Source organism: Agromyces mediolanus (genome assembly GCF_023715325.1).
Taxonomy (GTDB): Bacteria; Actinomycetota; Actinomycetes; order Actinomycetales; family Microbacteriaceae; genus Agromyces; species Agromyces mediolanus_A.
On sequence record NZ_JAMBNX010000010.1, the window covers coordinates 1 to 56,237 of the forward strand.

Annotated in this window: 52 protein-coding genes, 1 rRNA gene and 1 pseudogene (1 of these 54 running past the window's edge); 25 read left to right on the forward strand and 29 right to left on the reverse strand. The window is 73.3% G+C overall.

Translation table 11 applies throughout. The features are described from left to right. Both M3147_RS15785 and M3147_RS15790 read right to left on the reverse strand, forming a co-directional pair. Positions 1-60: ribosomal RNA gene (locus M3147_RS15785) — 16S ribosomal RNA — on the reverse strand; the annotation flags it as partial. A gap of 543 nt (positions 61-603) precedes the next feature. Next, the gene (locus tag M3147_RS15790) at positions 604-1,434 is read right to left on the reverse strand and encodes an aldo/keto reductase (protein ID WP_251204378.1); all 831 of its coding nucleotides are present in this window, start codon (positions 1,432-1,434) and stop codon (positions 604-606) included. A 104-nt stretch (positions 1,435-1,538) separates the two neighbouring features. Between M3147_RS15790 and hrpA the strand changes: the two genes are divergently transcribed. Then, positions 1,539-5,555: an ATP-dependent RNA helicase HrpA gene (gene hrpA / locus M3147_RS15795; RefSeq protein WP_251204379.1), complete on the forward strand. Its 4,017-nt coding sequence runs from the start codon at positions 1,539-1,541 to the stop codon at positions 5,553-5,555. 55 nt (positions 5,556-5,610) lie between these two features. Here hrpA and M3147_RS15800 read toward each other — a convergent pair whose 3' ends face one another. The 3 genes from M3147_RS15800 to M3147_RS15810 are packed head-to-tail and all read right to left on the reverse strand — an operon-like array spanning position 5,611 to position 8,317. Then, complete coding sequence (locus tag M3147_RS15800) at positions 5,611-6,423, reverse strand: amino acid ABC transporter ATP-binding protein (protein WP_439954206.1); 813 nt, start codon at positions 6,421-6,423, stop codon at positions 5,611-5,613. After that, a complete protein-coding gene (locus M3147_RS15805) occupies positions 6,420-7,418 on the reverse strand; it encodes an amino acid ABC transporter permease (RefSeq protein ID WP_251204380.1) in 999 nt (332 codons plus the stop codon). Before M3147_RS15805 ends, M3147_RS15800 begins: the two co-directional genes overlap by 4 nt. Positions 7,419-7,420: 2 nt before the next feature. Continuing rightward, positions 7,421-8,317 carry an ABC transporter substrate-binding protein gene (locus M3147_RS15810; protein WP_251204381.1) on the reverse strand — a complete coding sequence of 299 codons (897 nt, stop codon included), beginning with the start codon at positions 8,315-8,317 and terminating at the stop codon, positions 7,421-7,423. A gap of 244 nt (positions 8,318-8,561) precedes the next feature. On the opposite strand from M3147_RS15810, the gene M3147_RS15815 reads away from it, so the two are divergent. The 8 genes from M3147_RS15815 (at position 8,562) to M3147_RS15850 (ending at position 15,701) form a co-directional block, all read left to right on the forward strand. After that, positions 8,562-9,770: an MFS transporter gene (locus tag M3147_RS15815; RefSeq protein ID WP_251204382.1), complete on the forward strand. Its 1,209-nt coding sequence runs from the start codon at positions 8,562-8,564 to the stop codon at positions 9,768-9,770. A 13-nt stretch (positions 9,771-9,783) separates the two neighbouring features. Next, entirely contained in the window at positions 9,784-10,611 is an 828-nt protein-coding gene (locus M3147_RS15820; RefSeq protein ID WP_251204520.1) for an aldo/keto reductase, read from the forward strand. Between the two features lie 238 nt (positions 10,612-10,849). Further along, complete coding sequence (locus M3147_RS15825) at positions 10,850-11,605, forward strand: DUF4349 domain-containing protein (protein ID WP_251204383.1); 756 nt, start codon at positions 10,850-10,852, stop codon at positions 11,603-11,605. Positions 11,606-11,614: 9 nt separating this feature from the next. After that, complete coding sequence (locus M3147_RS15830; protein WP_251204384.1) at positions 11,615-12,772, forward strand: acyl-CoA dehydrogenase family protein; 1,158 nt, start codon at positions 11,615-11,617, stop codon at positions 12,770-12,772. Positions 12,773-12,853: 81 nt separating this feature from the next. Then, positions 12,854-13,030, forward strand: a complete 177-nt coding sequence (locus M3147_RS15835; protein ID WP_189085919.1) for a hypothetical protein — start codon at positions 12,854-12,856, stop codon at positions 13,028-13,030. 7 nt (positions 13,031-13,037) lie between these two features. Beyond that, a complete protein-coding gene (locus M3147_RS15840; RefSeq protein WP_251204385.1) occupies positions 13,038-13,919 on the forward strand; it encodes a metal-dependent hydrolase in 882 nt (293 codons plus the stop codon). A gap of 83 nt (positions 13,920-14,002) precedes the next feature. Then, the gene (locus tag M3147_RS15845; protein ID WP_251204386.1) at positions 14,003-14,497 is read left to right on the forward strand and encodes a cation:proton antiporter regulatory subunit; all 495 of its coding nucleotides are present in this window, start codon (positions 14,003-14,005) and stop codon (positions 14,495-14,497) included. A gap of 13 nt (positions 14,498-14,510) precedes the next feature. Beyond that, complete coding sequence (locus tag M3147_RS15850) at positions 14,511-15,701, forward strand: cation:proton antiporter (protein WP_251204387.1); 1,191 nt, start codon at positions 14,511-14,513, stop codon at positions 15,699-15,701. 19 nt (positions 15,702-15,720) lie between these two features. On the opposite strand, the gene M3147_RS15855 is transcribed toward M3147_RS15850, so the two are convergent. Then, positions 15,721-16,827 (reverse strand): LLM class flavin-dependent oxidoreductase, encoded by a 1,107-nt coding sequence (locus M3147_RS15855; protein WP_251204388.1) that lies wholly within the window; start codon positions 16,825-16,827, stop codon positions 15,721-15,723. Positions 16,828-16,880: 53 nt separating this feature from the next. Here M3147_RS15855 and M3147_RS15860 point away from each other — a divergent pair, with 53 nt between their 5' ends. Beyond that, on the forward strand, positions 16,881-17,645 hold the full coding sequence (locus tag M3147_RS15860; protein ID WP_285873974.1) for an NADPH-dependent F420 reductase: 765 nt from the start codon (positions 16,881-16,883) through the stop codon (positions 17,643-17,645). 15 nt (positions 17,646-17,660) lie between these two features. On the opposite strand, the gene M3147_RS15865 is transcribed toward M3147_RS15860, so the two are convergent. Beyond that, the gene (locus M3147_RS15865) at positions 17,661-19,148 is read right to left on the reverse strand and encodes an MFS transporter (protein WP_251204390.1); all 1,488 of its coding nucleotides are present in this window, start codon (positions 19,146-19,148) and stop codon (positions 17,661-17,663) included. A 161-nt stretch (positions 19,149-19,309) separates the two neighbouring features. Between M3147_RS15865 and M3147_RS15870 the strand changes: the two genes are divergently transcribed. Then, positions 19,310-19,945 (forward strand): hypothetical protein, encoded by a 636-nt coding sequence (locus M3147_RS15870; RefSeq protein WP_251204391.1) that lies wholly within the window; start codon positions 19,310-19,312, stop codon positions 19,943-19,945. On the opposite strand, the gene M3147_RS15875 is transcribed toward M3147_RS15870, so the two are convergent. From M3147_RS15875 to aceB, 15 genes and pseudogenes are all read right to left on the reverse strand, one after another. Next, positions 19,870-20,487, reverse strand: a complete 618-nt coding sequence (locus M3147_RS15875; RefSeq protein ID WP_251204392.1) for a GNAT family N-acetyltransferase — start codon at positions 20,485-20,487, stop codon at positions 19,870-19,872. The genes M3147_RS15870 and M3147_RS15875 overlap by 76 nt on opposite strands. Positions 20,488-20,679: 192 nt before the next feature. Further along, entirely contained in the window at positions 20,680-21,894 is a 1,215-nt protein-coding gene (menC, locus tag M3147_RS15880; RefSeq protein ID WP_251204393.1) for an o-succinylbenzoate synthase, read from the reverse strand. Beyond that, entirely contained in the window at positions 21,891-22,721 is an 831-nt protein-coding gene (locus M3147_RS15885; protein ID WP_251204394.1) for a hypothetical protein, read from the reverse strand. The genes menC and M3147_RS15885 overlap by 4 nt, the downstream gene beginning before the upstream one ends. Before the next feature lie 94 nt (positions 22,722-22,815). Further along, the gene (pucL, locus tag M3147_RS15890; RefSeq protein ID WP_251204395.1) at positions 22,816-23,766 is read right to left on the reverse strand and encodes a factor-independent urate hydroxylase; all 951 of its coding nucleotides are present in this window, start codon (positions 23,764-23,766) and stop codon (positions 22,816-22,818) included. Between the two features lie 3 nt (positions 23,767-23,769). Beyond that, entirely contained in the window at positions 23,770-24,111 is a 342-nt protein-coding gene (gene uraH / locus M3147_RS15895; RefSeq protein WP_251204396.1) for a hydroxyisourate hydrolase, read from the reverse strand. Between the two features lie 52 nt (positions 24,112-24,163). After that, complete coding sequence (gene uraD / locus M3147_RS15900; protein WP_251204397.1) at positions 24,164-24,661, reverse strand: 2-oxo-4-hydroxy-4-carboxy-5-ureidoimidazoline decarboxylase; 498 nt, start codon at positions 24,659-24,661, stop codon at positions 24,164-24,166. A gap of 171 nt (positions 24,662-24,832) precedes the next feature. Beyond that, positions 24,833-25,309: a peroxiredoxin gene (locus tag M3147_RS15905; protein ID WP_251204398.1), complete on the reverse strand. Its 477-nt coding sequence runs from the start codon at positions 25,307-25,309 to the stop codon at positions 24,833-24,835. 125 nt (positions 25,310-25,434) lie between these two features. Next, positions 25,435-26,772, reverse strand: a complete 1,338-nt coding sequence (allB, locus tag M3147_RS15910; protein WP_439954208.1) for an allantoinase AllB — start codon at positions 26,770-26,772, stop codon at positions 25,435-25,437. Positions 26,773-26,892: 120 nt separating this feature from the next. Beyond that, positions 26,893-27,978 (reverse strand): annotated as a pseudogene (locus M3147_RS15915) (glycerate kinase); the annotation flags it as partial. 2 nt (positions 27,979-27,980) lie between these two features. Beyond that, positions 27,981-29,774 (reverse strand): glyoxylate carboligase, encoded by a 1,794-nt coding sequence (gene gcl / locus M3147_RS15920; protein ID WP_251204399.1) that lies wholly within the window; start codon positions 29,772-29,774, stop codon positions 27,981-27,983. 64 nt (positions 29,775-29,838) lie between these two features. Continuing rightward, entirely contained in the window at positions 29,839-30,822 is a 984-nt protein-coding gene (locus tag M3147_RS15925) for a 2-hydroxy-3-oxopropionate reductase (protein WP_308201080.1), read from the reverse strand. Next, the gene (locus M3147_RS15930; protein ID WP_251204401.1) at positions 30,823-31,614 is read right to left on the reverse strand and encodes a hydroxypyruvate isomerase family protein; all 792 of its coding nucleotides are present in this window, start codon (positions 31,612-31,614) and stop codon (positions 30,823-30,825) included. It lies immediately after the preceding gene. Positions 31,615-31,940: 326 nt separating this feature from the next. Next, positions 31,941-32,753 carry a bifunctional allantoicase/(S)-ureidoglycine aminohydrolase gene (locus M3147_RS15935; RefSeq protein ID WP_251204402.1) on the reverse strand — a complete coding sequence of 271 codons (813 nt, stop codon included), beginning with the start codon at positions 32,751-32,753 and terminating at the stop codon, positions 31,941-31,943. After that, positions 32,750-34,096 carry an HpcH/HpaI aldolase/citrate lyase family protein gene (locus tag M3147_RS15940; protein WP_251204403.1) on the reverse strand — a complete coding sequence of 449 codons (1,347 nt, stop codon included), beginning with the start codon at positions 34,094-34,096 and terminating at the stop codon, positions 32,750-32,752. Before M3147_RS15940 ends, M3147_RS15935 begins: the two co-directional genes overlap by 4 nt. Beyond that, a complete protein-coding gene (gene aceB / locus M3147_RS15945; RefSeq protein WP_251204404.1) occupies positions 34,096-35,697 on the reverse strand; it encodes a malate synthase A in 1,602 nt (533 codons plus the stop codon). Before aceB ends, M3147_RS15940 begins: the two co-directional genes overlap by 1 nt. A 251-nt stretch (positions 35,698-35,948) precedes the next feature. Here aceB and M3147_RS15950 point away from each other — a divergent pair, with 251 nt between their 5' ends. The 5 genes from M3147_RS15950 (at position 35,949) to M3147_RS15970 (ending at position 42,521) form a co-directional block, all read left to right on the forward strand. Continuing rightward, the gene (locus tag M3147_RS15950) at positions 35,949-36,698 is read left to right on the forward strand and encodes an IclR family transcriptional regulator (RefSeq protein WP_251204405.1); all 750 of its coding nucleotides are present in this window, start codon (positions 35,949-35,951) and stop codon (positions 36,696-36,698) included. Between the two features lie 265 nt (positions 36,699-36,963). After that, a complete protein-coding gene (locus M3147_RS15955; RefSeq protein ID WP_251204406.1) occupies positions 36,964-38,523 on the forward strand; it encodes a xanthine dehydrogenase small subunit in 1,560 nt (519 codons plus the stop codon). Continuing rightward, positions 38,520-40,907, forward strand: coding sequence for a xanthine dehydrogenase molybdopterin binding subunit (gene xdhB, locus M3147_RS15960; protein ID WP_251204407.1), 2,388 nt, complete (start codon positions 38,520-38,522; stop codon positions 40,905-40,907). The genes M3147_RS15955 and xdhB overlap by 4 nt, the downstream gene beginning before the upstream one ends. A gap of 10 nt (positions 40,908-40,917) precedes the next feature. After that, positions 40,918-41,775, forward strand: coding sequence for a xanthine dehydrogenase accessory protein XdhC (gene xdhC / locus M3147_RS15965; protein ID WP_251204408.1), 858 nt, complete (start codon positions 40,918-40,920; stop codon positions 41,773-41,775). Further along, positions 41,772-42,521 carry an SDR family oxidoreductase gene (locus tag M3147_RS15970; protein ID WP_251204409.1) on the forward strand — a complete coding sequence of 250 codons (750 nt, stop codon included), beginning with the start codon at positions 41,772-41,774 and terminating at the stop codon, positions 42,519-42,521. The genes xdhC and M3147_RS15970 overlap by 4 nt, the downstream gene beginning before the upstream one ends. A 44-nt stretch (positions 42,522-42,565) precedes the next feature. Here the strand turns inward: M3147_RS15970 and M3147_RS15975 are convergent, their stop codons facing one another. The 3 genes from M3147_RS15975 to M3147_RS15985 form a co-directional block, all read right to left on the reverse strand. Then, the gene (locus M3147_RS15975) at positions 42,566-43,705 is read right to left on the reverse strand and encodes an MFS transporter (protein WP_251204410.1); all 1,140 of its coding nucleotides are present in this window, start codon (positions 43,703-43,705) and stop codon (positions 42,566-42,568) included. Positions 43,706-43,886: 181 nt separating this feature from the next. After that, the gene (locus tag M3147_RS15980) at positions 43,887-45,344 is read right to left on the reverse strand and encodes an NCS2 family permease (RefSeq protein ID WP_251204522.1); all 1,458 of its coding nucleotides are present in this window, start codon (positions 45,342-45,344) and stop codon (positions 43,887-43,889) included. Positions 45,345-45,389: 45 nt separating this feature from the next. Next, on the reverse strand, positions 45,390-45,920 hold the full coding sequence (locus tag M3147_RS15985) for a nucleoside deaminase (RefSeq protein WP_243569071.1): 531 nt from the start codon (positions 45,918-45,920) through the stop codon (positions 45,390-45,392). A 248-nt stretch (positions 45,921-46,168) separates the two neighbouring features. Between M3147_RS15985 and M3147_RS15990 the strand changes: the two genes are divergently transcribed. Genes M3147_RS15990 through moaA form a run of 5 tightly spaced genes read left to right on the forward strand, consistent with a single transcriptional unit; the run spans position 46,169 to position 50,550 of the window. Then, entirely contained in the window at positions 46,169-46,576 is a 408-nt protein-coding gene (locus M3147_RS15990) for a TOBE domain-containing protein (protein ID WP_251204411.1), read from the forward strand. Continuing rightward, the gene (modA, locus tag M3147_RS15995) at positions 46,573-47,436 is read left to right on the forward strand and encodes a molybdate ABC transporter substrate-binding protein (protein WP_251204412.1); all 864 of its coding nucleotides are present in this window, start codon (positions 46,573-46,575) and stop codon (positions 47,434-47,436) included. Before M3147_RS15990 ends, modA begins: the two co-directional genes overlap by 4 nt. Further along, positions 47,433-48,260: an ABC transporter permease gene (locus M3147_RS16000; RefSeq protein ID WP_251204413.1), complete on the forward strand. Its 828-nt coding sequence runs from the start codon at positions 47,433-47,435 to the stop codon at positions 48,258-48,260. Before modA ends, M3147_RS16000 begins: the two co-directional genes overlap by 4 nt. Further along, positions 48,257-49,408, forward strand: a complete 1,152-nt coding sequence (locus M3147_RS16005; protein WP_251204414.1) for an ABC transporter ATP-binding protein — start codon at positions 48,257-48,259, stop codon at positions 49,406-49,408. The genes M3147_RS16000 and M3147_RS16005 overlap by 4 nt, the downstream gene beginning before the upstream one ends. 50 nt (positions 49,409-49,458) lie before the next feature. Then, positions 49,459-50,550, forward strand: coding sequence for a GTP 3',8-cyclase MoaA (gene moaA, locus M3147_RS16010; RefSeq protein ID WP_285873976.1), 1,092 nt, complete (start codon positions 49,459-49,461; stop codon positions 50,548-50,550). A gap of 26 nt (positions 50,551-50,576) precedes the next feature. Here moaA and M3147_RS16015 read toward each other — a convergent pair whose 3' ends face one another. Beyond that, a complete protein-coding gene (locus M3147_RS16015) occupies positions 50,577-51,050 on the reverse strand; it encodes a molybdenum cofactor biosynthesis protein MoaE (protein ID WP_251204415.1) in 474 nt (157 codons plus the stop codon). 23 nt (positions 51,051-51,073) lie between these two features. Then, on the reverse strand, positions 51,074-52,225 hold the full coding sequence (locus M3147_RS16020) for a ThiF family adenylyltransferase (RefSeq protein ID WP_251204416.1): 1,152 nt from the start codon (positions 52,223-52,225) through the stop codon (positions 51,074-51,076). A 72-nt stretch (positions 52,226-52,297) separates the two neighbouring features. Here M3147_RS16020 and M3147_RS16025 point away from each other — a divergent pair, with 72 nt between their 5' ends. From M3147_RS16025 to M3147_RS16040, 4 genes are all read left to right on the forward strand, one after another. Then, positions 52,298-52,543: a MoaD/ThiS family protein gene (locus M3147_RS16025; protein ID WP_251204417.1), complete on the forward strand. Its 246-nt coding sequence runs from the start codon at positions 52,298-52,300 to the stop codon at positions 52,541-52,543. 114 nt (positions 52,544-52,657) lie between these two features. After that, positions 52,658-53,935 (forward strand): molybdopterin molybdotransferase MoeA, encoded by a 1,278-nt coding sequence (locus M3147_RS16030; RefSeq protein ID WP_251204418.1) that lies wholly within the window; start codon positions 52,658-52,660, stop codon positions 53,933-53,935. Further along, complete coding sequence (gene moaC, locus M3147_RS16035; protein ID WP_251204419.1) at positions 53,928-54,413, forward strand: cyclic pyranopterin monophosphate synthase MoaC; 486 nt, start codon at positions 53,928-53,930, stop codon at positions 54,411-54,413. Before M3147_RS16030 ends, moaC begins: the two co-directional genes overlap by 8 nt. Further along, positions 54,410-54,907, forward strand: coding sequence for a MogA/MoaB family molybdenum cofactor biosynthesis protein (locus tag M3147_RS16040; RefSeq protein ID WP_251204420.1), 498 nt, complete (start codon positions 54,410-54,412; stop codon positions 54,905-54,907). The genes moaC and M3147_RS16040 overlap by 4 nt, the downstream gene beginning before the upstream one ends. Here the strand turns inward: M3147_RS16040 and M3147_RS16045 are convergent. Both M3147_RS16045 and M3147_RS16050 read right to left on the reverse strand, forming a co-directional pair. Further along, entirely contained in the window at positions 54,895-55,647 is a 753-nt protein-coding gene (locus tag M3147_RS16045) for a phosphatase PAP2 family protein (RefSeq protein ID WP_251204421.1), read from the reverse strand. The two genes, M3147_RS16040 and M3147_RS16045, sit on opposite strands and share 13 nt — an antisense overlap. A gap of 23 nt (positions 55,648-55,670) precedes the next feature. Next, positions 55,671-56,237, reverse strand: partial view of a multidrug effflux MFS transporter gene (locus M3147_RS16050; RefSeq protein ID WP_251204422.1) — the 3' end only. It continues 717 nt past the right edge of the window; 567 of the gene's 1,284 nt are visible here — the last part of the coding sequence; the start codon falls outside the window, past its right edge; the stop codon is at positions 55,671-55,673.

Sequence of the window (56,237 nt, forward strand, 5' to 3'; positions counted from 1 at the left end):
TTGCATGTGTTAAGCACGCCGCCAGCGTTCGTCCTGAGCCAGGATCAAACTCTCCAAAAGAAACTTCAATCACTGACAGAGAAACAACTGACTAAAAAATCAAATTGTCCATCAATCAAAGGAATCCCATCATCCAAAGATGACCAGGGTTCAATAAATTGGCATTGAACATAGTGCACGCTGTTGAGTTCTCAAGAAACGGACGCACCCGAGCTCCGGTCAATCAGACCTTCAATCAGGGCAACCTGTCTACCGTACCACCCCTGAGAGCCGGTCGAGACCGAGCGATTCGAACCAGAGAGATCTGGATCGAGATTCACAGAGGAGGAGGTTTCATCTTAGGCTTGAAATCACCGAGTCGCAATGCTGCGCCTTCGAGGTTATTTGGCTAAGATCTTCGCCGTTCGGGGCCCGTTCGCTTCTCGCGTTTTCCGGCCGCCGTGGCGACATGGAATAACTTACGCGGCTCCGGCCGCCGCAGCAAAATCCGGCCTGCATCCCGGGCGTGTCGCCCGGAATTCCGCGGTTTCTCGCCGGGGATGGCGAACGGCCCGCCATCCTCACGGATGAGCGGGCCGTTCAGGCGACGGGCGTGCGCAGCGACTATTCGACCTCGTCGGGGTGGGCGCCCACCCGACCCTCGCGCTCGAGCGCGGTGATCGCCTGCATCTCGGCCTCGTCGAGCACGAAGTCGAAGACGTCGAAGTTCTCGGCCATGCGCTCGCGCCGGTTCGACTTGGGGAAGACGATGTTGCCGCGCTGCAGGTGCCAGCGGATGACGACCTGCGCCGGCGTCTTGCCGTGCGCCGAGGCGGCACTCGTCACCTCGGGGAGCTCGAGCAGCGGGTACTTGCCCTGCCCGAGCGGCCCCCACGCCTCGATGGCGATGCCATGCTCGCGGGCGAACGCCGCGGTCGCGGGCTGCTGGTGCGCCGGGTGCAGCTCGATCTGGTCGACGGCCGGCACCACGCTCGTCTCGGAGAGGAGACGCTCGAGGTGCGGCACGAGGAAGTTCGAGACGCCGATGGAGCGGGCGCGGCCGGACTCGCGGATGCGCTCGAACGCCTTCCACGTCTCGACGTAGCGGCCGCGCGCGGGCGACGGCCAGTGGATCAGATAGAGGTCGACCTTGTCGAGGCCGAGCCGTTCGAGGCTCGCCTCGAAGGCGTCGAACACCGACTGCGCGCCCTGATCGTCGTTCCAGAGCTTCGTCGTGATGAAGAGCTCCTCGCGCGGGACGCCGGACGCCGCGATGGCCCGCCCCACGCCCGACTCGTTGTCGTAGATGCGGGCGGTGTCGAGGTGGCGGTACCCCACCTCGAGCGCGTCGCTCACGATGCGCTCGGTCTCGACCGGATCGACCTTGAACACCCCGAACCCCAATTGGGGGATCGAACGGCCGTCGTTGAGCTGCACCACGGGAACCTGCGTCATGCGTCCATCCCATCACGCGCCGCCGACACCCGCGAGGGGCGTTCGCTGCTCGCGATCAGCGCCGGCGACGGGCGCGGGGCTCCGCGTCATACGATGGAGGGCTCATGTCTCGACTCGCCCCGGTGCCGCCCATCACCTACCCGCCCGAGCTCCCGGTCTCGGCGCAGCGGGAGGAGATCGCGCGCGCCCTGCGCGAGCACCAGGTGGTGATCGTCGCGGGCGCCACGGGCTCGGGCAAGACCACCCAGCTGCCGAAGCTCTGCCTCGAGCTCGGCCGCGAGCAGATCGCGCACACGCAGCCCCGCCGCATCGCGGCCCGCACGATCGCCGAGCGCATCGCCGAGGAGACCGGCACCGAGCTCGGCGGCCTCGTCGGCTACCAGGTGCGCTTCACCGACCGGGCGAGCGAGTCGACCCGCGTGAAGGTGATGACCGACGGCATCCTGCTGAACGAGATCCACCGCGACCGGGAACTCCGCCGCTACGACACGATCATCATCGACGAGGCGCACGAGCGCAGCCTCAACATCGACTTCCTGCTCGGCTACCTGAAGCAGCTGCTCCCCCGACGCCCCGACCTGAAGCTCATCGTCACGAGCGCGACGATCGACCCGGAGAGCTTCGCGAAGCACTTCGCCGACGCTGACGGCACCCCCGCGCCGGTGATCGAGGTGTCCGGCCGCACCTACCCGGTCGAGATCCGGTACCGCCCGCTCGTCGGCGACGCGGCCGGCGACGACGACGAGGGCGCGGCGGCCGACGACCGCGATGTGCAGCAGGGCATCCTCGACGCCCTCGACGAGCTCGACCGCGAATCGTCGGGTGACGTGCTCGTGTTCCTCTCCGGGGAGAGCGAGATCCGCGACGCCGAGCAGGCGGTGCGCACGCACGCGGAGCGCCGCGGCGGACGCGGCGGGGTGACCGAGGTGCTCCCCCTCTACGGCCGGCTCTCCTCCGCGGAGCAGCACCGGGTCTTCGAGCCCTCGGCGGTCGCCGGGCTCCGCCGGCGCGTCGTGCTCGCCACGAACGTCGCCGAGACGAGCCTGACCGTGCCCGGCATCCGCTACGTCGTCGACGCCGGGACCGCGCGGATCAGCCGCTACTCCGCCCGCTCGAAGGTGCAGCGACTGCCGATCGAGCCGATCTCGCAGGCCTCCGCGAACCAGCGCTCGGGCCGCTCCGGCCGCACGAGCGACGGCATCGCCATCCGCCTCTACGGCGAGGACGACTTCGAGCGCCGCCCCGAGTTCACCGACCCCGAGATCCTGCGCACGAACCTCGCCGCCGTCATCCTGCAGATGGCCGCGCTCGGGCTCGGGCCCATCGAGGACTTCCCCTTCCTCACCCCGCCGGACACCCGCGGCGTGCGCGACGGCCTCGACCTCCTCGCCGAGCTCGGCGCGCTCGAGCCCGGCGGCCGCGACGACGCCCGCGGCCCACGGCTCACCCGGATCGGCCGCCAGCTCTCCCGGCTGCCGATCGAGCCGCGCTACGCGCGCATGGTGCTGGAGTCGAAGGCCCACGGCGTCTCCCGCGAGGTGCTCGCGATCGTCGCCGGCCTCACCATCCAGGATCCGCGCGAGCGCCCGCTCGACCGGCGCGAGGAGGCGAACCAGGCGCACGCCCGCTTCGTCGACCCGACAAGCGACTTCCTCACCCTGCTGAACCTCTGGAACCACCTCGAACAGCAGCAGCGCGAACTCTCCGGCAGCGCGTTCCGACGCCGCTGCAAGGCCGAGTTCCTGAACTCGCTGCGGGTGCGGGAGTGGCAGGACCTCTACCGGCAGCTCGTCCGGCTGGCGAAGCCGCTCGGGCTCGAGATCGCAGGCGACCGGGCGAACACCGCCGCCGCCGACGCCGGGGCGGACGCCGACGGCATCCACCGGTCACTCCTCGCGGGCCTCCTCTCCCAGCTCGGCCTGCGCGACGACGCGAAGACCTCCTCCGGGCGCGGCGGCGCCGGCCAGGCGCGCGAGGCGGAGCGCAAGGGACGCCGCCAGCAGGCCGAGTTCCTCGGCGCCCGGGGCGCGCGCTTCGCGCTCTTCCCCGGCTCCGCGCTCGCGAAGAAACCGCCGGCCGCCGTGATGAGCGCCGAGCTCGTCGAGACCAGCCGGCTGTTCGCCCGCACGAACGCGGCGATCGATCCGGCCTGGGCCGAACAGCTCGCGGGCCCGCTCGCGAAGCGCAGCTACTCCGAGCCGCGCTGGGAGCGCCGGCAGGGTGCCGCCGTCGCCGACGAGAAGGTCACCCTCTACGGACTCGCCATCGTGCCGAAGCGGCGCATGCAGCTCGCCCGCGCCGACGCCGGCCTCGCCCGCGAGCTCTTCATCCGTCACGCCCTCGTGCTCGAGGAGTGGGACTGGAACCGGCTCGACCGCCGCGTGTACCGGTTCGTCCGCGACAACCGGGAGCTCCGCCGGGAGCTCGGCGAGGTCGAGGAGCGCACCCGCCGCCGCGACCTGCTGCTCGGGGACGAGGCCGCGGTCGCCTTCTACGAGGCGCGCGTACCGGCCGAGGTCGTCGACGCCCGCAGCTTCGAGGGTTGGTGGCGCGGCGAGCACCGCGAGCGGCCCGAGCTGCTCACGATGACGCGGGCGGACCTCCTCGGCGAGGAGGAGGCGGATGCCGGGGCCGACGGCTTCCCCGACGGCTGGGTGCAGGGCGATCAGCGGCTCCGGCTCGCCTACCGCTTCGAGCCCGGCGCGCCCGACGACGGCGTCACCGTGCTCGTGCCGCTCGTGCTGCTGCCCCGACTCGAACCGACCGGATTCGACTGGCAGGTGCCCGGCCTCCGCGACGAACTCATCACCGCGATGCTCCGCACGCTGCCGAAGGTGCTGCGCCGCCAGGTCGTCCCCGCCGCGGAATGGGCGGCGAAGATCGCCGCCGAGCTGCCCGCCGGCCCGGAGACCGGCGAGGCGCGCCCGCCCTTCGCCGAGATCGTCGCGCAGTCCATCAAGCGCCTCACCTACGCCCCGGTCTCGGCCGAGGACTTCGAGCTCGAGCGCATCCCGCCGCACCTGCGGGTCACCTACCGCGCGGTCGACGAACGCGGGCGCGTGCTCGGCGAGGCGAAGGAGCTCGCCGAGCTGCAGTCGCGGCTGGCCGAGCGGGCCGGGCGCGCCGTCGCGGCGACGTTCACGAGCGGCGACCGGGCCGGCCGCGACCGCGGCGGCCGCACCGTCGCCGCCGAGCACGGCGCGGCCGAGCACCGCGGCCCCGCCGCCGTCGCGGCGGCCGCGCACGACGGGCCGAAGCCGGAGCGGGGGCTCACCCGCTGGGCGTGGGATCGGCTGCCCGCGCACGTCGACACCCGGCAGGGCGGCAACACGATCCGCGCCTACCCCGCGATCGTCGATGAGGGCGACAGCGTCGCCCTCGTGCTCGTGCCGACGGCGGAGGAGCGCGACCGGGCGTCGCGCCGGGGCATCCGCCGGCTCCTGATGCTGCAGACCCCCTCGCCGTCGGCCTACGTGCAGGAGCACCTCTCCAACGAGGAGAAGCTCTCGCTCGGCCAGAGCGCCTACCAGGGACCGCGCGCCCTGCTCGAGGACTGCCTCGCGGCGGTCGTCGACGAGGAGCTTCGCCTCCGGCATCCGGACGGCCTCCTCGCGAGCCGCGAAGCGTTCGACGCCGCGCTCGCCGCGATCGGCGCGGTCGTCGTCGAGCGGATGTTCGAGACCGCGGCGCTCGTGGCGAAGATCCTGAAGGCGGCGCGCGAGGCGGACCGCGCGATCACGAAGGCGTCCAGCCTGCAGCTGATGTCGGCGCTCGCCGACGCCAGGTCGCAGCTCGAGGCGCTGACGCCCGCCGGGTTCATCCAGGCGACGGGGCTCGCCCGGCTCCGGCACCTGCCCCGCTACCTCGAGGCGATCACGGTGCGGGTGCGCCGGATGCAGGAGAACCCCGGTCGCGACCGCCAGCTCATGACCGAGTTCGCGCAGGCCGCGGAGGCCTACGCGAAGGCGGGCGGCACCGTGCCAATCGACCCGGAGGGCGATCCCGCGCTCGTGCGGGTGCGCTGGCTGCTCGAGGAGCTCCGCGTCGGATTGTTCGCGCAGGAGCTCCGCACCGCCGAGACGGTGTCGGTGCAGCGGATCCGGAAGGCGCTCGCCGGCTGAGCCGGGCGAGCGCCCTCCGTCGCGGCACGCCGTTCGGGCGTCGCGCGGACCGCGGCTAGAGGACCTTCGAGAGGAAGGCCTTGGTGCGCTGGTGCTGCGGGTCGGCGAGCACCGCACGGGGATCGCCGGTCTCGACCACGACCCCGCCGTCCATGAAGACGAGGGTGTCGGCGACCTCGCGCGCGAAGCCCATCTCGTGCGTCACGACGACCATGGTCATGCCGGTCTTCGCGAGCTCCTTCATGACGTCGAGCACCTCGCCGACGAGCTCGGGGTCGAGCGCGGAGGTCGGCTCGTCGAAGAGCATCAGCTTCGGGTCCATCGCGAGCGCCCGCGCGATCGCGACGCGCTGCTGCTGACCGCCGGAGAGGTGCGCCGGGTAGTAGTCGGCGCGCTCGGCGAGCCCGACCCGGGCGAGGAGCTCGAGCGCCCTGGCCTTCGCCTTGGCCTTCGAGAGCCCCTTCACCTGCGTCGGCGCCTCCATGACGTTCTCGAGCGCCGTCATGTGCGGGAACAGGTTGAAACGCTGGAACACCATGCCGATGTCGCGGCGCTGCTTCGAGATCTCCTTCGGGTGCATCTCGTGCAGCCGGCCGCCCACCTCGCGGTAGCCGACGAGCTGCCCGTCGACCGCGAGCCGGCCGGAGCTCACCTGCTCGAGGTGGTTGATGCAGCGCAGGAAGGTCGACTTGCCCGAGCCGGACGGCCCGACGAGGCAGAGCACCTCACCGCGCTTCACCTCGAGTGAGATGTCCTTCAGGACCTCGTTCGAGCCGAAGCTCTTCGACACGTGCTCGGCGCGCACCATCGGCACCGAGGCGTCCCCGGCGGCCGTGACGCCCGCGGGCGCCGTCGTCTGCTCGCTCATCGTGCGTCTCCTCCGTGCTTGGCGGCGATGCCGGCGTCGCTCTCGTCGAACTCGACGGCGGACATCGAGGCCGTCACCGGCCCGGGACCTGCGTCGGGCCTGGCGCCGACGCCGCGGGCGAAGCGCTTCTCGAGGAAGAACTGGCCGACCATGAGCACCGAGGTGATGGCGAGGTACCAGATCGAGGCGACGATGAGCAGCGGGATCGGGTTGAAGATCTCGACCGAGATATCTCGGGTGCGGGTGTACAGCTCGAGGGTGAACGGCACCGCGGTGGCCAGCGAGGTGGTCTTCAGCATCGAGATCACCTCGTTGCCGGTCGGCGGGATGATCACCCGCATCGCCTGCGGCAGCACGACGCGGCGCATCGTCTTGCCCCAGCCCATGCCGAGCGCCGTCGCGGCCTCGTGCTGGCCCGGGTCGACCGAGAGCAGGCCCGCGCGCACGATCTCGGCCATGTAGGCCGACTCGTTCAGGCCGAGGCCGATGACCGTCAGCCAGAAGGCGTTGAAGAGCACCTTGGTCGGGAACGACACCCAGGGCTCCATGAACGGCACGCCGAGATCGATGGAGGAGTAGATCGTCGCGAGCAGGCCCCAGAAGACGAGCTGCACGTACACCGGGGTGCCGCGGAAGATCCAGAGGTAGACCCAGGCGACCGACTTGAGCACCGGGTTCGGCGACTGCCGCATCACCGCGAGGATGATGCCGAGCACGACGCCGATGATCATCGAGAGCACGGTCAGCAGCAGGGTGAACCCCGCCGCCTGGGTGACCCGCTTGTCGAAGACGTACTTGCCGACGGAGCCCCAGTCGAACGCCTCGCGCTGCGCGGCGTCGATCACGAAGACGGCGACCGCCGCGAGCAGCAGCACCGCGACGACGATGCGCCACGGATGCCGCAGCTTCACGACCTTCTCGGGAGCGTTGGGCGGGGCGGACGCCCCGCCCGCCGGCGCGGGCGAAGCTGCCCGGCCGGCCGACGAGTCGCTCATGCCTACTTGCCCGCGTTGATGTCGATCGTGTCGACGGCGCCGGCCTCCACGCCCCACTCGGCGAGGATGTCGCCGTACGTGCCGTCGTCGATCAGCGACTGCATCGCAGCCTGCACGGCCTTCGCGAGCTCGGAGCCCTTCTTCACGGGGAAGCCGTACGGCGCCGAGTCGAAGACCTCGCCGGCCTGGACGAGCTTGCCGTCGGTCTGGGCGATCGCGTAGCCCGTGACCGGCGAGTCGGCGCTCATCGCGTCGGCCTGGCCGAGGACGACGGCGTTGGCTGCGGCCTCCTGGGTGTCGAAGGGCGTGATCTCGATTGCGGGCTTGCCCGCGTCGACGCAGGCCTGGCTCTTGGCCGGCAGCTCGTCGGTGTGCTCGTAGGTCGTCGCCTGCACGGCGACCTTCAGCCCGCAGGCGTCGTCGGGGTCGACGGTCTTGTCCTTGGGAGCGGCCCACAGGATGCCCGCGCTGTAGTAGTCGACGAAGTCGACCTGCTTCTGGCGCTCGGCGTTGTCCGTGAAGGAGGACATGCCGAGGTCCATGGTGCCGCCGGTGATCGACGGGATGATCTTGTCGAAGCTCGCGATCTCGTACTTGATCTCGAGGCCGAGCTTGGCGCCGAGCGCGTCGACGAGGTCGACGTCCCAGCCGATCGGGTTGCCGTCGGCGTCCTTGTACTCGTTGGGCGGGTATGCCGCGTCGGTGCCGACGACGAGCACGCCCGCGCTCTTGATCTCCTCGGGGAGGAGCGCGACCGCAGCCTCGTCCACGGCGATGGAGGCGCCGGTGTCGCCGCCGGGGGCGGCGCTCGGCGGGGTGCTGTTGTCGACGCAGCCGGTGAACAGCAGCGCGGCCGCCGAAGCGATGGCAGCCGGGAGGAGCAGACGTCGGGTGTTCATGATGGGACCTCTGTCGTCACGAAGTGATTGGGGACACGTACAGCGACGTAGCGTATCTCCAGGGCTCCGTCGCCGTGGCCCGAGCATAGCCCGCCCGATCGCGCAGGCCCGAACCCACGACCGAATACGCCGGGATCCGCCACTCAAACGCAGCATTCCAGCGCGTGCAGTGAAATCCACGCAGTGATTCACCCATCTCGCGCCCGCTTCCCTCGGCGGTCGCGGTCGATAGAGTGGTCCAACTGTGGGGAGCTACTCGGAACTGCTGAAGACCAGGGGCGTCGCCCGCATCATCGCGGCCCAGCTGACCGCCCGATTCCCTTCCGGCATGCTCTCGCTCGCGTTCCTCCTGCACGTCGAGCAGCAGACCGGCTCGTACGGCTCGGCGGGCCTCGTGCTCGCCGCGACCTCGATCGGCCAAGCCGTCGCCGGCCCGCTCACGAGCCGCATGATGGGGCGCTTCGGCATGCGCCCCGTGCTCATCACGACGCTCACGATCTGCGTCGCCGCGATCGTCGCCATCGGCGTCATCCCGCCGATCATGCCGCTCTACCTCGGCATCGGCCTCCTGGCCGGGCTCTCGACCCCGCCCGTCCAGCCCGCGGTGCGGACCATCTACCCGAAGATGGTGAACTCCCGCCAGCTCACCCCGCTCTTCTCCCTGGACGCCTCGGCGCAGGAGATCATCTGGGTCGTCGGCCCCGTGGTGACCACCTTCGTCTCCACCCAGCTCGGCACGATCTGGGGCATCCTGCTCGCGGCCGCGCTCATGATCGTCGGCGGCGCCTGGTTCATCTCCTCCCCCGAGCTCGGCCGGGTGCGCATCCCGCGCTCGAAGCGCCGCTTCGGCGTGGTGCTCGCGCGGCCGCCCGTGCTCCTCGCGACCGTCGTCGGCTTCCTGCTCATCGGCGCCTGCGCGGCGATCGAGGCGGGCGTCGTCGCCGTCTTCGGCCACGGCGGTGCCGAGGCGGGCATCGTGCTCGCGATCTTCTCGATCGGCAGCCTCGCCGGCGGCCTCTTCCTCGGCCACACCCCGATCGGGCCGTGGTCCACGGCCCGGCGGATGTTCATCGTCTTCGCGGGCACGGCGCTCGCGGCGGGGGCGATGGACTTCTGGTGGCTCGCCGGCACGCTCTTCGTCGCCGGCATCGGCATCGCCCCCGCGCTCGCCGTGCTCTTCGCGATCGTCTCGGCGAGCGTGAAGTTCTCCGACACCGCGGAGGCCTACGGCTGGGTCGGCACGGGCCAGCTCATCGGCGCCGCCCTCGGCTCGGCCCTCGCGGGCTTCCTCATCGACGGCAACGGCGCCCAGGGCGCGTTCTGGGCGGCTGCGGCGCTCGCCTTCCTCGGCACGCTCGTGCCCGCGCTCGCGAAACGCTGGCACCCGGACCTCCGCGGCCGCGACGCGAGCCCGATCCCCGACACCGAGCCGGTGCCGATCACCCCCAGCTGACGAGGAGAACCGAATCTCCGATCACCGCGCTCCCCTGCTGCCGCTGGCCGACGGCGCCGCGATCCCGCAGCTCGGCTTCGGGCTCTACAAGGTGCCCGCCGCCGACGCGACCCGGCTCGCCCTCGCCGCCATCGAGGCGGGCTACCGGCACCTCGACACCGCGGCCTTCTACGCCAACGAAGCCGAAGTCGGCCGCGCGGTGCGGGAAGCCCCCGTCCCGCGCGAGGAGCTCTTCGTCACGAGCAAGGTCTGGAAGGACGACCACGGCTACGACGAGACGCTGCAGGCGTTCGACGCCTCGATGGAGCGCTTCGGGCTCGAGCGGATCGAGCTGTACCTCATCCACTGGCCGGTGCCGTCGATCGACCGCTACGTCGACACCTGGCGCGCGCTCGTGCGGCTCCGTGAGGAGGGGCGGGTGCGCTCCATCGGCGTCGCGAACTTCCACGCGCACCACGTCGACCGGCTCGTCGCCGAGACCGGCGAGGCGCCCGTGGTGAACCAGGTCGAGCTGCACCCCTGGCTGCCGCAGACGGAGCTCCGCGCGTACGACGGGGCGCACGGCATCCTGACCGAAGCGTGGTCGCCGCTCGCGCGCGGCCGCGTGCTCGGCGACCCGGTGCTGGCGCGCATCGCCGCGAAGCACGGGCGCACGCCGGCGCAGATCGTGCTGCGCTGGCACGTGCAGCTCGGCAACGTCGTGATCCCGAAGGCCTCCTCGCCCGAGCGCATTCGGGAGAACCTCGACGTGTTCGGCTTCGAGCTCGACGCGGACGACCTGGCGGCGATCGCCGAGCTCGAGTCGGGCGAGCGCACGGGTCGCGACCCCGACGACGACTGACGAACGAGGGGCCGCGGCGGTTGTGGGCGCCGAAGGACTCCCAGCAGACGGCAACCCGATCGTGACCCGACTCCCAGCGCCCGGTCAGCCACCGCCCCCGGCCACCGCCCTAGCGTGTGGGCCATGACCACGACGACGCGACTCGCACGGCCCCTCGCGGCCCTCGCCGCGGCGGCGTTCGCCGCCCTCCTCCTCGCCGGCTGCACCGCCCAGGGCGGCGGGTCCTCGGCCCCCCGCGATGCCGGCCGGCCCCGGCGCCCCGCTCACCGAGGAATCGGCGGGCGCCGACACGACGCGCGACGCCGACGGCACGAGCGAACGCAGCGTGGTCACCACCGGCTGGCTGCAGCTCACGGTCGAGGACCCCGTCGCGACGGCGGCGGATGCCTCGGCGCTCGTCGAGCGCGCCGGCGGCCGGGTCGACCACCGCTCCGAGACGCCGGGCACCGACACGCAGCCGGCGCGCGCTTCGCTCGTGCTGCGCATCCCGGCCGACGAGCTCGACGGGGCCGTCGCCGCGCTCCGCGAGCTCGGGCGCGTCGACCAGGTGTCACTGGACGCCTCGGACGTCACGGTCGAACGGCAGGACCTCGAGGCGAGGATCGAGGCGCTCACCGCCTCGGTCGATCGCCTGCAGCAGCTCCTCGCGAGCGCCGCGACGACGACGGACCTCATCGCGATCGAGTCCGAGCTCACCACCAGGCAGGCGGAGCTCGACGGGCTCACGGCGCAGCGCGAGCTCCTCGTGGACCAGATCGACTACGCGACCGTGAGCCTCGAGCTCGTCACCGAGGGCGTCGCGCCGAGCGCGGGCCCCGGAGACTTCTGGTCTGGGCTCGCCGTCGGCTGGGACTCGCTCCTCGCCTTCCTCGGGGCGGCGCTCGTCGCCCTCGGCGTCGCCCTGCCGTGGCTCGGCGTGCTCGCCGTCGTCGGCGGGCTCGTCGTCGGGATCGTGCTGCTCTCGACGAGGCGACGGGGCGACCGGGAGGCGTAGGCTTCGGGTGTGGGCCCTGAGACTCTGCTCGACGACTCCCTGCTCGACCGCATCCGCGAGCGCGCGGCCGGCTACGACCGCGACAACGGCTTCTTCACGGAGGACCTCGAGGAGCTCAGGGAGCGCGGCTACCTGCGGGCCCTCGTGCCCGCCGAGTTCGGCGGCCTCGGCTGGAGCCTCGAGGACGCGGTGCGCGGGCAGATGCGCCTCGGCGGCGCCGCCCCGGCGACGGCGCTCGCCGTCAACATGCACCTCGTCTGGACGGGCGTCGCGAAGGTGCTGCACGACCGCGGCGACGACACGCTCGACTTCCTCCTCCGCGAGGCGGGCGAGGGCGAGCTGTTCGGCTTCGGCATCAGCGAGGCCGGCAACGACCTGATGCTCTTCGGCTCCCGCTCCGAGGCCGACCCGCAGCCCGACGGAGGCTACCGCTTCACCGGCCGCAAGATCTTCACCTCGCTGTCCCCCGCCTGGACGCGGCTCGGCACGATGGGACTCGACTCCGTCTCCGCGGATGCGCCGAAGCTCGTCTACGCGTTCATCGACCGCGAAGACCCCGACGTCAAGATCCTCGACGACTGGAACACGCTCGGCATGCGGGCGAGCCAGAGCCGCACCACGGTGCTCGACGGCGCCTACGCCGCCGCCGACCGGATCGTGCGCCGGCTCGACCCCGGCCCCAACGCCGATCCCTTCGTCTTCGGCATCTTCGCGAACTTCGAACTGCTGCTCTCCGCCGTCTACACGGGCATCGGCGGCCGGGCGATCGAGCTCGCCGTGGCGGCAGCGCGCCGCCGCACCTCGATGAAGCACGGCGGCCGGCCGCTCTCGAACGACCCCGACATCCGCTGGCGCATCGCCGACGCCGCGATCGCGCACGACGCCATCGAGCCGCAGCTGCGCTCGCTCGCCCGCGACGTCGACGAGCTCGTCGACCACGGCGCCGGCTGGTACCCGAAGCTCTCCGGGGCGAAGGTGCGCGCGACCGAGACGGCGAAGCACGTCGTCGACCAGGCGGTGCGGGTGGCCGGCGGATCGAGCTACTTCGCCGGCAACGAGCTCGGCCGGCTCTACCGCGACGTGCTCGCCGGCATCTTCCACCCCTCCGACGACGAGTCCGCGCACGGCACGGTGGCGAACGCCCTGCTCGGCCCGGCCGAGGACTGAGCGGGCGGCCGCGGGCCCGGCGGGCGCCTGGCTAGACTGGAGGAGGCGGCATCCGCCCGCACTCGCACTCTGGAGGTCGTTGTGAACGTCGTCGCTTTCCTCATCGCCATGGGCCTGTTCGTGTTCGGCATGTGGCTCATGGGCACCGCGCCGCACCTCGCCGGCGTCGAGGCGATCGTCTTCTTCGCGGGCATCATCTGCGTCTCGCTCGCGATGGCGATCCCGATGAACCTGCTCGGCCGTCGCGACGGCGTCTGAACCGCCGATGACACTGCCCGGCACGCCGACCCGCGTCGACTACCCGGCCGGGGCGCTCTCGAGCACCGCCACGGTGCTGCACGTCGCCCCCGCCGCCGACGGCCTCGTCGCCGTCGTGACCGACGCCACGAGCTTCCACCCGGTCGATGCGGCCTGGCCCGACCAGCCCGCCGACCGCGGCGTGATCCGTGCGGGCGGCCGGGAGGTGCCGATCGTCGATGCCGTGGTGGCGGCGAGCGACGGCACGGAGCTCCACCTCGGCGACGCGATCCCGGTGCGCAAGGGCACCGAGGGCTGGACGTTCCTCGTCGCGCACCTCGTCGACGCCGACGCCGCGCCGGCCGAGGGCGACGAGGTCGAGATCGTCGCCGACCCCGAGCTGCGCGCCGCCCTCAGCGTCGGCCACACCGCCTGCCACCTCGCCTCGCTCGCGCTGAACCGGGCGCTCGCCGGGCGCTGGTCGAAGGAGCCCCGCGAGGACGCGCTCGGCGCCCCCGACTTCGACGGCACCGCCATCCAGAGCTCGCGCATCGAGGCGGACCGCTCGGTCGACCGCTACCGGCTGAACAAGTCGCTGCGCCGCGCCGGCTTCGACACCGCCTCGCTCGACGAGGCCACTCTCCCCGCGCTCGCCGGCGAGGTGCAGGCGACCCTCGCCGAGTGGGTCGCGGCGGATGCCGCGGTCCGCATCGAGGCCGAGGGGCCGGCGCTCACCGACCGCCGTTCCTGGGTCTGCGAGCTTCCGGATGCCACGGCACGGATCCCCTGCGGCGGCACGCACGCGACATCGACCGGGGCGCTCGGCGCGCTCGCCGTGCAGCTCGAACTGGCCGACGACGGCGGCACCCCCGTGCTCGTCATGACGACGCGCGCGACGCCGCAGCGCTGAGCGGGCCCCGTACGCCGACGGCAGCTGCGCCGACTCGCCCGCGACTGCCGGACCACCCCGCCTGCGGGAGTACGATGGCGCTCGTGGGAATTCGCATCGAGAAGATCGACCTGCCGGGCATCGGAGTCCGGCACGATCTCGTGACCGAGCACGGTCGCCGGATCAGCGTCGTCTCGCACCGTGACGGCGAGCGCGACCTCGGCGTCTTCGACGAGGACGACCCCGACGCCTGCCGCAACTCCGTGCCGCTGAACGACGAGGAGGCCGCGGCGCTCGCCGACGTCCTGGGCGCTTCGGTCATGCTCTCCCGGCTGACGAGCCTCTCCGACGAGACCGCCGGGCTCTACACCGAGCAGATCGCCCTGCCGACGGACTCGCCGTTCCTGAACCGCACGCTCGGCGACACGAAGGCGCGCACCCGCACGCACGCCTCGATCGTGGCGATCGTGCGCGACGGCCAGGTGATCCCCTCCCCCACCCCCGCTGAATCCCTGCGCGCCGGTGACGTCATCGTCGCCGTCGGCACCCGCGAGGGCCTCGACGGCGTGTCGCGGCTGCTCGCCAACGGACCAGACTGAGTCCGCGCCCCGTATGCACGAGACCACGCTGCTCCTGATCGAAGTCGGCGCGCTGCTTCTCGGCATGAGTCTGCTCGGGCGCCTGGCCCTCCGCATCGGCCTCTCGCCGATCCCGTTCTACCTGCTGCTCGGCCTCGCCTTCGGCCAGGGCGGCATCGTGCCCTTCGACGCCAGCATCGAGTTCCTGCAGACCGGCTCCGAGATCGGCGTCATCCTGCTGCTCGCCCTGCTCGGCCTCGAGTACACGGCGGGCGAGCTCTTCGAGAGCCTGAAATCCGCGCGAGCGGCGGGGATCGTGGACGCCCTGCTGAACGCCCTGCCCGGGGCGGCGCTCGCCCTGCTGCTCGGCTGGGGGCCGGTCGCGGCGGTGGCGCTGGCGGGGGTGACCTGGGTGTCGTCCTCCGGCGTGATCGCGAAGCTGCTGCGCGACCTCGGCCGGCTCTCGAACCGCGAAACGCCGGCCCTGCTCGGCGTCCTCGTGCTCGAGGACCTCGCGATGGCGTTCTACCTGCCGGTGCTCTCGGCGATCGTCATCGGCGTGAGCCTCTGGCAGGGTGCCATCGCCGTGGCGATCGCGGTGACGGTCGTCGTCGTCATCCTCTACATCGCGCTGCGGCACGGCAACATCGTCTCGAAGCTCTTCCCCGCCGACCACGCCGAGCCGCTGCTCCTCGGCGTCCTCGGGCTGACGATGCTCGTCGCGGGCGTGGCCCAGGAGGTCTCGGTGTCGGCCGCGGTCGGCGCGTTCCTCGTGGGCATCGCCCTCTCCGGCCGGGTGGCGGCGGCGGCGAGCCAGGTGCTGACCCCGCTCCGCGACCTCTTCGCGGCGACCTTCTTCGTGTTCTTCGGGCTCACCACCGACTCGTCGAACCTGCTCTCGATGCTCCTGCCCGCGCTCGTGCTCGTCGCCGTCACCTCGGTGACGAAGGTCGCCACCGGGGCGTTCGCGGCCCGGCGCGCGGGCGTCGCCGCGCTCGGCCAGTGGCGGGCGGGCTTCAGCCTGATCCCGCGCGGAGAGTTCTCGATCGTGATCGCCGGGCTCGCCGTGACGGCCGGGGTGACGCCCGCGCTCGCCTCGCTCGCGACGGACTACGTGCTCCTCACGATCATCCTCGGCACCTTCCTCGCCCGGATGCCCGACGCCACGTGGTTCCGCCAGGCGGTGCGCCGGCGCGGGCTCGCGAAGGAGCCGGCGCCGAGCTGAGCCCTGGGCCGCGGAGCGCTCAGCCCTCGGCTGCGGCGTCCGCGCGGTCGGCCCGGGCGAGCCGCTCGGCGTCTGACTCGCTCGCGCCCTCGGAGGCCGCGAGCAACTCACGGACACGCGGCACGACCTCGCTGCCGTAGCGCTCGATGCTGCCCATCATCGCCTCGTGCGGCAGGGTGCCGTTCGAGTACTTGAGGTCGAAGCGCACGGCGCCGACGTTGCGCAGCGCGGCGGCGATCTTCTGCGCGACCGTCTCGGGCGAGCCCGCGAAGAGGGCGCCGTGCGAGGACGCCTCCGCCTCGAAGTGCTCCCGGGTCACCGCACCCCAACCGCGCTCGCGGCCGATCCGGTCGATGATGACCTGGTAGTGCGGCCAGAGCACGTCGAGCGCCTCCTCGTCGCTGTCGGCGATGAAGCCGGGCGAGTGGATGGCGACGGGCTGCTCCGGCTTGCCGAACTGGGCGAGCGCCTTGCGGTAGAGGTCGGCGAGCGGGGCGAAGCGCGCCGGGCTGCCGCCGATGATCGCGAGCACGAGGGGCAGGCCGTAGTGCGCCGCGCGCACGACGGACTCGGGGCTGCCGCCGACGCCGATCCAGGTCTTCAGGCGGCCGTGCTCGACGGGCGGGAAGACGCGCTGCTCGGTGAGCGGGGCGCGCAGCGCGCCCGACCACGTGACGGGCTCCTGTTCGAGGAGCGCGGAGAACAGCTCGAGCTTCTCCTCGAAGAGCTCCTGGTACTGCGCGAGGTCGTAGCCGAACAGCGGGAACGACTCGATGAACGAGCCGCGGCCGAGGATGACCTCGGCGCGTCCGCCGGACAGCCCGTCGAGCGTCGCGAAGCGCTGGAAGACGCGCACCGGGTCGTCGCTCGAGAGCACGGTGACAGCGGAGCCGAGGTGGATGCGCTCGGTGCGCCCCGCGATCGTGCCGAGCACGACCTCGGGCGCCGACACGGCGAACTCGTGGCGATGGTGCTCGCCGATGCCGAAGAAGTCGAGCCCCAGCCGGTCGGCCAGCACCGCCTCTTCGACGATGTTCCGGAGCACCTGGGCGTGACTGAGCGTCCCACCGTCGGGGCCGACCGTGACGTCGCCGAAAGTGTCGAGGCCGAATTCATACGTCTGCATGTTCTGCGGAACCTCCCCCTCGCCGAGGCTATTCCCGATCGCTCGGGAGGGGAATGCCTCGGGCCGTCGCGCATGCCCGCGGGAATGGGCCGCCGACCCGGGACGTTGCATCGGAGTGGACGGAAGCGCGGACCGCGCCCGTCACGACGAAGAGGAGTGGAACGCACGTGGAGCAGCGGCCGAGCATCGGCATCTTCGGCGCCGGCAAGGTCGGCACCGCCCTCGCACGCCTCCTCGTCGAGGCCGGGTACGAGGTGCGCATCGCCGGCTCCCCCCGCCAGACCGCCCTGGAGCTCCTCGTCGGCGTCGTCGCGCCCGGCGCGCTCGTCGCGTCTCCCGAGCAGCTCGTCGCGGCATCCGACGTCGTCATCGTCGCCGTCCCGTTCGGCAAGGCCGGCACCGTGCCGTGGTCGAGCCTCGACGGCCGCATCGTCGTCGACGCCATGAACTACTGGCCGCCGATCGACGGACGGCTCCCCGAGGTCGACGCCGATCCCCGCTCGACGAGCGAGCAGCACGAGTCCCGCAACCCGAGCATGCGCCTCGTCAAGTCGCTGAACCACCTCGGCTACCACGACATGGAGGACGACGCGCTGCCCGCGGGCGACCCCCTGCGCCGCGCCCTCGCGGTCGTCGGCGACGACCCCGACGCGCGAGCCGTGCTCGCCGGCATCATCGACGCGATCGGCTTCGACGCCGTCGACGGCGGCCCGCTCGCGAACGGCCGGGTGCTGGAGCCCGGTCATCCGGCGTTCGGCCGGGAGCTCTCCGCCGCCGAACTCGAGGGAATGTTCGCCGCGGCGCGCGCCGCGGCCTAGCGAGCGCGCCGCGGCTTAGCCGAGCGCGCTGCGCCGACGGCGACGGGCGCCGAGGTCGACGAGCCCGACCGCGAGCGCGACCGCGAGGAGCACGGCGACCGCGAGCATCGCGAGCGCGTAGGCGTCGTGGTAGACGTCGATGCCCGCGCCGCCGGCGCTGCCGTCGCCGCCGGACTCGCGGTAGATCGTCGCGTAGAAGATCGACAGCGTGAGCGCCGTGCCGATGGCGGTGCCGATGCGCTGACCGAGCTGGCCCACCGAACCCGCGAGGCCGCCCTGCTTCACCGGCACGTCGGCGAGGGTGAGCGTCTGGTTCGGTGAGACGACGAAGCCGCCGCCCGCACCGGCGAGCACCATCGCGGCCGCCATGGCCCACGGCGTCCACGCCTCCGGCGTCGCCACGGCGGCGAGCACGAGGAGGCCGACGCCCGCGAGCAGCAGGGCGATGCCCCAGACGACGAGCGGACGGCCGAGCCGATCGACGAGCCGCCCGCCGATCATCGAGGTCACGGCGCTGACGAGCGCGAAGCCGATGCCCACCATGCCGGCGTACACCGCTTGCAGCCCGAGACCGTGCTGCAGGTACAGCGTCGTCAGCAGGAACATCGACGGCATCGCCGCGAAGTACACCGCCGCGAGCACCGTGCCGTTGCGGAACGAGCCGACCCGGAACAGCGCGAGCGGCACGAGCGGATGCCGCCCCCGCGCCGCGTAGCGCCGCTCCCAGGCGACGAAGGCGATGAGGCCGAGCACGAAGACGACGAGGGTCCACCACCGGGCCGGGTCGTCGTCCGGCGAACCGGTCGTGAACAGGAACGGCCACATCAGCGAGAGCACCGTCACCGCGAAGAGCAGCACCCCGACCGGATCGAGCTCCAGCCGCCCCGGCGAGGGCAGCCGCGTCTGCGGCAGCAGCCACACGGCGAGGGCGATCGCCACGAGCGTGAGCGGCACGTTCATCCAGAAGATCCACCGCCAGCCGTCGCTCGGGCCGCCGACCGCGATGGCGAGGCCGCCGAGCGTCGGGCCGAAGGCCGTGGCGAGCCCGATCGTGGCGCCGAACAGCCCGAACGCCTTGCCGCGCTCGGCGCCCTGGAAGAGCTGCTGCACGAGGCCGATCACCTGCGGCATCTGGATGCCCGCCGCGACGCCCTGCAGCAGCCGGCCGACGAGCAGCACCGCGCCGTTCGGGGCGAGAGCGCAGATCGCGCTCGTCACGAGGAACAGCGAAAGCCCGATGAGGAACATCGCCTTGCGCGAACGCTGATCCCCGATGCGACCGGCGGGAACGAGCGTCAGCCCGAAGGTGAGCACGTAGCCCGCGACGACGAGCTGCAGCTCGGTCGGGCTCGCGCCGAGCGCGGACTCGATCGACGGCAGGCCGACGTTCACCTTCGAGAGGTCGAGGATCGTGAGTGCCGCGACCGAGACGCAGACCCAGTAGGCGCGCCAGCGCTTGTCGGGGGTGAGCGGGATCGACTGGGTCAACGGTGGGTTCGACATCCGTTCCAGACTAGGCCCGCCGCTGCGGCGAAAACGGGCGATGTCCTCATAAATGAGGAATAGCGCGACCAGCGGGGCAGGCGCATGATGTACGGGTTATGTCGAGGGCACCGGTGGATGAGGGGAGCGAAGGTGTTGGGGACCCATCCACCCTGCCTCCCGTGATCGATCGGGCGGGCCTGCGGGTGCGGACGCTGCGTCCGCGCCGCACGCTCGGCTGGTCGATCGGGCTGCCGATCGCGACCCTCGCGCTGCCGCTGCTCTGCCTCGCGCTCTGGGTGCTGTACCGCCCGGGCAGCACGCGCCCGTTCCTCCTCGTCGGCGTGCTCGCCGTACTGATCGCGGGCGCCGTCGCCCTGGCCTTCCTGCAGTACCGCCGCACCCGGGCCTCCGTGAGCGCGGCCGGCCTCGTCGAACGCGGCTTCTTCGGCGGCACCAAGACGATCGCCGCGCGCGACATCTCGGGCGTGTTGCGCGTGCAGCTCTATCGGGGGGCGAGCGCGGAGACGAGCTCCCAGCTCTTCGTGATCGACCGGCGCGGGCACGCGGCGTTCCGCATGCGCGGCGGCTTCTGGGACGAGGAGACCATGGACCTCGTCGCGCCCGTGCTCGGCGTCGACGAGGTCGTGCGCGAGGAGCCCGTCACGATGGCCGAGCTGCGGCGCAGCGACCCGCGGCTACTGTACTGGTTCGAGCGCCGGCCGAAGCTCCGCGCCGAGGATCAGCCGGTGCTGATGCCGAAGAGCGGGGCCGTCGGGGTGCTGGAGGGCAGCTCGACGAAGCCCAGCCGCTCGTAGAACGCCCGCGCCGCCGTGTTCGCCGGGTCGAAGCCGAGGTGCACGCCCGGCACGCCCCGACCGCGAAGCGCCGCCCGCAGCACGTCGATGAGCCGGCGACCGAGCCCCTGCCCCTGCGCCTCGGGCAGCAGGTCGATGTGCAGGTGCGCGGGGAACTCGTCGAGCTCGGCGACGAGCATGCGCTCGGGGTCTCGGCCGGCCTCGAGCAGCCGCGATTCGGTGAAGGCCGGCTCGCGGCCGGTGGACGGGCCGGGCCGCGGATGCCGCGCGGCGAAGCCGGGCGCCCACTCGCGCCGCCACCACTCGACGAAGTCGCGTGTGTCGGCCACGCCGAGGACGTACCCGACGGCCCGGTGCCCGTTCGTCACGACGAAGACGAGCGACGGGTCGTAGGCGAGGTACGGCAAGGCGAACACCTCGGGCATGAGCGTGTCGTCGGAGTAGCGGCCGCTCGCGTCGCCGCCGGCGATCGCGGTGCGGAGGCAGACGTCGGCGATGTCGTCGCGGTCGGCCGGCTGGTACTGGCGGACGAGGAGGGTCATCGCGACGCGCTTTCGGCCATGCCGCGATCCTATCGGCGGCCGAGGACGCACCGTCATCGGCTGCGCACTCGCACAACTCAGGAACATCTGGCGGTTATGCAGTGGCAGAGATTCCCGCAGCCGCGGAATGATGCGGATGTCGCGCCGGTCGTTCCTGAGTTGTGTGAGACGGGGCGGGGCGCGCGGGGCGGCTCAGCGCAGCAGCAGGGGCGGGGCGCTCGCCCAGGCCTGCACGAGCTCCTCGCGCACCGCGACACCGGTGCCGGGGCCGGCGGGCACGGCGAGCTGGCCGCGATGCTCGCCCGTGCCGAGGACGAAGGGCTCCGTGAGGTCCTCGGCGTAGTAGCGGTCGGATGCCGAGGTGTCGCCAGGCAGCAGGAAGCCGGGCAGCGCCGCGAGCGCGACGTTCGCCGCGCGGCCGAGGCCGGTCTCGAGCATGCCGCCGCACCACACGGGCACCTCGAGCGCCAGGCACGCCTCGTGCACCCGCAGCGACTCGAGGTAGCCGCCCATCCGGCCCGGCTTGATGTTCACGATGCTCGTCGCGCCGCGCTCGATCGCGTCGAGCGCCGTCGTGCGGTCGAGGATGGACTCGTCGAGGCAGACCGGGGTGTCGCAGGCGGCGGCGAGCTGCACGTGGCTCGCCAGGTCCTCCTCCGCGAAGGGCTGCTCGATGAGCAGCAGACCGAAACGGTCGAGCTCCGCGAGGAGCGGGATGTCGGCCTGACGGTAGGCGGTGTTCGCGTCGACCTGCAGGAGTCCCGCGGGGCCGAGGAGCTCGCGCACCGCGCCGACCGGCACGAGGTCCCAGCCCGGCTTGATCTTCAGCTTGATGCGGCGATAGCCCTGCTCGACGTACCCGGCCACCTCGTCGAGGAGCTCCTCGAGCGTCGGCGCGATGCCGACGGAGACCCCGCAGTCGACCCAGTCGCGCACGGCGCCGAAGCACTCGGCCATCGAGCGGCCCTGGGCGCGGAGCTCGGCGTCGAGCACCGCCGCCTCGAGTGCCGCCTTCGCCATCCGATGCCCGGACACGACGGCGAGCGCGGGACCCACGGCGGCCGCGGCGGGCACCGAGGCGATCGCCGACGCGGCGCCGCCGCCGACCGGCTGCGGTCCGTCGTCCGGCTCGTGCGGGCCGCGGCCAGCGCCGGCCAGGAGGGCGGGGCCCAGGTAGTGCTCGATGACCGCGGCGGCCCCGTCGACGTACTCCGAGGAGTAGAACGGCTCGCGTCCGGCGACGCACTCGGCCCAGCCGTCGCCGGCCTCGGTGCGCACCCGCACGAGCAGGGCCTCGCGCACCGTCTCGCGCCCGAAGGACGTCTCGAACGGGCGCACGAGCGGCACCTCGATGCGGTGCAGCTCGATCGCCTCGAGCCGCGCGGGCACGGTCGTCTGCTCGGTCATGGGGCCTCCCGGTCGGGGTCGTCCTCGGTGAACACGTAGTCGCCCGCCGCATCGAGCTCGGGCCGCGCGCCGGCACGGGCCATCTCCGTGAACGCGACGACGGAGGCGGCCCGGAGCGCAGCGGCCTCGGCCGGGGCCTCCCGGCGGAGCGCCTCGTAGTCGGGGACGAGCGCGAAGCCTCCGTCGCCGCGCCACGCGGGCGCCGGCTCCCCCGCGAGCGCTCGGTGCACGCGCGGCGAGTCGAGGCGCCAGCGCACCTCGAAGCGGTCGCTGCGGTCGCTGCCGGAGATCTCGTCGCCGAGCACGCCGTAGAACTCCGGAAGATACCCGGCGACCTCGGCGCCGAGGCGGACGAGGTTCATCCGGGCGTTGCGGCGGATGAGCGGATCGAAGGTCCAGCGGATCTCGTCGACGCCGTGCGCGAGGCAGAGCTCGCGCTGACGGAGCTTCAGCGCGGCGCCGATGCCGCGCCCCCGTGCGGCCGGCGCGACGGCGTTCATGTGCGAGTGCAGGTGCACGCCGCCCGCCCAGCCGAGGAAGCCGAGGGTCGCACCGAGCACCTCGCCGGGCGCGGCGAAGGGCGGCGTGCCCGAGGCATCCACTCCGCCGTCGTCGTCGGGCACGGCGACGAGCACCGTGCCGCTTGCGTGGGCGAGGGCCCGGATCGTCGAGTCGTCGAGGCCGCGTCCTTCTCCCCAGGTCGCGTCGAAGCGGGCGAGGACGGCGCCGACCTCCGCGGCGGCGGCGGGGCGGGTGTGGATGCCGCTGCGCGCGTCGACGGCGTCGGCGAGTCGGCGGGCCTCCTGCGCGCCGTCGGGCTGGGTCATGCTTCGACGCTAGCTGCTCGCGGGCCCGGTCGTCGACGGCGACGCGGGAGCGGGCGCCGCGCGAGTGCGCGGCGCCCGTCCTGCGTCCGGCCCGTCAGCAGAACGCGCCGACGCTCTCCCATGCGCCGGGCGCGGGCACCAGGCCCTCGCGCGTGACCGTCGCCTCGATGAGCCCGTAGGAGCGATCGGAGGCGTAGAAGACCTCGTTCGGGTTGTCGAGGCCGAACGGCGCGAGGTCGACGACGAAGTGGTGCTTGTTCGGCATGGAGAAGCGGATCTCGGCGATCTCCGGATGCCGCTCGAGCGCGGCCTGCCCCATCTCGAACAGCGTCGTCTGCAGCGCCGCCGAGTAGTGCTCGGTGAACGCCTCGAGGAGGATGGCCTTCACGCTGTCGTACGTCGCGTTGTAGTCGGGCTCGGCACCCGGCCGGTAGCGCCAGCGCGTCGCGACGCTCGTGGCGAGGATGCGGTCGGTCGTCTCCTGCAGGGTCGTGTAGCGGTCCTTCGGGTAGCCGACGAAGCCCGACTGGGTCGTCTTCAGCACGACGAGGTCCTTCAGGCCGGCGATGACGTGACGCTCGTCGCCGTCGGCGACGACCGCGGCGGTGCGCACCTCCTGGCCCGAGCGGACGAACGCGTGGTCGTGCTCCTCCCCGTGGGCGAGGATGCGCTCCCAGGCGTAGCTCTCGGCGAGCCAGCGGCCGCCGGTGACCCAGTCGAAGGAACCGGTGAAGTGGTCGGCGAGGCGCAGCAGGAACGCCTCGGGCGAGCCGACGCCGTCGCGTGCGAAGGCGAAGATGGTGTTCTTCTGGGTGTCGGTCGCGACGATGTGCGAGTTGTCGCCCGCGAGATGCGCCCCGGCGAAGTCGCCGCGCAGCTGCGAGGTGACGTTCAGGTCCTCGATCTCGTGGCGGTCGGTGTCACGGGTCACCTTCACGACGCGCACCTCGGCCTTGCCGTACTGGTTCGGGCCGAGCACGATGCCGCCGGTGTCGCCGGCCGGGGTGGTGGTGGTCTCGCTCGCGGTGGTCAGGATGTCGGTCATGAGCTAGCTTCCTCGGTAGGTCGAATAGGCGAATGGGCTGAGCAGCAACGGCACGTGGTAGTGCCGGCCGTCGTCGGCGACGGTGAAGCCGATCAGCACCTCGGGGTAGAAGGTGTCGGTGCCGGAGGCGGCGAAGTATGCCCCGGTGTCGAAGCGCAGGCGGTACTCGCCGCCCGGCACCCGCTCGGGGCCGAGCTGCTTCGCGCGGCCGTCGGCGTCGGTCGTGCCGCTCGCGACGGCCTCCCAGCCCTCGGTGGTGCGGCGCGAGAGCTCGACGCCGATGCCCGGCGCCGGGACGCCGCGCTGCGCGTCGAGCACGTGCGTGGTGATCTGTGAAACGGTCATGGCAGGGTTCCCTCCGGCGGGCTCGGCTCGTGCGTCTTCGGGTGCGGCTCGGTCATGCGGTCACCGTCCCTTCCAGTCGGAGGACGGCGATCTCGCGCAGCTGCGTCGCGACGATCTCGTCCTCCTCGGCGGCGTCGTGGCCGAGCCGCTCGGTCAGGGCGGCGAGGATCTCCCCCGCACTGCGCCCGGCCGCGCGGATGAGGAATACCCGGCCGAAGCGCTCCTCGTAGGCCCGGTTGCCCGCGGCGAGCCGCTCGGCGAGCTCGGCGTCGGCGGGATCGACCCCCGCCTGCTCCGAGCGCGACAGGGTCGCCTCGCGGCCGGCGCCCGCGGCCCGTTCGCCGATCCGCGGATGGTGGCCGAGCGCCCGCTCGACCTCCTCGGCCGTGAACGGCGATGCGGCGCGGCCCGCCTGGGCCACGAGCTCGGCGACGGAGGCGTAGGGCCGCCCGTCGGCGAGCTCGTCGCACCATCTCGGCACGTCGATGCATGGTCGGAGGAGCTCGATCGCCTCCCGGCGGTCGGCCCCATTGAACTGTTCAAGCTTCATCGCTTGATTCGCTTCCTGGTCTGCTGGCATCCACGGTGTACGGAATACGAAAGCTGGCTTTCATATCGTGGAACTGTTATTTCAGCATGCGACAATGTTAGCAAGCGGATGCCGCGTCGGCAATGGCTGCGACGCCGTCGGCGCAGGGTCGCCGACGCGGCATCCGCCGTCTCAGACCGCCAGCCGCTCGCGGAGGCGCGCCACGTGCCCCACCGGGTCGACGTTGTACTCCACGCTCGCCACGAGCCCACCGGGGTCGACGACCACGGTGGAGCGGATGACGCCGTCGAAGGTACGGCCGGCGACGGTCTTCTGCCCCCAGGCGCCCCAGGCGCGCGCGGTCTCCGCCCCCTCGTCGGAGAGCAGCGGGAAGCTCAGCTGCTCGGCGTCGGCGAACTCGGCGAGCCGGGCGACGGGGTCCGGCGAGATGCCGAGCACGACGTAGCCGGCCCCCTGCAACGAGGCCAGGTTGTCGCGGAAGTCGCACGCCTCGGTCGTGCAGCCCGGCGTGAACGCCGCCGGGTAGAAGTACACGATGACGGGACTGCCGCGCAGCCCGGCGAGGGTGCGCACGGTGCCGGTGGCATCGGGCAGGGCGAAGTCGGGGGCCTCGCGGCCGGGCTCGAGCTCGTCGGATGAGGCGATCATGTCGGTGCTCCTGTCGTGGTCGTACGGGGCTCGGGCCGGGGCCTGGCGGAGGGCCTGGCATGGTGGAGGTCCGAGCCTGGCGGAGGCGGGGCCGGGGCGGCGGCCCCGGCCCCATCGGCGGCCGGCTACTCGTCGTTCCCCACCCGGAGCAGCCGACCCTGCGCGAGCCCGCGGTCGATCTCCGCACCCGCGAGATACGCGGTGCGGACGACCCCGGTGAGCTCGCGCCCGTCATAGGGGGTGACCGGGTGGCGGTGCTCGAGGGCACCCGCCTCCACGGTGAAGTGCGCGTCGGGGGCGAACACGGCGAAGTCCGCGGCGCCGCCGACCTGGATGCGACCTTTGCCGCGCAGCCCGGCCCGATCGGCCGGCCGGGACGACATCCACTCGACGACGCGCTCGAGCGGGATGCCCCGGCGGCGCGCCTCGCTCCAGACGAGCGGCAGGCCGAGCTGCAGCGAGGCGATCCCGCCCCACGCCTGCTCGAAGTCGCCGTCGCCCGCGTACTTCAGCTCGGGCGTCGCCGGCGAGTGGTCGGAGACGATGAAGTCGATCGTGCCGTCGACGAGCCCCTGCCAGAGGGCGTCGCGGTTCGCCTCGCCGCGGATCGGCGGGCAGCACTTGTACGCCGTCGCCCCGGCCGGCACGGTCTCGGCGACGAGGGTCAGGTAGTGCGGGCAGGTCTCGACGGTGAGGTCGACCCCGGCCGCCTTGGCCGCACGGATCTGCGGGAGCGAGTCGGCGCTGCTGAGGTGCAGCACGTGCGCGCGGGCGCCCGTCTTCGCCGCGCGGGCGATGACCTCGGCGATCGCGGCGTCCTCGGCCTCGTGCGGGCGGGAGGCGAGGAAGTCCACGTACTCGCGCCCGCCGCGGTGCGGGGCGGTGTCGATGAGGTGCGCGTCCTCGGCGTGCACGAGGAGGAGCGAGCCGCGCCCGGCGATGACCGCCATGGCCTGCTCCATCTCCTCGGGGGTGACCTGCGGGAACTCGTCGACGCCCGAGTGCAGCAGGAAGCACTTGAAGCCGAACACGCCCTCGTCGACGAGCGGCTCGAGCTCGGCCAGATTGCCCGGCACGACGCCGCCCCAGAAGCCGACGTCGACGACGACCTGGCCGGCTGCGACCGCGCGCTTCTCCTCGAGCGCCGCGACCGACACGGTCGGCGGGATGCTGTTCAACGGCATGTCGACGATCGTCGTGACCCCGCCCGCGGCGGCGGCCCGCGTCGCGGAGGCGAAGCCCTCCCACTCGGTGCGGCCCGGCTCGTTCACGTGCACGTGGGTGTCGACGAGGCCCGGCAGCAGCACCTCGCCCGGGCCGAGCTCGACCAGCCTGGCGCCCGTGAGTCCCGCCCCGAGCGGCGAGATCTGCACGATCCGGCCGGCCCGGACGCCGATCTCGGCGGCCCGTTCGATCGGCGCACCGCCGTCGCCAGCGAGCAGGGCCCGCTCGGCGCGCAGCACGAGGTCGAAGACGGGGGCGGCCGGGGCCGCGGTGGCGGTGGCGGTAGCGGTGGCGGCCGGGGCGGCGGCGCCGGTGGTGAGCTCGGTCACGAGGTCCTCCGAGAGTCGGGTGAGCAGGTCTCCGGCGTTCGCGATCGAGACGGCCGGATCGGGTTCGAGTTCGGCGAGGGAACGCACCGAGGCGAACCCGGAGGCGGCGAGCGCGGCGGCGTCGAGCTCGCTGCGCCCGCAGACGGCGTGGACCGGGATGCCGGCACGACGCGCGGCGCGCGCCACCCCGAGCGGGGTCTTGCCCATGAGGCTCTGCGCGTCGAGGCTGCCCTCCCCCGTGATCACGAGGTCGGCCCCGACGAGCCGGTCGTCGAGGCCGGTGAGCTCCAGCACGACGTCGATGCCGGGGCGGCGATTCGCACCGAGCACCGCGAGCGCGGCGAAGCCGACGCCTCCGGCGGCCCCGGCTCCGGGAGCCTCGGCCGCCTCGCGGGCCGGCCGGGCGATGGCCGCATCGTGCCGCGAGAGCACCTCGACGAAGCGGGCCAGCCCGGCATCGAGGGCGGCGATGCCCGCCGCGTCGGCGCCCTTCTGCGCGGCGAAGACCGCCGCCGCGCCGTGCGGGCCGAGCAGCGGATTGTCGACGTCGCTCGCGAGCACGAACTCGGCCGCCGCGAGCCGCGGGTCGAGCCCGCCGAGCTCGACGCGGTCGAGCCCGGCGAGCGCGGCGCCGCCCTCGGGGAGGTCCCGTCCCGAGGCGTCGACGAGGCGCGCTCCGAGCCCGCGGAGGAGCCCGGCCCCACCGTCGGTCGATGCGCTGCCGCCGATCGCGAGCACGATGCGCGTCGCCCCGGCGTCGAGCGCGGCGGCGATCAGCCGCCCCGTGCCGAGGCTCGTCGCGCGCCCGGCATCCCGCTCGCCTGCAGCGAGCAGCTCGAGGCCCGAAGCGCGGGCGAGCTCGACGACCGCCTCCTCGCCGCGCACCCCGAACTCGGCGTCGAGCTCCGCGCCGAGCGGTCCCGGCACGCGAGCGCTCCGGGCGGCGAAGCCCGCGGCGAGGGCGGCGTCGAGCGTGCCCTCACCGCCGTCGGCGACCGGCACCTCGACGAGTTCGATCCCGGGGTCGGCCCGGCGCGCCCCCTCGGCGACCCGCCGGGCCACCTCCGGGGCGGACAGGGATCCCTTGAACTTGTCGGGGGCGATCACGACGCGCATGCTCAATCCTGCAACGCGAGGATGGCCGTCGGGGCGTCTTCGGCGGATTCGGCGAGGTCTTCGAACTCGTTCACCGCGTCGAGCTCGGCGCCCATCGCGATGTTCGTCACCCGCTCGAGGATCACCTCGACGACGACCGGCACCTGGAACTCGGCCATCAGCCGCTTCGCCTCGGCGAAGCCCTCGGCGAGGTCCTCCGGCCGCTCGACGCGGATCGCCTTGCAGCCGAGGCCCTCGGCGACCTTCACGTGGTCGACGCCGTAGCCGTGGGCGACGGAGCCCTCGTCATGCGGGGTGTTCACGTTGTCGAAGGCGAGCGAGACCTGGAAGTCCATCTCGAAGGGGCGCTGGGACTGGCGGATGAGGCCCAGGTAGCTGTTGTTCACCACGACGTGGACGTACGGCAGCCGGTGCTGGGCGCCGACGGCGAGCTCCTCGATCATGAACTGGAAGTCGTAGTCGCCCGAGAGCGCGACGACCGTCTCACCGGGCTTGCCGCGGACCACGCCGAGGGCGGCGGGGCCGGTCCAGCCGAGGGGGCCGGCCTGTGCGGCGTTGATCCACTTGCGCGGGCCGTAGACGTGCAGCAACTGGGCGCCCGCGATCTGCGAAAGGCCGATGGTCGTCACGTAGGTGGTGTCGCGGCCGAACGCGCGGTTCATCTCCTGGTAGACCCGCTGCGGCTTCATCGGCACCTCGACGAAGTTCGTCTTGCGCTGCAGGCGCGCCTTGCGGTCCTGCGCCTGCGCGGCCCAGGCCGAGTAATCGGGCAGGGTGCCGGCGGCCCGGCGCTCGCGGGCGAGCTCGAGCAGGGCGTCGATCGCCGCGCCCGCGTCGGAGACGATGCCGTAGTCCGGCGCGAACACGCGGCCGATCTGGGTCGGTTCGATGTCGACGTGCACGAAGGTGCGGCCGGCGCGATAGGTGTCGAGGCCGCCGGTGTGCCGGTTCGCCCAGCGGTTGCCGAGGCCGAGCACGAAGTCGCTCGCGAGGAAGGTCTGGTTGCCGTAGCGGTGCGCGGTCTGGATGCCGACCATGCCGGCGTTCAGCGGGTGGTCGTCGGCGATCGCGCCCCAGCCCATCAGGGTGGGCACGACGGGCACGCCGAGGACCTCGGCGAGCTCGACGAGGCCGTCGGAGGCGCCGGCGTTGATCACGCCGCCGCCCGCGATGAGGATGGGCCGCTCGTGCGCTGTGAGGAGGTCGAGCGCCTTCTCGGCCTGGGCGCGGGTGGCGCGCGGCTTCACGACGGGCAGCGGCTCGTAGGTGTCGATGTCGAACTCGATCTCGGCGAGCTGCACGTCGATCGGCAGGTCGATGAGCACGGGGCCGGGGCGGCCCGAGCGCATCAGCTGGAAGGCCTGCTGGAAGGCGCCGGGCACCTGCGCGGGCTCCAGCACCGTCATCGCGAGCTTCGTCAACGGCTTCGCGATCGAGGCGATGTCGACGGCCTGGAAGTCCTCCTTGTGGAGTTTCGCGACGGGCGCCTGCCCCGTGATGCAGAGGATCGGCAGCGAGTCGGCCCAGGCCGCGTAGAGCCCGGTGATCATGTCGGTGCCCGCGGGGCCGGAGGTGCCGACGCAGATGCCGATGTTGCCGTCGGCCGCCCGGGTGTAGCCGTCGGCCATGTGGCTCGCGCCCTCGACGTGACGGGCGAGGGTGTGCCGGATGCCGCCGTGGGCGCGCATCGCGGAGTAGAAGGGGTTGATCGCGGCGCCGGGCAGGCCGAACGCCTCGGTGGCGCCCTCCCGCTCGAGGATCAGGACGGCCGCGTCGACCGTGCGCATGCGGGTCATGGGAGTGCTCCTTCCGGAGACGGTGGAGGAAGAGGAGGAGGAAGTGGGGTGGCTCGTGCCCGCGCTATGCGCGGCCGGCGAGCTCGGCCGTCAGCTTGAACAGGCCGGAGTGGTCGAGGCCGCCGTCGCCGCGGGCGACGGTCGCCTGGACGAGCTGCGACACGGCCGAGCCGAGCGGGACGGTGATGCCGGCCTGTCGTGCGGCGGCGGTGACGATGCCCAGGTCCTTGTTGTGGAGGGCGAGGCGGAATCCGGGGGCGAAGTCGCGGTCGAGCATCTTGCGCCCCTTCTGGTCGAGGACCTTCGAGCCGGCGAGTCCGCCGCCGAGGACCGTCAACGCGGCGTCGGTGTCGACGCCGAAGGCTTCGAGGAAGACGACCGCCTCGGCGAGCGCCTGGATGTTGACCGCGACGATGAGCTGGTTCGCGGCCTTCACGGTCTGGCCGGCGCCGGAGGGGCCGACGTGCACGATCGTGCGGCCGACGGCGTCGAGCACCGGGCGGGCGCGTTCGAAGTCCTCGGGCGAGCCGCCGACCATGATCGAGAGCACGCCGTCGATGGCGCCCTGCTCCCCGCCCGAGACGGGGGCGTCGATCGCGCCGAGCCCGGCGGCCGTGGCCTCGCCGGCGAGCTCCTTCGCCACGTCGGGGCGGATCGAGGAGGTGTCGATCCAGAGTGCGCCGGCCTTCGCGTTCGCGAACACGCCGTCCTCGCCCTGCACGACGCCGGCGACGTCGGGCGAGTCGGGCACCATCGTGACGACGACGTCGGCGTCGCGGACCGCCTCGGCGATGCTCCCGGCGGCCTGGCCGCCCGCGTCGACGAGCGCGTCGACCGGGCCGCGGCTCCGGTTGTAGCCGGTGACGTCGAAGCCCGCCTCGACGAGGTTCTTGGCCATGGGCAGGCCCATGATGCCGAGGCCGATGATCGCGATGCTGGTCATGGTGTCGTCCTTCTGTGTCGCGGTGCGTGCGTCGTGGGTCTGGCGGTCGGGCTGCTGGGCCGGGGCGTCTGCTCGGCCCGGGCGGTCTGCTCGGCCCGGGGCGATTCAGGCGCCGGCGGATGCCTCGGCGAGCCAGGCGAAGGCGTCGTCGAGCGGCGCCTTGTACTCGAGGCCGACCGGGCCCTCGTAGCCGAGTTCGCGGCTGCGGGCGATCCACCGTTCGAGCGGGAGCGCGCCGGTGCCGGGCGCGCCGCGGCCGGGGTCGTCGGCGATCTGGATGTGGCCGAAGGAGGCGGCGTGCGCCTCGATCACGGCGGCGACGTCGTCGCCGTTCACGGCGAGGTGGTAGAAGTCGGCGAGGAGGGCGAGGTTCGCGGCATCCGGCACCCGTTCGATCGCGGCGAGCGCGTCGGCGGCCGTGAGCAGCGGGTAGCGCGGCGCCCCCGAGACGGGCTCGACGAGCACGGTGCCGCCGATCGCGGCGACGCCGGCGGCCGCGAGGGCGAGGTTCTGCGTCGCCGTCTCGTCCTGCGCGGCCGGGTCGACGCCGTCGAGGCGGTTGCCGTAGAGGGCGTTGAAGGCCGGGGTGCCGAGCGCCTCACCGATGGCGGCGACGGCGGCGACGTTGTCACGGAACTCGACCTCGCGCCCCGTCCAGGAGACGAGGCCGCGGTCGCCTGCTGGCATGTCGCCGGCGAAGAAGTTCAGACCGGTGAGCTGCACGCCGGCGTCGCGGATCGCGGCGATGAAGGCGTCGGCGTCGCGATCGGCCGGCACGGCGCCGTCGAAGGGCCACCAGAACTCGACCGCGTCGAAGCCGGCGGCCTTGGCCGCGGCGGGGCGCTCGAGGAGCGGCAGCTCGGTGAGGAGGATCGAGCAGTTCACCGTGTACGTCATCGTCGATGGCCCTTCGCGCTACTTTTCCGTAATTCGGAAGATTCCTTTTGCTATGTGAAAGCGTAAGCGAGGCTGCGGCGAGCGTCAACCCCCCGCGGCGGTCCGCGGCCGGCGAGGTGCACGACGAAACGGTCGACGCGCCGAGCGATTCCGGCGCGGCGGGCGAATCACCGTGCAACTCGCGCTGCGAGCGCGGGGCAGGGGCGGGCGGGGGTGACGAAGCGCCCGGCGAAGGGAGTCTGCTTCGCCGGGCGCTCCGGATGCCCCGGCCGGGAGTCACCCGGCACGGAGCTGGTTCCCCGCCGCCCGAGGGCGCGGGAGTCGGGTCAGGTGAGCCGGATCTGCCGGTTCACGTCCTTGTACAGCAGGTAGCGGAACGGCCCGGGGCCGCCCGCGTAGCAGGCCTGCGGGCAGAACGCCCGCAACCACATGAAGTCGCCGGCCTCGACCTCGACCCAGTCATCGTTCAGCCGGTACACCGCCTTGCCCTCGAGCACGAACAGGCCGTGCTCCATCACGTGCGTCTCGGCGAAGGGGATCACCCCGCCCGGCTGGAACGTCACGATGTTCACGTGCATGTCGTGCGCGAGGTCGTCGGGGTCGACGAAGCGGGTGGTCGCCCAGGCCCCGTCGGTGTCCGGCATCGGGCGCGGCGCGACATCCTGATCCCGTGTGACGAACGACGTCGGGGCCGCGATGCCGTCCACCGGCTCGTAGGCCTTGCGGATCCAGTGGAACGAGGCGGGCTCGCCACCCTCGTTCGCGATCGACCACTCGGCGCCCGCCGCGAGGTACGCGTAGCCGCCCGCGCCGAGCACGTGCCGTTCGCCGGCGAGCTTCAGCGCGAGCTCGCCCGCGGTGACGAAGACGACGCCCTCGACGCCGGCCTCCGGCTCGGGTCGCTCGGCGCCGCCGCCGGGCGCGATCTCCACGATGAGCTGCGCGAACGTCGTCGCGAAGCCCGCGATGGGGCGCGCGATAATCCAGGAGCGGGTGCCCGTGAAGCCCGGCAGATTGCTCGTGACGATGTCGCGCAGCACCCCCTTCGGGATAACGGTGTACGCCTCCTTCACGACCGCGCGGTCGGTGAGGAGCTCGGACTGGGCCGGCAGGCCGCCCTTCGGCGTGTAGTAGCTCATGCTGGTGCTCCGGGGATCGAGGGGGTGGCGGGGATCGAGGGGGTGGCGGGGATCGAGGGGGTGGCGGGGACGGATGCCGCAGCGAGCCGCGGGTGCGCGAGCGCGACGAGCCCCGCCCGCTCCACGCCGGCGTCTGCGGCGACCTCGGCGGCGGAGACGGCGCCGCACTCGACGCCGCGCAGCACGAAGTCGGCGAGCGCGCGGGCGGTGGCCGGCTCGTCGAGCACGGCGCCGGGGGTCCGCTCGAGGTAGGCGCGGAGCCGGGCGGCCGCGGCCGGATAGCCCTCCCGGAAGAAGGCGTAGCTCGCGAGGTAGCGGGTCGGCAGCTGGTGCGGGTGGAGGTCCCAGCCCTGGTAGTAGCCGCGCTCCAGCGAGCGCCGCACGAGGCGGGCGTGCAGGGCCCACGCCTCCGCGGTGCGGTCGCCGAGGGGCAGCACGTTCGTGGAGCCGTCGGAGAGCCGGATGCCGGTGCCCGCGACGGCGAGCTGCATGACACCCTTGGCGAGGTCGGCGGCGGGGTGCTCCATCGACTGGTACCCGGCCGCGATCTGCAGCGAGGCGCTGTAGTCGTACGTGCCGTAGTGCAGCCCGGTGATGCGGCCGGGCGCGGCGTGCGGCAGCTGCGCCACCGGCGAGCGGCCGTCGGCGCCGAGCACGAGCTGCGGCGTCTCGACCTGCACCTCGAAGCGGATCCGCCCCTCGGCGAGGCCGTGCACCTGCTCGAGCTCGGCGGCGAGCGCCGCCATCGTCTCGACCTGGGCGACGGTGGTCACCTTCGGCAGGGTGAGCACGAGCCCGTCGGGCAGGCCGCCGCCCTCGACGAGCGCGGTCACGAAGAGGTCGAGCGTGCGGATGCCTCGCGCCCGCGTCGGCCGCTCGAAGCACTTGAAGCGGATGCCGACGAAGGGCGGCGCCGTGCCGGCCGCGACCGCGTCGAGCACGCGGCGGGCGGCGAGCACCGCGTCGGCGTCCTCAGCCTCGTCGCCGCGGTCGCCGTAGCCGTCCTCGAAGTCGAGCCGCAGGTCCTCGATGGGCTCCTGCTCGAGTTTGCGCGCGACCCGCGGCCCGAGCTCCGCGGCGAGCGCGGCGTCGAGGCCGGCGACGAGCGCGACGCCCTCGAGCCCGCCCGCCTCCTCGGCGGCGGCGAGCGCCTGAGCGCCCCACTCCGCGGCGAGCCCGGGGGTGAAGCGATCGGCGGGCACGTACACGGTGTGCACGGGCTGCCGGGAGCCGTCGTCGCCCGGGTAGGCGCGCTCCAGCAGCTCGTCGGTGGCGGCGAGCCGGCGCTCGGCGTCGGCGAGGGCCGCGGCACCGAGCGCGGTCGTGGTGGCGCCCGAACCCATCAGCCCTCCAGTAGTTCGTAGGCGGGCAGGGTGAGGAAGTCGACGAAGCCGTCGTCGAGGCAGAGCTCCTCGACGAGCCGGGCGGCGGGCTCGTAGTACCGGGCGAAGCGCTCGGCATCCACCTGCTGGCGCAGCGCCGCGACCTCCTCGGCGAGCACCGTGCGGACGAGCTCGGGCGTGACCGTGCGGCCCGTGTCGGCGAGCTCGATGCCGTTGCGCAGCTGCTGCCACACCTGCGAGCGGGAGATCTCGGCGGTCGCGGCATCCTCCATCAGGTTGTGCAGCGCGACCGCGCCGTCCCCGGAGAGCCAGACCGCCGTGTACGCGACGGCGACCGAGAGGTTCAGCCGGAGCCCGGCCTCCGTCACGCGTCCGGGTGCGGATGCCGCGTCGAGGAGCTCGTCGGCGGTGACCGCGACCTCGGGGCGCTGCCGGTCGAGCTGGTTGGGCCGGCTGCCGAGCACGGCGTCGAACACCTCGCGGCAGACCGGGACGAGGTCGGGGTGGGCGACCCAGGAGCCGTCGAAGCCGTCCTCGGCCTCGCGGGTCTTGTCCGCGCGGACCTTCTCGAAGGCGGCCCGGGTGACCTCGAGGTCGTTGCGGTTCGGCACGAACGCCGCCATGCCGCCCATGGCGAAGGCGCCGCGGCGGTGGCACGTCTGCACGAGGAGCTCGGTGTAGGCCCGCATGAACGGCGCCGTCATCGAGACGTCGGCACGGTCGGGCAGCACGAACGCGGGGCCGGCGTCGCGGAACACCTTGATGAAGCTGAACAGGTAGTCCCAGCGGCCGGCGTTCAGGCCCGAGGCGTGTTCGCGGAGCTCGTAGAGGATCTCGTCCATCTCGAACGCGGCGGGGATCGTCTCGATGAGCACGGTCGCGCGGACGGTTCCGCGCGGCAGGCCGAGCTGCTCCTGCGCAAAGACGAAGACGTCGTTCCAGAGCCGGGCCTCGAGGTGCGACTCGAGCTTCGGCAGGTAGTAGTAGGGGCCGTGGCCGTTCTCGAGCAGCGGCTTCGCGGTGTGGAAGAAGTGCAGGCCGAAGTCGACGAGCGAGCCGCTCGCCCGCTCGCCGTCGATGAGCACGTGCCGCTCTGGGAGGTGCCAGCCGCGCGGGCGGGTGACGACGGTGGGCCGCTCGAGGTCGCTGCGGAGGGCGTACTGCTTGCCCTGCGGCGAGGTGTACGCGAGGGTGCCGCGGGCGGCGTCGAGGAGGTTCCGCACACCGGCGACGACGTTGTGCCAGGTGGGGCTCGCGGCGTCCTCGAGGTCGGCGAGCCAGACCTTGGCGCCGGAGTTCAGGGCGTTGATGGCCATCTTCGGCGGGGCCGCCGGGCCGGTGATCTCGACGCGGCGGTCGAGGAGCGCGGGCGGGGCCGGGGCGACTCGCCAGTCGGACTCGCGCACCTCGCGCGTCTCGGGGAGGAAGTCGAGCCGACCGCTCGCCGCCGCCCGCTCGCGCCGTTCACCGCGTGCGGCGAGCAGCTCACGGCGCCGCGCCGCGAAGCGGTGGTGCAGCGCCTCGACGAAGGCGAGGGCCTCGGCCGAGAGGACCTCGTCGCCCCCGTCGACGTCGGTGGGGGTCGTGATCTCGATGGTCATGCGGGGGCTGCTCCTTCGCGGCTCGACGCGGTCCGCTCATCATCGCGCATGCGCTCCGAGCGTTCCGAAAGTTTTCGCATTATGGATGTTAATGTTTGCTTTACGGAAACACAAGCCTCCGGCATCCCGCTCGACGCCGCAGCGCGCACCCCGACGGCCCAGCCGGCGGAGCCGTGCGGTATCTTGTGTCCACCCGCGTTTTCCGCGATGCGGATACTCGCCCCCGAGATGCAGAACCGAGGAGCCCCGGCATGGCCGAAGCTGAAGGCGTCAAGTCCGTCGCACGGGTCTTCGACCTGCTCGAACTCATCGCCGACGCGGGCGGCGACGTCACGCTGAGCGAGCTGTCGACGACGGCCGAGCTGCCGCTGCCGACCATCCACCGCCTGCTGCGCACCCTCGTCTCCCTCGGCTACGCCCGCCAGCTCGCGAACCGCCGCTACGCGCTCGGCCCGCGCCTCGTGCGGCTCGGCGAGGTCGCGAACCGCCAGTTCGGCCAGCTCGCCCGCCCGCAGCTCAAGGGCCTCGTCGAGCGGCTCGGCGAGACCGCGAACCTCGCCACCCTCGACGGCGACCGCGTCATCTACGTCTCCCAGGCGCCCTCGCCGCACGCCATGCGCATGTTCACCGAGGTCGGTCGGCGCTCGTACCTGCACTCGACCGGGGTCGGCAAGGCCATCCTCGCCGAGCTCGACGACGAACAGGTGCGCGAGATCGTGGGCCGCACCGGCCTGCCCGCCGAGACCGAGCACTCCATCACGACCCTCGAGGCGCTCCTGGCCGACCTGGCCGAGATCCGGGCCCGCGGCTACTCCATCGACGACGGCGAGCAGGAGATCGGCGTGCGCTGCTACGCCATGGCCGTGCCGGGCGCCCCGGTGCCGACGGCCGTCTCGGTCTCCGGGCCGCTCGCCCGCGTCGACGAGGACTTCGCCGCCCGGGCCATCCCGGTGCTGCGCGAGGCGGTGCGCGAGATCGGCGCCCTCGCCGCCGCGGCCTGAGCCGCCGCCCGACCCTTTGCCCCTCGACCATCGCCCGGGTCGACCTTCGGCGTCCCTTCGGGCACTGCCTCTGCCGGATCGTGCCCGAGTCGCGTAGTATCCATATCCGTTCTGCGAAAACCGGATTCCGGATCGCAAGAACTGCCGGTTCGGCGAGCGGTACCCTGGAGGTGTCCGCCGCTGGGCGGGCGCGGTGCGAGGTGGGGCCACCGGGGCCCCGGTGCCGCAGGCGTCGACGTCGACGCCGGACCCGAGGAGTTTCGATATGGAACACCACGCCCTGACCGTCAACGGTCGATCCCGCCCGCTCGACGGCGTCCCCGCGCACGCGACCGCCCTCGACTGGCTCCGCGACACCGGCCTCACCGGCAGCAAGGAGGGCTGCGCCGAAGGCGAATGCGGTGCCTGCGCCATGCTGCTCGCCACCCCCGCCGACGACGGCGGCACCGCCTGGACCGCGGTGAACGCGTGCCTCGTGCCGGTGCACGCCCTCGCGGGTCAGGAACTGGTGACCGCCGAAGGGCTCGGCTCCCCCGAGGCGCTGCACCCGGTGCAGGAGAAGCTCGCCGAGGCCGGCGGCTCCCAGTGCGGCTACTGCACGCCCGGCTTCGCCTGCAGCATGGCCGGCGAGTTCTACCGCGCCGACCGCGTCGTCCAGGATGCCTCGGCCGAGCCCGACCCCTCCGGCGAGCCCTGCCCCGTGCACGACGGCGCCCCGAGCGGCGCCGCCCCCGACGACCCCGAGAGCGCGGCCGACGCCGAGCACGGCCCGAACGGCTTCGACCTGCACTCGCTGAGCGGCAACCTCTGCCGTTGCACCGGGTACCGGCCGATCCGCGACGCCGCCTACACGCTCGGCTTCCCGGAGGCGGACGACCCGCTGGCCGAGCGGCGCGCGCAGCCCGCCCCCGTCGCCGTGCCCACCGACTACGCCCACGACGGCGCCCGCTTCGTCCGGCCCGCCTCGCTCGTCGAGACGCTGGCGCTCCTCCGCGACGAGCCGGACGCGCTCCTCGTGGCCGGCTCGACCGATTGGGGCGTCGAGGTGAACATCCGCGGCCGCCGGGCCCCGCTCGTCGTGGCCATCGAGCAGCTCGAGGAGCTGCGCACCCTGCACCTCGGCGACGACGTCGTGGAGATCGGCGCGGCGCTGCCGCTCTCGGACGTCGAGCGCCGCCTCGACGGCCGGGTGCCGCTGCTCGCCCAGCTCTTCCCGCAGTTCGCCTCCCGCCTCATCCGCAACCGCGGCACGATCGGCGGCAACCTCGGCACCGGCTCGCCGATCGGCGACACCCCGCCCGCCCTCCTCGCCCTCGGCGCGCGCGTCGTGCTCGCGAAGGCGGACGAGACGGGCGCGGTCCTCGAGCGCGAGGTCGAGCTCGCCGAGTACTTCACCGGGTACCGGCAGACGGTGCGGGAGCCGGGCGAGCTCATCCGGGCCATCCGCATCCCGCTGCCGCTCGCAGGGCTCACCGCGTTCCACAAGATCGCCAAGCGCCGCTTCGACGACATCTCGAGCGTCGCCGTCGCGTTCGCGCTCGACGTCGACGACGCGGGCGTGGTCACGGCCGCCCGGATCGGCCTCGGCGGCGTGGCCGCCACGCCGCTCCGCGCCTACGAGGCGGAGCAGGTGCTCGTCGGCCGGCCGTGGGACCTCACGACGGTGCGCGCCGCCTCGGCGGTGCTCCGCGAGACGGGCACCCCGATGAGCGACCACCGGGCGAGCGCCGACTACCGCAGCGCGATGCTCGGCACGGCCCTCCTGAAGCTGTACGCCACCTCCCGCGGCTCCAGTCGCAGCTCCCGGACGGAGGTCCCGGCATGAGCGCCCTCGCCGACCGCCCCGCCGACCCGGTCGTCGGCCTCCGCGCCGCGCACGAGAGCGCCGCGCTGCACGTCACCGGCGCGGCGATGTACACCGACGACCTCGCCGCGCGCGACCACGGCGTGCTCACCGCCTGGCCCGTGCAGTCGACGAACGCGCACGCGCGCGTCTCCGTCGACGTCGCGCCCGCCTACGAGGTGCCGGGCGTCGTCCGCGTGCTCACGGCCGCCGACGTGCCCGGCCTGAACGACGCGGGCATCAAGCACGACGAGCCGCTGTTCCCGAGCGAGGCGATGTTCCTCGGCCACGCCCTCGTCTGGGTGCTCGGCGAGACGCAGGAGGCCGCCCGCCTCGGCGCGGCCGCCGTGCAGGTCGAGTACGAGCCGCTGCCCTCGCTCATCACCGTGCGCGACGCGATCGCCGCCGAGTCGTACCAGGGCATCGCCCGCACGGTCGCCCGCGGCGACGCCGCCGCCGCCCTCGCCGACGCCCCGCGCGTCTTCGAGGGGGTCACCGAGTTCGGCGGCCAGGAGCACTTCTACCTGGAGACGCAGGCCTCGTACGCGATCCGCGACTCCGAGGGGCAGTACTTCGTGCAGTGCTCCACCCAGCACCCCTCCGAGACGCAGGAGATCGTCGCGCACGTGCTCGGCGTCCCCTCGAACGAGGTCACCGTGCAGCAGCTGCGCATGGGCGGCGGCTTCGGCGGCAAGGAGATGCAGCCGCACGGACTCGCGGCGATCGCCGCGCTCGGCGCGAAGCTCACCGGCCGCCCCGTGCGGCTGCGGCTGAACCGCACGCAGGACCTCACGATGACCGGCAAGCGCCACCCCTTCCACATCGAGTGGCGGGCGGGTTTCACCGAGGACGGGTTCATCCAGGCGCTCGAGGCGACGCTCACGGCCGACGGCGGCTGGAGCCTCGACCTCTCCGAGCCTGTGCTCGGCCGGGCGCTCTGCCACCTCGACAACGCCTACTGGATCCCGAACGTGCACGCGCACGGCCGCATCGCGAGGACGAACAAGACCTCGCAGACCGCGTTCCGCGGCTTCGGCGGACCGCAGGGCGTCTTCCTCATCGAGGACATCCTCGGCCGGGTCGCCCCCGAGCTCGGCATCGAGGCGGCGACGCTCCGCGAGCAGAACTTCTACCGCCCCGGCCAGGCGACGCCGTACGGCCAGACGGTGAAGGACGCCGAGCGGATGCCCCGCATCTGGACCGAGCTCAAGGCCGAGAGCGACTTCGACGCCCGTCGAGCCGCGATCGCCGCGTTCAACGCCGCCCACGAGGACCGCAAGCGCGCGCTCGCGATCACGCCGATCAAGTTCGGCATCTCGTTCAACTTCGCGGCGTTCAACCAGGCGGGCGCCCTCGTGCACGTCTACAAGGACGGCTCGGTGCTGATCAACCACGGCGGCACCGAGATGGGGCAGGGCCTGCACACGAAGATGCTGCAGGTCGCAGCGACCGCGCTCGGCCTCGAGCTGCACCAGGTGCGGCTGGCGCCGACGCGCACCGACAAGGTGCCGAACACCTCGGCGACGGCGGCGAGCTCGGGCGCCGACCTGAACGGCGGCGCGGTGAAGAACGCCTGCGAGCAGATCCGCGAGCGGATGGCGAAGGTCGCGGGGCGCCTGCTCGGCGTCGACGAGCGCGACGTGCGCTTCTCGGGCGGCGTCGTCACCGGGCTCGGCAACCGCGGGCAGCGGCTGAGTTTCGCCGAGGTCGCGGAGGCCGCGTACCTGCAGCGGGTGCAGCTCTGGGCCGCCGGCTACTACCGCACCGAGGGGCTGCACTGGAACCCCGACCTCATGCAGGGCTCGCCGTTCAAGTACTTCGCCTACGGCGCGGCCGCCAGCGAGGTCGAGGTCGACGGCTTCACGGGCGCGTACCGGGTGCGCCGGGTCGACATCGTGCACGACGTGGGCGACTCGCTCTCGCCGATGCTCGACATCGGCCAGATCGAGGGCGCGTACGTGCAGGGCGTCGGGTGGCTGACGCTCGAGGAGCTCCGCTGGGACGAGACCGACGGCCCCGCCCGCGGGCGCCTGCTCACCCAGTCGGCCTCGACGTACAAGCTGCCGAGCTTCTCGGAGATGCCCGAGGTGTTCAACGTGCGACTCTTCGAGGACGCCCGCGAGGAGGGCGCCGTCTACGGCTCGAAGGCCGTCGGCGAGCCGCCCTTCATGCTCGCCTTCAGCGCCCGGGAAGCGCTCCGCGAGGCAGTCGCCGCCTTCGGACCGGGCGGCCGGGCGGTCGCCCTCGCCTCGCCCGCGACGCCGGAGGCCGTCTTCTGGGCGGTCGAGGCGGTGCGGGCGGCCGGCGCGCCCGCCGAGCCCGTCGGGCAGACGGATGCCTCGCGCGAGCTCGTCGGCGCGGACTGACGGGACCCGGATGGACTGGCTCGACGCGCTGCAGCGGCTCCGCGAGGCGCGGACGCCCGCGGTCATCGTCACCCTGGCGATGGTCCGCGGGCACGCCCCCCGGAACGGCGGCGCCAAAATGGTCGTCTCCGCCGACGGCCTCTTCGGCACCGTCGGCGGCGGCAACCTCGAGGCGACGGCCGTGCGCCGCGCGCGGGAGCTCCTCGCCGAGGGTGCGGCCGAGCCGGAGCTGCTGACGCTGACCTTGAGCGACAAGGCGAACACGGAGTACGGCGTGCAGTGCTGCGGAGGAGAGGTCACGATGCTCTTGGAACCCGTCCGCACGGTGCCGGCGGTCGCCGTCTTCGGCGTCGGCCACGTCGGCCTCGAACTCGCCCGGGTGCTGGCGAGGCATCCGCTCGAACTCCACCTGGTGGACTCCCGCCCCGAGATGCTCGCCGCCGACCGCCTCGGCGAGCCCGGCCGCACCGGCCCGCTCGCCGACGCCGTCGCGGAGGTGCGGGTGCACCACGCGCCCGTGCCGGAGGCCGCGCTCGCCGAGCTGCCGCCCGGCTCCCACGTGCTCGTCATGACCCATGACCACGTCGAGGACCTCGCGATCGTCGAGACAGCGCTGCGCACGCCGGGGCTCGGCTCCATCGGGCTGATCGGCTCGCGCTCGAAGTGGGCGAGGTTCCGCGGCAAGCTCCACGAGCTCGGCCACGACGACGAGGCGCTCGCTCGGGTCACGACGCCGATCGGGATCGACGGCATCGGCTCGAAGCTGCCCGCCGCGATCGCCGTGAGCGTCGCCGCCCGGGTGCTGCAGCTCATCGAGGCGGCGGAGCCCGAGGCCGCAGCCGAGGGGGACGAGGGGGACGAGGAGTGAGCGGCGCCCGCTCGGCCCTCGTCACCGGCGCGGGCAGCGGCATCGGCCGTGCCTGCGCCCGTGCCCTGCTCGGGGCGGGCTGGAACGTGACGCTCGCCGGGCGCCGCCGCGCGCCGCTCGAGGAGACCGCCGCCGGGTTCCGGGCGGCGCTCGTCGTGCCCGCCGACGTCACCGACGCGGCCGACGTCGAGCGGCTCTTCGCCCGCCACGACGAGCGCTTCGGGCGGCTCGACCTGCTCTTCAACAACGCCGGCACCTTCGGCCCGAGCGCCGACGTCGGCGCCCTCGACGAGGCCGAGTGGGCGGCGACGCTCGCGGTGAACGTGACCGCGGCGGTGCGCTGCGCGGGTGCCGCGTTCCGGCGGATGGCGGCCCAGCGGCCGCCCGGTGGCCGCGTCGTGAACAACGGCTCCGTCTCGGCGCAGGTGCCCCGGCGGCCCCGCTCGGCCGCGTACACGACGACGAAGCACGCGATCGCCGGGCTCTCGAAGTCCATCGAGCTCGACGGCCGGGTGCACGGCATCACCTGCACCGAGCTCGACCTCGGCAACGCGCGCACCGCCCTCGTCGACGGCCTCGTCGGCGGGGGCGCCCTCCAGGCCGACGGCCGACGCCTCGTCGAACCGACGATGGCCGCCGACGACGTCGCCCGGCTCTTCCTGACGCTCGCCGAGCTGCCGCTCTCGGTGAGCGTCCCGCAGCTGACGGCGACGGCGGCGGGCATGCCCTTCATCGGCCGCGGCTGAGCGGCGCGCGGAGCCGCCCCGGCGCGTGCCGAGGCATCCGCCCGTCAGCTCAGGCGGCGCCCCCGCATGATCGCGAGCGGGAGCGTCGCGAGCGACAGCGCCGCGGCGCAGAGGAAGGCGACCGGGAACGAGAAGCCCGCCGCGATCGTGCCGACGAGCACGGCGCCGAAGCCGGTGCCCGCGTCGAAGCCGATGTTCCACACCATGCTCGCGAGCAGGGTGTCCCGCGGGCCGACGGCGGCGAAGGCCTCCCCCAGCGTGAGGTTCTGCAGTCCGCCGTAGCCGAGGCCGACGAGGGCGGCGCCGACGAGCAGCGCCCAGTCCGCGGGTGCCGAGGCATCCACGACGCCCCAGGCCGTGATCGCGAGGCCGGCGGTCGTCGCGAGCACGAGCGGCCAGAGCAGGGGGCGCGCGCCGAAGCGGTCGGCCGGCCCGCCGATGAGCCAGCGCGAGAGCGCGGCGAGGCCCGTGAGGAGCAGCAGCGCGGCCGCCGCGAGCAGCTGGTCGCCGGCGAGCTGCGGCAGGAAGGTGATCAGGGCGCCGCCGGCGACGGTGACGGCGAGGAGCAGCGCGACCGGGCGGAACAGCACGGCGGCCGCGGCGAGCGGGCCGTGCGAGGCGTGCGCGTGCTCGGCCGGGTGCGGCGGCTTCGCGGCGAGGTGGCGGGCGAGGCGGAGCGCGGCGGGGATGCCGAGCACGGGCAGTGCGGCGACCACGAACACCGGGGCGTAGCCGAGGTGCTCCGCGACCCAGGGCGCGAGCGGCAGCAGCACGAGCTGGGGTCCGGCGATCGCGAGGCCCCAAGCGCCGATCGCCCGCCCCCGACGGGCCGGTTCGATGAGCTCGGGCACGGCGCTGCCGCCGGCCACGGTGAGCACGGCGAAGCCGAGCCCGCGCACCGCCGACCAGGCGAGGATGACGGGCAGCTCGGCGGAGGCGAGCATCGCCGGGGCGGGGAGACCGAGGAGCAGCAGCCCGACGACGAGCACGGGCCCCCAGCCGAAGCGGCGGAGCGCCGCGGGCACCATCGTCTGACCGGCGACGGTGGCGAGCATCAGCACGCCTGTGACGAGCCCGGCCCCCGCGACGTCGGCGCCGCCCGACACCGCCCAGAGCGGGGCGACCGGCATGAGCACGGCGAAGCCGGAGAAGCCCAGGGCCGTCATCGTGATGAGTGCGGGCATCCCGGGCGCCCGCCATACCGATCCTGCGCCCGGCCCGTTCGTCGTCAAGTCCTCTTCACCGTTCCCTTCCGATCCATCCCACCACGGCCGGAGGGCGTGTGACGCCGCCGGGAGCGCGGACGTGGGACGCGACCGCGCCCCGGTCGGCGCAGTGCCGACCGGGGCGCGTCGAAGGCGCGGCTCAGCCGGCGATGAGGCTCTCGATCGGCCCGCGCACGAAGTAGAGCGCGAAGCCGGCCGCGACGATCCACATCAGCCAGTGCACCTTGCGCCCCCGACCGGATGCCGCGTTCACGAGCGCCCAGGAGATGAAGCCCACGCCGATGCCGTTCGCGATCGAGTACGTGAGCGGCATCGTCACGATCGTGAGGAAGGCGGGCAGCGCCACCGCGAACTTGTCGAACTTGATCTCGCGGATCTGCCCCATCATCATCGCGCCGACGATGACGAGCGCCGCGGAGCCGACCTCGATCGGCACCACGAGCGTGAGCGGCGTGAGGAACATGGAGAGGAGGAACAGCACGCCCACGACGATCGAGGCGAGCCCGGTGCGTGCGCCCTCGCCGATGCCGGAGGCGCTGTCGACGTAGACCGTGTTCGAGGAGGTGGAGGTCGCACCGCCCGCGATCGCGCCGGCGCCCTCGACGATGAACGCCGCCCGCAGCCGCGGGAAGGTGCCGTCCTTGTGCGCGAGCCCGGCGTTCTTCGCGAGCCCGGTCATCGTGCCCATCGCGTCGAAGAAGTTCGAGAACACGAGGGTGAAGATGAGCATCGTCGCCGACAGCGCGCCGATGCGGCCGAAGGAGCCGAAGAGGTCGAACTGCCCGACGAGCCCGAAGTCGGGCACGGTGAACAGCGCGGTCGGCAGCTCGGGGATCGTCATGTGCCAGCCGTTCGGGTCCTCGAAGGAGGGGCCGAGCTTCAGGAGCGCCTGGGCGATGATGGCGATGATCGTGGTCACGACGATGCCGATCAGGATGCCGCCGGGCACCTTCCTGGCGACGAGGATGCCGATGAGCACGAGGCCGAGCAGGAAGATCAACGTCGGCACCGAAGTGATCGAGCCGGCGTCGCCGAGCTGCACGGGCGGGCCGCCCGGCGTGCGGTTCACGAAGCCGGAGTCGACGAAGCCGATGAAGGCGATGAACAGGCCGATGCCGACGGTGATCGCCGCCTTCAGCGCCTGCGGCACCGCGCGGAAGATCGCGGTGCGTGCGCCGGTGGCGCCGAGGAGCACGATGATGACGCCGTTGATCACGACGAGGCCCATCGCCTCCGGCCAGGTGACCTGCCCCACGACCGAGACCGCGAGGAAGGAGTTGATGCCGAGGCCGGCCGCGATGGCGAAGGGCAGCCGGGCGAAGACGCCGAAGAGGATGGTCATCAGGCCGGCGGTGAGGCCGGTCGCCGCGCCGACCTGGGCGGCGTCGAGGGCGTTGCCGGCGACGTCTTCGGTACCGCCGAGGATCAGCGGGTTCAGGATGACGATGTACGCCATCGTCACGAAGGTGACGATGCCGCCGCGGATCTCCCGACCGAAGGTGGAGCCGCGCCGGGTGATCTCGAAGAAGCGGTCGATGGCGTTCTTCGGCTCGCCGTCGACCGTGGTGGTCGCGCCGGTGGGCAGCGGGTCGGGGATGGGCGTCGCGGTGCTGTCGGTGTGCTGGGTCACGTCCGTCTCCGCTCAGTACTCGATGCGGGTGGCGGTGTGCTGCCACTCGGTGAAGGGGGCGACCCGCTCGGCGGGCGGCAGCTCGATGTCGGCGACCGGCATGACCGCGCGGTCCGAGTCGTCGCCCTCGAAGTAGCGGTAGAAGACGGCGTCGTCGAAGCCCGCGTCGGCCGCGTCGTGCCGGCTCGCCGCGAAGTAGACGCGGTCGATGCGGGCCCAGAGGGAGGAGGCGAGGCACATCGGGCAGGGCTCGCAGCTCGTGTAGAGCACGGCGCCGGAGAGGTCGAAGTCGCCGATGCCCTGACAGGCGGCGCGGATGGCCGAGACCTCGGCGTGGGCGGTGGGGTCGAGATTCGCGGTGACCCGGTTGACGCCCTCGAAGACCCGGCCGTCGGCCGTGACGACGATCGCGCCGAACGGGCCGCCCGAGCGGCGCACGTTCTCGGTGGCGAGCGCGACGGCTCGGGCGAGGTACTGGGCGGGCGTCGGCTCGGCGCCGTCGGGCGCCGTTCCGGCCGTGGTGGTGGTACCGAGCGATTCCATGAAAAGCATCCTTGCTCTCGGAGTCCGAATCGGGCGGTCGGGTCCGCGGCGTCTGTTCGGCGCCGGCGTGATCGTCGTCGATCCGTTCGGGTCTGCTGGGCTGCGGCACCGGGCGGCTTCGTGGCGGCCCGGCGACTGGTCGAGGCTAACAGCCCCCATTCCCAGGGTCTACACGTTTTTGGAAGTTTGCTTCTGAAATACGGAAAACTTGCTTGCAGTTCCGCGGATGCGGAAGTATTGTCAACGCTATGGCGCAATATCGGATCAGTGAGGCCGCCGATCTCCTCGGCGTGAGCGACGACACCGTTCGGCGATGGGTACAGGACGGGCTGCTGAGCGTCTCGAAGGACGACGCCGGCCGCCAGGTCGTGCCCGGTCGCGAACTCGCCGCGAGGGCGCAGGCCATCGCGGCGACCATCGCCGACCGGACCCATGTGCGCCGCAGCGCCCGCAACCGCTTCGTCGGTCTCGTCACCAAGGTCGAGATCGCCGGGCTCATGGCCCAGGTCGAGCTGCAGTGCGGCCCGAACCGGGTCGTCTCGCTCATGTCGGCCGAGGCCGCGAGGGAGATGGAGCTCGAGATCGGTTCGCGAGGTGTCGCCGTGGTCAAGGCGACCACGGTGATCATCGAGACGGAAGAGGACCCCTCGTCGTGATCCCGCAGCATCCCGCCGCCACCACTCCGCCCCGCCGCCGGTCCCGCCTCGCCGGCGTCGGCGCCGCCATCGCCGCTGCCGCCCTCCTGGCCGGCTGCGCCGCGGGAGGCCAGCCCGCCCCGAGCCCCACCGAGCGCACGGGCGCCGACGAGTCCGCCCTGACGGGCGAGCTCACGATCTACGCCGCCGCCTCGCTGAGCGGTGCCTTCGACGAGCTCGCCGCGCGCTTCGAGGCCGAGCACCCCGGTGTCGACGTCGTGCCGATCACCTACGACGGCTCCTCCGTGCTCGCCACGCAGCTCATCGAGGGCGCTCCCGCCGACGTGTTCGCCTCGGCCGACGAGAAGAACATGGCGAAGGTGCTCGATGCCGGTCTCGCCGAGTCCGCCGACGACGTCGCCACCAACGTGCTCGAGATCGCCGTCGCCCCCGGCAACCCGCTCGGCATCGACGGCCTCGACGCCCTCGCCGACGGCGCCACGACGACCGCCGACGACCGCCCCGCGACCGTCGTGCTCTGCGCGCCCGAGGTGCCCTGCGGCGCGGCCTCGCAGAGGCTCATCCAGGCGGCGGGCCTCACGCTGACCCCCGCGAGCGAGGAGCAGAACGTCACCGCCGTGCTCACCAAGGTGAAGTCCGGCGAGGCCGACGCGGGGCTCGTCTACGTGACCGACGTGGCGGCCGCGGGCGACGCGGTCGAGGGCGTCGGGATCGCGAACGCCGCGGACGCGACGAACGTCTACCCGCTGACCGCGCTCACCGCCGCGCCGAACCCGGAGGCGGCCGCCGCCTTCGTCGCGTTCGTCACCTCGAAGGCCGGCCAGCGGGTGCTCGCCTCCTTCGGCTTCGGAGCGCCGTGACCCGAGTCGAGCACGCGCCCCGCGGTGTCGCCGTCGCGGGGCGCTTCCCCGGCTGGCTGTACGTCCCGGCCGGCCTCGGCGCCGCCGTGCTGCTGCTGCCGCTCCTCGCGCTGCTGCTCCGCCTCGACTGGGCGGGCGTGCCCGCGGCGATCACCTCCCCCGAGGCGGTGCAGGCGCTCGGCCTCTCGCTCGCCACCGCGAGCTGGGCCACGCTCGCCTGCGTGGTCCTCGGTGTCCCGCTCGCCCTCGTCATCGCCCGGAGCTCGCGCGGCACCGCCGCCGCACTGCGCACCCTCGTCACCCTGCCGCTGGTGCTGCCCCCGCTCGTCGGCGGCATCGCACTGCTCTCGCTCCTCGGTCGCACCGGGCTCCTCGGCGAGGCGCTCGCCGTCTGGGGCATCCGCATCCCCTTCACGACCGCGGCCGTCGTCATCGCGCAGGTCTTCGTCGCGCTGCCCTTCCTCGTGATCTCCGTGGAGGGCGCGCTGCGCACCGCGGGCACCCGCTTCGAGGGCGTCGCCGCAGGACTCGGCGCCGGGCGCTTCACCGTCTTCCGCCGGATCACCCTGCCCCTCGTCGCCCCGGGCCTCCTCGCGGGCGCCGTGCTGTGCTTCGCCCGGGCGCTGGGCGAGTTCGGCGCGACGGCGCTCTTCGCCGGCAACGCCGCCGGCACGACCCGGACCATGCCGCTCGCGATCTACACGGCCTTCAACGGCGCCGGGGTCAGCGAGGACACGGCCATCGCGCTGTCCTTGATGCTCATCGCCGTGGCGATCGCGGTGCTCGTGCTGATGCGGGGCTGGCGAGCGGACGCCCCGCGATGAGCGCGGCACCGGAAGGACGGAGGGATGCCGCGGCCGGCCCGGCGGCGGACGCCGCACTCGTCGCCGAGCTCGAGGTCGAGCGCGGCGGCTTCCGGCTCGAGGCGTCCCTCGCCGTCGGCGCGGACCAGGTGCTCGCCGTGCTCGGGCCGAACGGCTCGGGCAAGTCGACGCTCCTCGGGGCGATCGCCGGGCACGTGCCCGTCGCTCGGGGCGAGATCCGCGTCGGCGGGCGCCTGCTCGGCGGCTCGACGACGCGCGACGTGCCGCTCCCGGCCCGCCGCATCGGCCTGCTCGGACAGCAGCCGCTGCTGTTCCCGCACCTGAGCGCCCTCGAGAACGTCGCCTTCGGCCCGCGCGCCCAGGGCCTCGGCCGACGCGAGGCGCGCACCGAGTCCGCCGGATGGCTCGAACGGGTCGGCCTCGCCGGCTTCGAGCGGCGCCGTCCGGCCGAGCTCTCCGGCGGGCAGCAGCAGCGTGTCGCGCTCGCCCGCACGCTCGCCGCCCGGCCCGCGGCGCTGCTCCTCGACGAGCCCTTCGCGGCGCTCGACGTCGAGGCGGCGGCCGGCATGCGACGGCTCGTCCGCGAGCACCGTGCCGCGCTCGGCATCCCGATGCTGCTCGTGACCCACGACCCGCTCGACGCGCTCGTGCTCGCCGGCCGCGCGGCCATCCTGCAGGCCGGTCGCCTCGTCGACGAGGGACCGATCGCCCGGGTGCTCGGCCATCCGCGAACGCCGTTCATCGCGGCGCTCGCGGGGGTGGACCTCGTCGAGGGCGTCGCCCTCGACCCGGCGACGGTGCGGGCGGCCGGCGGGCTCGTGCTGCGTTCGGCCGAGCGGGCGGATCTCGTCACCGGCGCACCGGCCTCGGCGGTCTTCGCCCCGGCGGCGGTGCACGTGCGGGCGGCGGGGGCGGATGCCTCGCCCGGCGCGGCTGCCGCGGTCGGTGAGGCCGGCGCGAACCGCTGGTCCGGTACCGTCGCGAGCCTCGAACCCACCGCCGGCGGCGTGCGCATCCTCACCGCCGAGCAGCCCAAGGTCGCCGTCGACGTGCCGACCGCCGCGGCGGTCGCGCTCGACCTCGAACCGGGCGCGGTGCTCGCCTTCCGGGTCGATCCGGCCGACGTGTCGGTGCGCCCCCTCGTCTGACGGCGCATCCTCGCGGCGGTGTTACGGTAGACGCCCACGAGGGGGTGACGATGACGATCACGACGCCGGCGCAGACCGGAACGGACGGAGCCAGGCGGCTGCCGGCGTCCGGCGAGCTGCCGGACCGCCTCGGCCGCCCCATGCGGGATCTCCGCATCTCGATCACCGATCGCTGCAACTTCCGCTGCGTCTACTGCATGCCGAAGGCCGTCTTCGGCCGCGATTACGCCTTCCTCGACCGCGACGAGCTGCTGAGTTTCGACGAGATCGTGCGGATCGCCGGGGTGGCCGCCGCGCACGGCGTCGAGAAGCTCCGGCTGACGGGCGGCGAGCCGCTGCTCCGCCGCGGCGTCGAGGAGCTCGTGGGCCGGCTCGCCGAGCTCCGCACCCCCGACGGCCGACCGCTCGAGCTCGCTCTCACGACGAACGGCGCCGCGCTCGCGGTGAAGGCCGACGCCCTCCGCGAGGCCGGACTCACCCGGGTCACCGTGTCGCTGGACTCGCTCGACGACCGCCGGTTCCAGGAGATGAACGACGTGCGCTTCCCCGTGGCGCGCGTGCTCGCCGGTATCGACGCCGCACACGCGGCCGGGCTCGGCCCCATCAAGCTCAATATGGTGGTGAAGCGCGGGCTGAACGACGACGAGGTCGTCGCGATGGCGCGGCACTTCAAGGGCACGCCGTACACGCTGCGCTTCATCGAGTACATGGATGTCGGCACCTCGAACGGCTGGGATCTCGCCGAGGTCGTGCCCTCGGCCGAGATCGTCGCGCGGATCGGGGCGGAGCTGCCGCTCGTCCCCCTCGGGCGCTCGGCGCCGGGCGAGACCGCGGCCCGCTGGCGCTACGCCGACGGCGAGGGCGAGATCGGCGTCATCTCGAGCGTGACGAACGCGTTCTGCGGCACGTGCAACCGCGCCAGGATCTCGACCGAGGGCAAGCTGTTCACCTGCCTCTTCGCGAGCGAGGGGCACGACCTGCGCGCCCTCCTCCGCGGCGGCGCCGACGACGCCGAGCTGGCCGCGGCGATGGGGGCGATCTGGGGCGCCCGCGACGACCGCTACTCCGAGCTGCGCGCGGGCCTCACGCCCGAACTCCGGGCCGCCCGGCAGAAGATCGAGATGAGCTACATCGGCGGCTGAGCCGCACCCGGCCGGGGGTCAGCGCCTCACAGCCCGACCCACTCCGAGACGCCGTCGTCGAAGTGCTGCCGCTTCCAGATCGGCACCTCCTGCTTCACGAGCTCGACGAGGCGCTCGCACGCGTCGAAGGCCTCCGCCCGGTGCCCCGCTCCGGCCGCCGCGACGAGGGCGACGTCGCCGATCCCGAGGTCGCCGACGCGGTGGGCGGCGGCGACCGCGAAGCCGGTCTCCTCGCGGATGCGTCGGACGCAGTCCGCGAGGAATCGCTGGGCGTCGGGGTGGCCGCGGTAGTCGAGGGCGCGCACGGGCCGGCCGCCGTCGTGGTCGCGCACGACGCCGTGGAACACGACGACGGCGCCCGAGGCCTCGCTCTCGACCGCCCGGCGGACCGCGGCCTCGTCGAGGGGCGTCTCGGAGACGACGGCGTAGGGCTCGGTGGGCTCGGGCTCGGTGGGCTCGGGCTCGGTGGGCTCCGGCTCGGTGGGCTCCGGATCCGGCATCGCTGGCTCGCTTTCGCTCGGGGTCATCGGGTGAGGTACTCCGCGCCGAGCGCGGCGAAACGGTCGATGCCGCCGTCGAGGGAGACGACACCGTCGTGACCGCGGGCGGCGAGCGCCGCAGCAGCCCGTGCGGAGCGGAGCCCGACTTCGCAATAGACGACGAGCGGGCCGGCGTCCGCCGACGACGGTTCGGCCCCGCCGAGGAGCTCGCCGAGCGGCACGAGCTCGCTCCCGGCGATGCGGCGGAGCTCGGCCTCGGCCGGCTCGCGGACGTCGAGCAGGCGCAACGGCTCACCGGCCCGCAGCCGGCGCAGCAGCTCGGCGGCCGAGATCGCCGCGGTCGGGGCATCCGCAGATGCCTCGCGCGGAGGCAGCCCGCAGAAGCGTTCGTAGTCGACGAGCTCGGTGACCTCGGCCGCGTCGGGGTCGACGCCGTAGGCGATCTCGCGGCTGCGCCCGCTCAACGCGTCGTAGCTCAGCACCCGCCCGAGGAGGGGGTCGCCGAGGCCGGCGACGAGCTTCACGACCTCGCTCGCGAGCATGGCTCCGATCGTGAGGCACAGCGTCGGCAGCACGCCGCCGAGCTCGCACGAGGGCACCTCGCCCGGCGCCGGCGGCGTCGGGAACAGGTCGCGGTAGCCGGGACCGTGCCCGCGCCAGGCGACGCCCACCTGGCCCTGGTACCGCAGGATCGCCCCCCAGACGAGCGGGACGCCGGCGAGGTGCGCGGCGTCGTTCGCGAGGTAGCGGGTGGGGAAGTTGTCGCTGCCGTCGACGACGAGGTCGTAGTCGGCGAGGATGCCGGGGAGGTTCGCCGCGGTCAGCCGCACGCGGTGCCGGACCACCCGGCACTCGGGGTCGATCGCGGCGACGGTGTCGGCGAGCGAGTCGACCTTGGGGCGGCCGAGGTCGCCGACCCCGTGGCTCAGCTGCCGGGGCAGGTTGCTGAGCTCCACCGCATCGTCGTCCGCGATGCCGATCGTGCCGATCCCCGAGCCCGCGAGCGCCGGCACGACGGCGCTGCCGAGCCCGCCCGCGCCGATCACGAGCACCCGCGCCGCGGCGAGTCGCCGTTGCGCCTCCTCGCCGTAGCCGGGCAGCATGAGTTGGCGGCTGTGCCGGCTCACCCGCTCGGCGCCGAGCGGCGGGCCCGGCGCCACGAGCGGCTGGGTCATTCGGTCAGTGTACCCGCGCGACTTTTCCGCTTGGCGGATGCCGGATTCCGCCGTTCGGGTAGCATCGAGCCCATGACCCTCGTGACCGTGCGCTACTTCGCGGCCGCGGCAGACGCCGCCGGCCGGGAGGAGGAGCGGATCGAGCTCGGCGACGCCACCGTCGGCGGGCTCCGCGAGCTGCTCGCCGAGCGTTACGGCGCCGACATGCAGCGGGTCTTGCAGAACGGCTCCTTCCTCGTCGACGGCACCGTGCGCCGCGACCCCGCGACCCCGCTCGGCGCCGCGGTCGACCTGCTGCCGCCCTTCGCCGGCGGCTGAGCGCACCGGGCGCGGCCGGGGGCCGGGGTCGGGAGCCGGGCGCGGCCGGGGGCGGGTGCGGCCGGGAGCCGAGCGCACAGGGCGTCCGAAGCATTCGCCACCTAGGCTGAACGCATGCGCAGCTACGCCGAACACCGTCGTGCGGTCACCGAGCTGCTCGCCCCGCTCGAGTCCCGGCTCGGCGCCGAGGAGGCGGGCCTCGCCGCCGGCGACGCGCTCGGTCGCGTGCTCGCCGCCGACGTCGACTGCCCGATCGACCTGCCCGGCTTCGACAACTCGCAGATGGACGGCTACGCGCTCCGCGCCGCCGAACTCGCCGGCGCCGCCCCGGGGTCGCCCGTGCGTCTGCCGATCGGACCGACCAGCGCCGCGGGCGACCACGTCTTCGAGCTCGCCCCGGGCACGGCCTCGCCGGTCATGACCGGCGCACCGATCCCGCGCGGCGCCGATGCGGTGGTGCCCATCGAGTCCGCCGATCCGCCCGCGTTCATCGGCATCTCCGGCGCCCGCCACGACTCGCCCGTGCAGTCCACCGTCGGATTCGCCGCCCCGGTCGAGCCCGGGGCGTTCGTGCGTCGCACCGGCAGCGACGTCGCCGCGGGCGCGCTGCTCCTCGCCGCCGGAACTCGGCTCGGCCCCGCCCAGCTCGGCGCCCTCGCGGCCGCCGGCGTGACGACCGTGCGCGTGCGGCGGCGGCTGCGGGTGCTGCTCGTCTCCACCGGGCACGAGCTCCGGCCCCCGGCCGCAGAGCTGCGGCCCGGGCAGATCCACGATGCCAACTCGACGATGCTGAGCGCCGCGCTCCGCGGCTGCGGTGCCGACGTGGTCGAGGCCGTCTCCCCCGACGACGCCGACTCGCTGCGCCAGGCGATCGCCTCCGCCGCCGATCGAGTCGATCTCGTCGTCACGAGCGGCGGCGTGAGCGAAGGCGCCTTCGAAGTCGTGCGGGAGGCGCTCGGCCCGCTCGGTGTCGCCTTCGAGAAGGTCGCGATCCAGCCGGGCGGCCCGCAGGGGCTGGGGCTCGCGCGGTTCGGCGACCCGCATGGCGCGGAGGCCGCCGCCGGCGTCCCCGTGGTCGCGTTCCCCGGCAACCCGGTGAGCGCGCTCGTCTCCTTCGAGCTGTTCCTCCGACCCGTGCTGCGTCGACTCGAGGGGCTCGCGCCCGACCGGCATCGGGCGACCCTCCCCCTCGCCCACGAGGTCGTCTCACCGCTCGCGAAGCACCAGGTCCGCCGCGGCGTCATCGACGGCGACGGCGCCGTCGAGGTCGGCGCTCCGAGCTCTCACCTGCTGCACGCGTACGCGCAGGCGACGGTGCTCGTGCACCTGCCCGTCGGCGTCGACCGGCTCCCGGCCGGCGCCCCCGTCGACGTCTGGAGGATCGATGACTGACGAGCCCGATTCCGGCCTCACCCACCTGCGCGCCGACGGCTCGGCGCACATGGTCGACGTGACCGACAAGGCGGTCACCCGGCGCACGGCGAGCGCGCAGGCCGTGCTCGTCACCCGCGCGGACGTCGTGGCCCGCATCACCGACGGCAGCCTGCCGAAGGGCGAGGCGCTCGGCACGGCGCGCATCGCCGGCATCCTGGCCGCGAAGCAGACCTCCGCGCTCATCCCGCTCTGCCATCCGCTCCCCCTCACCAAGCTCGCCGTGGACTTCGAGCCGGCCGACGACCGGGTGCGGGTCGTCGCGACCGCGACGACGAACGGCGTGACCGGCGTCGAGATGGAAGCGCTCACCGCCGCGAGCGTCGCCGCCCTCACCCTCTACGACATGATCAAGGCCGTCGACCACGAGGCCGTCATCACCGACGTCTGCGTGCTCGCGAAGTCGGGCGGCAAGCGCGGCGAGTGGAGCCGCGGGTGAGCGCCGGCAGCCGGCATGGCGCGCACGCGGTCGTCATCGTCTCCTCGACCCGGGCCGCGGCCGGCGTCTACGAGGACCGCACGGGCCCCGTGATCGCGGAGTGGCTGCGCGAGCGCGGCTTCGCCGTCGAGGGGCCGGTGGTCGCCGCCGACGGGCCGGACTTCGCGATCGCGCTCGACACCGCGCTCGCGACGAGCCCCGCCGTCGTCGTGTCAACGGGCGGCACCGGGATCGCGCCGGGCGACACCGTGCCCGAGGCGACCGCCGCCGTCATCGACCGCGAGCTGCCGGGCTTCGCCGAGGAACTGCGTCGTCGCGGCGCCGCGACGACGCCGACCGCCCTGCTGAGTCGCGGCCGGGCCGGCATCGCCTCCGGGGCGCTCGTCGTCAACCTGCCCGGCTCGTCCGGCGGCGTGCGCGACGGACTCGGCGTGCTCGACGAGGTGCTCGACCACGTGCTCGACCAGCTCTCGGGCGGGGATCACCCGGCCTGATCCGGTGCCGGGTCGGCCGCGGCATCCCGTCGCCGATGCCAGCGCTGCCGCTCCCGCTCGAGCGGACGCGCGAGGATCGCCCACACCACGAGCGCGACCCCGGCGCCGACGAGGGCTCCGGCGATCGTGTCGGTGAGCCAGTGCACCCCGAGGTACGTGCGGGTGAACGCCATCAGCACGGTGTACGCGACCCCGAGCACCCACACCCAGACGCGCGGCGCGATGATGCCGACGACCACGGCGATCGTGGCGGCGTTCGCCACATGCCCCGAGGGGAATGAACCGAAGTCGCTCGTGACCAGCATGTCCTCCGGACGTGCCCGACCGAACAGCTGCTTCAGCAGTTGCACGACGCCCGCGCTCGCGGCGGAGGCGAGCAGGAAGAACGCGGCGCCCCACGGACGGCGGCAGACGAGCAGGACGACGGCGCCGCCGAGGGGCACCACGAACACGCCGATCGCGCCGCCACCGAGCCGGTTCATCGTGAACGCGACGGCGTCGCCGAACGCGCCGCGCAGCTCGATGACCTCGCTCGCCCAGCCCTCGTCGACGCCGACGATGCCGTTGCGGATCGCGATCAGTCCGCCGAGGAGCACCGCCACGAGCAGCACGCCGAGGCCCGCGGCGACGATCACCCGGCGGTGCAGCCGTCGTGCGGCCGGGGCATCCGTGCCGTCCGCCGCAGCCGGCCGGGCCGAGTGCGCCGAACGGTCCGGATGGGTCGAGTCGTCGTGGGCCATGCGCCCACGCTAGCCGCCCGCCCTCAGTCGCCGAGCGGCGGCACGCTGCGCGGGCGCACGAGCGCCCAGAGCGCCACGATCGCGATCACCGCCGCCGCGGTCATCACGATCGCCATCGGCACCGCGCTGCCGACGCCCATGAGGCCGATCAGCGGCGAGATGAGGCCCGCGAGACCGAAGTTCAGCGCTCCGAGGAGCGACGCCGCCGTGCCCGCCTCGTTGCCGTGCGAGGCGAGCGCGAGGATCTGCACCGCGGGGAACGAGAAGCCGCACGCCATGATGAACAGGAACAGCGGCACGATCGTGCCCCAGAGCCCGGCGCCGGTGAGGTCGAGCACGGCGATCGCGACCGCCGAGCCGAGCAGGACGAGGGTCGTGACCGCGAGGATCCACTGCGGCTGCACCCGCCCGCGCATGAGCCGCGAGCTCGTCTGCACGCCGATGATGATGCCGACGGAGTTCACGCCGAAGAGCAGGCCGTACTGCTGCGCCGTGAAGCCGTACACCTCCTGGAACAGGAACGACGAGGTGGAGAGGTAGCCGAAGAGTCCGGTGAACACCATGCCGCCGACGAGGGCGGCGCCGAGGTA

What these genes read in the sequence shown, in the direction of transcription:
- M3147_RS15790 (WP_251204378.1), bottom strand. Translation starts at nt 1,434, where the DNA reads ATGACGCAGGTTCCCGTGGTGCAGCTCAACGACGGCCGTTCGATCCCC.
- hrpA (WP_251204379.1), top strand. Translation starts at nt 1,539, where the DNA reads ATGTCTCGACTCGCCCCGGTGCCGCCCATCACCTACCCGCCCGAGCTC.
- M3147_RS15800 (WP_439954206.1), bottom strand. Translation starts at nt 6,423, where the DNA reads ATGAGCGAGCAGACGACGGCGCCCGCGGGCGTCACGGCCGCCGGGGAC.
- M3147_RS15805 (WP_251204380.1), bottom strand. Translation starts at nt 7,418, where the DNA reads ATGAGCGACTCGTCGGCCGGCCGGGCAGCTTCGCCCGCGCCGGCGGGC.
- M3147_RS15810 (WP_251204381.1), bottom strand. Translation starts at nt 8,317, where the DNA reads ATGAACACCCGACGTCTGCTCCTCCCGGCTGCCATCGCTTCGGCGGCC.
- M3147_RS15825 (WP_251204383.1), top strand. Translation starts at nt 10,850, where the DNA reads ATGCCGGCCGGCCCCGGCGCCCCGCTCACCGAGGAATCGGCGGGCGCC.
- M3147_RS15840 (WP_251204385.1), top strand. Translation starts at nt 13,038, where the DNA reads ATGACACTGCCCGGCACGCCGACCCGCGTCGACTACCCGGCCGGGGCG.
- M3147_RS15850 (WP_251204387.1), top strand. Translation starts at nt 14,511, where the DNA reads ATGCACGAGACCACGCTGCTCCTGATCGAAGTCGGCGCGCTGCTTCTC.
- M3147_RS15855 (WP_251204388.1), bottom strand. Translation starts at nt 16,827, where the DNA reads ATGCAGACGTATGAATTCGGCCTCGACACTTTCGGCGACGTCACGGTC.
- M3147_RS15860 (WP_285873974.1), top strand. Translation starts at nt 16,881, where the DNA reads ATGCCTCGGGCCGTCGCGCATGCCCGCGGGAATGGGCCGCCGACCCGG.
- M3147_RS15865 (WP_251204390.1), bottom strand. Translation starts at nt 19,148, where the DNA reads ATGTCGAACCCACCGTTGACCCAGTCGATCCCGCTCACCCCCGACAAG.
- M3147_RS15875 (WP_251204392.1), bottom strand. Translation starts at nt 20,487, where the DNA reads ATGACCCTCCTCGTCCGCCAGTACCAGCCGGCCGACCGCGACGACATC.
- menC (WP_251204393.1), bottom strand. Translation starts at nt 21,894, where the DNA reads ATGACCGAGCAGACGACCGTGCCCGCGCGGCTCGAGGCGATCGAGCTG.
- M3147_RS15885 (WP_251204394.1), bottom strand. Translation starts at nt 22,721, where the DNA reads ATGACCCAGCCCGACGGCGCGCAGGAGGCCCGCCGACTCGCCGACGCC.
- pucL (WP_251204395.1), bottom strand. Translation starts at nt 23,766, where the DNA reads ATGACCGACATCCTGACCACCGCGAGCGAGACCACCACCACCCCGGCC.
- uraH (WP_251204396.1), bottom strand. Translation starts at nt 24,111, where the DNA reads ATGACCGTTTCACAGATCACCACGCACGTGCTCGACGCGCAGCGCGGC.
- uraD (WP_251204397.1), bottom strand. Translation starts at nt 24,661, where the DNA reads ATGAAGCTTGAACAGTTCAATGGGGCCGACCGCCGGGAGGCGATCGAG.
- M3147_RS15905 (WP_251204398.1), bottom strand. Translation starts at nt 25,309, where the DNA reads ATGATCGCCTCATCCGACGAGCTCGAGCCCGGCCGCGAGGCCCCCGAC.
- gcl (WP_251204399.1), bottom strand. Translation starts at nt 29,774, where the DNA reads ATGACCCGCATGCGCACGGTCGACGCGGCCGTCCTGATCCTCGAGCGG.
- M3147_RS15930 (WP_251204401.1), bottom strand. Translation starts at nt 31,614, where the DNA reads ATGACGTACACGGTGAACTGCTCGATCCTCCTCACCGAGCTGCCGCTC.
- M3147_RS15935 (WP_251204402.1), bottom strand. Translation starts at nt 32,753, where the DNA reads ATGAGCTACTACACGCCGAAGGGCGGCCTGCCGGCCCAGTCCGAGCTC.
- M3147_RS15940 (WP_251204403.1), bottom strand. Translation starts at nt 34,096, where the DNA reads ATGGGTTCGGGCGCCACCACGACCGCGCTCGGTGCCGCGGCCCTCGCC.
- aceB (WP_251204404.1), bottom strand. Translation starts at nt 35,697, where the DNA reads ATGACCATCGAGATCACGACCCCCACCGACGTCGACGGGGGCGACGAG.
- M3147_RS15950 (WP_251204405.1), top strand. Translation starts at nt 35,949, where the DNA reads ATGGCCGAAGCTGAAGGCGTCAAGTCCGTCGCACGGGTCTTCGACCTG.
- M3147_RS15955 (WP_251204406.1), top strand. Translation starts at nt 36,964, where the DNA reads ATGGAACACCACGCCCTGACCGTCAACGGTCGATCCCGCCCGCTCGAC.
- xdhB (WP_251204407.1), top strand. Translation starts at nt 38,520, where the DNA reads ATGAGCGCCCTCGCCGACCGCCCCGCCGACCCGGTCGTCGGCCTCCGC.
- xdhC (WP_251204408.1), top strand. Translation starts at nt 40,918, where the DNA reads ATGGACTGGCTCGACGCGCTGCAGCGGCTCCGCGAGGCGCGGACGCCC.
- M3147_RS15975 (WP_251204410.1), bottom strand. Translation starts at nt 43,705, where the DNA reads ATGCCCGCACTCATCACGATGACGGCCCTGGGCTTCTCCGGCTTCGCC.
- M3147_RS15985 (WP_243569071.1), bottom strand. Translation starts at nt 45,920, where the DNA reads ATGGAATCGCTCGGTACCACCACCACGGCCGGAACGGCGCCCGACGGC.
- M3147_RS15990 (WP_251204411.1), top strand. Translation starts at nt 46,169, where the DNA reads ATGGCGCAATATCGGATCAGTGAGGCCGCCGATCTCCTCGGCGTGAGC.
- M3147_RS16005 (WP_251204414.1), top strand. Translation starts at nt 48,257, where the DNA reads ATGAGCGCGGCACCGGAAGGACGGAGGGATGCCGCGGCCGGCCCGGCG.
- moaA (WP_285873976.1), top strand. Translation starts at nt 49,459, where the DNA reads ATGACGATCACGACGCCGGCGCAGACCGGAACGGACGGAGCCAGGCGG.
- M3147_RS16015 (WP_251204415.1), bottom strand. Translation starts at nt 51,050, where the DNA reads ATGCCGGATCCGGAGCCCACCGAGCCGGAGCCCACCGAGCCCGAGCCC.
- M3147_RS16020 (WP_251204416.1), bottom strand. Translation starts at nt 52,225, where the DNA reads ATGACCCAGCCGCTCGTGGCGCCGGGCCCGCCGCTCGGCGCCGAGCGG.
- M3147_RS16025 (WP_251204417.1), top strand. Translation starts at nt 52,298, where the DNA reads ATGACCCTCGTGACCGTGCGCTACTTCGCGGCCGCGGCAGACGCCGCC.
- M3147_RS16030 (WP_251204418.1), top strand. Translation starts at nt 52,658, where the DNA reads ATGCGCAGCTACGCCGAACACCGTCGTGCGGTCACCGAGCTGCTCGCC.
- moaC (WP_251204419.1), top strand. Translation starts at nt 53,928, where the DNA reads ATGACTGACGAGCCCGATTCCGGCCTCACCCACCTGCGCGCCGACGGC.
- M3147_RS16045 (WP_251204421.1), bottom strand. Translation starts at nt 55,647, where the DNA reads ATGGCCCACGACGACTCGACCCATCCGGACCGTTCGGCGCACTCGGCC.